Here is a 57,671-nt window from a genome sequence, read left to right as displayed (position 1 = left end):
GGCACCAGGCGGGTGATCGCCTGGATGCTGTCGACGATGACCAGTTCCTCGTTGTGCGCGGGCATCAGCACGGCCACGTCCTCGATGCCGACCGGCCGACCGCTGCGTTGCCGGTAGCGGTGCCGACCGACCACGACGCCGGAGCCGGACACCGAGCGGCCGGCCCGGCGCGGCCACCACTTCTGCGCCGAGGAGTCCAGCAGCCGCAGCAGACCGACCAGGCCCCACAACGTGAAATTGGTGCCGAACACCGCGATGGCCAGCACCCACCAAGGAATCATCCCGTCCTCCCGGGAGAACAGCGCGGCTCGGCGCGCGCCTGACGGAACCCCCGCGGGACCGCCGATGCGACCGACGTCGACTTCCGATCACCGGTTGTCACCCGGCCAGGCGGTGACCGCGCGCGGTCACCGCCTGGCCGGGAAGCTGTTGCCCAGTTCCTTCCAGGTGTCGGTGTCCTCGTAGCCGTACATCCACAGGTAGACGCCGCGGATGCCGGAGCCGCGCGCGACCTCGAACTTGGCCTTGGCGCTCGCGGCGTTTTCGAACCACACCTCGTGCTCGCGGCCGTCGGCGTCGGTGTAGCGGAACCACGGGGACTGGCTGGCCGTGTCGTAGTTCGGCCGCACCCGGTGCTCGGTGGCCAGGCGGAACGCCTGCAACCAGGTCACCGAGGTGCCGTGGCCGTCGACCCAGTCGTAGCCGTACAGCGGCACGCCCAGCACGATCCGCTCCGGCGGGATCTGGGTCCGGGTGTAGTCGACCACCTCCCGGATCCAGATGATCGGCGCGATCGACCCGGGCGGCGAGGTGCTCCAGTGGAAGTCGTAACCCATCAGCCGCACCTCGTCGGCGGCGCGGCCGATGGCCGCGTAGTCCTGGGCCACGTTGCGCTCGTCGTAGCCGCGGTCGGTGGTCTTGGCGAACACCGCCACCGACAGGGTCTTGCCCTCCGCGTCGAGCTCGCGGCCGAGTTCGGTGACGAAGTCGGTGAACACCTGCCGGTCGCCGGCGCGCAGGTTCTCGTAGTCGATGTCGATGCCCGCGTAGTTCTCGCGCTTGACCAGTTCCACGATCTCGGCGACGTGGGCCCGTCGCTTCACCGGGTCGTGCAGCACCGTGGCGACCGGTTCGTAGGCCCACAACCCGTTGGTGATGTTGGCCAGCGACGGCACGATCGGGATGTTGGCGCGACGCAACCGCTCGATGTGGTCGGCGACCTGCGCTGTCTGCTCGCGCGGGTACTGGGTGGTCAGGCTGCCGTCGGGCGCCAGCCCGTACATCCACGGCGAGACCTCGTTGACCAGGTGCTGGTGCTGCACGACCATGTCGGTGCCCTTGTCGGAGTTCCAGAACGGCAGCGAGGCGACCACGAGCGGGGCGGGCTGCGCCGGGCCGGGGGGCCGCGGTGTCATGACGACCACCACGAGCACCACCGACAGCGCGATGAGCGCCAGGAACCACAGCGATCCGCCGATCCGCCGCGCGGTCCGGAGGCGGTGCGCCGCACCGGGACCGCGCGCGGCGGACCGGCGCGACCGCGCCTGCTCTGTCGTCGGCATGTCCCATCCCGCCTCACGCCGTGACTGCCTGCCCCGCCCGCACCTGCTCGTCGACCACCGAGCGGATGATGTCGTCCAGCGAGTGCTGCGGCTGGAACCCGATCAGCTCGCGGGCCCGGGAGCAGTCCGGCACGCGTCGCTGCATGTCCTCGTAGCCGGGCCCGTACGCCTCCTCGTAGGGCACCCGGATGGTGGTGCTCGACGACCCGGTGGTGGCGATGATCCGCTCGGCGAGTTGCTCGATGGACACCTGCTCGGTGCTGCCGAGGTTGACCGCCATGCCCTGCGCCCGGTCCAGCTCCACCAGCCGCACCAGGGCCGGGACCACGTCGGCGACGTGGCAGAAGCAGCGGATCTGCTTGCCGGTGCCGAAGATGGTCAGCGGTCGGCCCTGCAGCGCCTGCCCCACCAGCCGCGGGATGACCATCCCGTAGCGGCCGCTCTGCCGGGGCCCGACGGTGTTGAACAGCCGCACGATCACCGCCCGCAGCCCCAGCTCATGCACGTAGCAGCAGGTCAGGCTCTCGTCGAGCGCCTTGGCCTCGGCATAGGTCCAGCGTGACTTCAGCGTCGAACCGAGGATCCGGTCGTCGCCCTCGCACAACCCCACCTTGGTGTTCTTGCCGTAGACCTCGCTGGTGGAGGCGACCAGCACCCGGGCGCCGTGCCGCAGCGCGGCGTCCAGCACGTTCTCGGTGCCGTGGACGTTGGTCAGCAGGCCCTGCAGGGTGCGTTCCTGGATGACGAACGCGCCCACCGCGGCGGCCAGGTGGAACACCACCTCGGCGCCGGAGACCACGTCATCCACCAGGGAGCCGTCCAGGACCGTGCCGGGCACCAGCCGCAGGTTCGGGTGGGTTGGCAGGTTGTCCATCCGGCCGGTGCTGAGGTCGTCGAGGCCGACGACCTCGTGGCCGTCGGCGAGCAGGTACTCCACAAGGTGGCTTCCGATGAAACCGGCTGCGCCGGTGACCAGAACCCGCATCACGGCCTCCCCACCAGCTGCTCGCCGCCGCGACGCTGCAGAATTCGGCCGTACAGGTCGTCGATGCGGCGGGTGACCGCCTCGATGCCGTAGGCGTGGCGGATCGCGGGCTCGTCGGCGCGCGGCCGGGCGGCCAGGATCTCCGCGGCGAGTTCGGCGCGCATGCCCTCGACGTCGCCGGGCACCTGGCGCGCCCGGTCGGTGTCGATGCCGACCAGCGCGGGGCAGGTGGTGTAGAGCACCGGCAGGCCGTTGGCCATGGCCTCCAGCACCGACAGGCCGAAGGTCTCCTGCTCGGAGGAGGCCACGAACAAATCCAGGGCGGAGAGCATGGCAGCCACGTCGTGGCGCTGCCCGGCGAAGATCACGTGCTCAGCGACGCCGTGCTCGCGGGCCACCCCCTCCAGCCGGGCCCGGTCCGGGCCGTCGCCGACGATGAGCAGCTTGTTCTGCTGGCCCAGCAGCGGCGCCATCGCCTCGATGACCAGGTGGAAGCGCTTGTTCGGGTCCAGGCGACCGAGCACCCCGACGACGTGGGCGTCCGCGCCGATGCCGTGCTCGCGGCGCACCCGGGCGCGGTCGTCCGGGTCGAACTCAACGCGGGTGAAGTCGACGCCGTTGGGAATGACAATGATCTTGCGGGCCGGCATGCCCCACATGCGTAGCCGCTGCGCCACCGTCTCCGACACCGCGATCGTGGCGTCCGAGCACAGGTCGGTGCCCAGGTAGAGGGCGCGCACCCCGAGCGTCATGCGGCGGCGCTCCAGGTGGGTCTCACCGATGGAGTGCTCGGTGGACACGACCACCTTGGTGCCCGCCATCCGCGCCGCCAGCCGCCCGTACACGCAGGCCCGGTACAGGTGGGTGTGCACCACGTCGTAGCGACCCCGGCGGATCAGGTCGCGCAGCCGCAGCACGGCACTGACCTGGGTGTTGCGGGTCATGCCGAGGTCGCGCACCCGCACCCCGTCGTCGGTGAGCATCCGGGCCACGTCGCCCGGGTTGTACATCGCGACCACGTCGGCGTCGTGGCGGGTGTGCTGCAGCACCGACCGCAGCTGCAGCTCGGCCCCGCCGACGCCGAGGCCGGTGATCACGTGCAGAACCTTCATCATCATCCCCCAACGGAGTTCTCGCGGACTGGCTCTGGAACGAGCCGGGAAGGTGCGGGCCGACGGTGCCGGTCGCCAGGTGCGCGGAGCACGGCGCGCGCCGCGGCACCGAGCACGATCGCGGCCGTGCGGGCCACGATCACCGCGTCCCACCACGGCGTCCAGTTCTCGATGTACTGGTTGTCGAAGCGGGCCCGGTCCGGGATCGAGGTGTCGCCGTGCAGCCCCTGCACCTGCGCCCACCCGGTCATGCCGCCCGGCATCCGGTGCCGGTCGGCGTAGCGCGGTATCTCGTGGCCGAAGCGCACCGCGTAGTACGGCCGCTCCGGGCGCGGCCCCACCAGCGACATCTCCCCGCGCAGCACGTTGACCAGCTGCGGGAGTTCGTCGAGGTGGGTGGTACGCAGCCAGCGGCCCAGCGCGCTGCACTGGTCGGGGGTGACGGCCCAGGGCTGGCCGTGCTCGCCGCGGACGGTACGCAGTTTGAGGACTTCGCTGTGGCGCCCGCGTCCGGTCACCCGAACCTGCCGGAACAGCGCACCGCCCCGGTTGGCGACGGCCACGGCCGCCGCCAGCACCACCAGCAGCGGGCCGAGCGCGAGCAGCAGCAGCGAGCCGAGGACGAGGTCGAAGGCGCGCTTGGCGGCCGCGCCGGCCCTGCTGTGCCCGAAGCGCCGCAACGGGATCAGCGGAACACCCCAGATCTCGTCGAGGCTGCCGCGCGGCAGCGCCATGCCGAGTTCGTGCAGCCGCGGCACCAGGCACACGTCCGCCTTCAGCGGTCGGCTGTGCCGCAGCGCGGTCACGAGTTCGGCGTCCCCGGCCTCGCCGGGGCAGACCAGCACCCGCGTGATGCCGTGCGCGGCAACGACGTCGGCGAGGTCGGCGGGTGCGCCGAGCAGCGGTGCCGCCGAACTCGGCCGGTCGTCGAGGAAACCCCGCGGTCGCAGGCCGAATTCCGGGTGTTCGGCCAGCATTGCGGCGATCTCCGCCGCGAGCGGGCCGGACCCGACCAGCAGCGTCGGTTCGACCAGCGCACCTCGCCGGTACGCCGCGCGCAGCGCCGCGTAGAGGGCGCCGCGGGCGAGCAGGAGACCACCGAACCCCGCGCTGACCAGCACCAGCAGCGCCGTGCCGGGCAGCCATGGCGTGAGCGCCGCGGCGGGCACCCCGGCCGCCACCGCCAGCTGCGGCAGCTGGTCGCCGACCCGCAGGCAGATTCGCAGCCGGTGCTGGCCCTGCGCGGCGAGCACCGCGAGGGCCGCCACCGCGTAACCCGCGCCGAGCAGCCAGGTGGTGCCCGTGACCGAAATCAGCACCACCAGCACCACCAGGTCGGCCACCGGCAGCAGCCAGGCCCCGGCCTGCCGCCGGACGCGCACCCCGGCTCGCCTGCTCGCCGCGAGCGGCCAGGGCGGCGCCACGGCGGGGTCGGACACGCTCATCCGCCGACACCTCCGACAGCGACGGGTCTCGCTGCGGTGGCGGCGAGGCGTCTGGTCATCTTGCGCACCGCGTAGTCGGCACCGTAGACGAACCGCATGACCGGCCCGTGGCTCGGCGCCACCAGCGGCCCGGCGAAGTACAGCCCGGGTACCGAGGACTCGAAGTGACGGCCGACCCGCGGCGTCCCGGCGATGGTGCGGATCTGCGACCGCAGCCCGTCGGAGAGCATCGGCAGCCGGCTGAGGTGCGGCGGGTAACCGGTGGCCGCGATGACGTGGTCGGCGGTGAACTCCCGGACCTCGCCGCCGCCGGTGCGCACCCCCAGGCGCACCTGCTGGTCGGTGGGTTTCACCCAGTCCAGGCGGTGCGCGACGTGCACCGGCAGGCGGCCCTCGACGCGGCTGCGCAGCCACCACGCCCCGGCCGGGCCCAGCGCGGTCCGCGCCCGGTGGATGCGGATCGGCCGCGGCAGGTGCCTGAACAGCCCGGGGTGTTCGGAGTAGAACCACGTCGACAGGCCCGAGCCGAGGCCCGCCTCCGGCTCCCGCATCCGCTTCCACAGTGGACGGTCAGGGAGCAGTGGGCGACCGTTCCACACCACCTCGGGCGTGCGGGCGACCAACCGGGCCCGGGCGCCGTGCTCGTGCAGCAGCGCGGCGGTTTCCAGCGCCGACTGCCCGGCGCCCACGACCACGACCTCCTGGCCGTCGAAATCGCTGAGGTCGTCGTGGTCCGCGGAGTGCGTGCACAGTTCGCGCGGCAGGTCGGCGAGCAGGCCGGGGATGCGGGCGAAGTGCTCGACGCCCACGGCGACCACGACCCGGTTGGTGTGCACCGGCTCCCCGTTGGACAGCGTCAGCACGAAGTGCCCGGACCGCCGCTCCACGTCGGTGACCAGCTGCTCCTCGACCTCCAGGCCGCGGCCCTGCTGGAACCACTCGCCGTACTCGACGAAGGTCTCCAGCGACACCGGCACCCCGTAGTCGGCGTACTCGCGCCCGGTCTCCAGGCAGAAGTTGCGCAACGTGTGCGTGCCGTCCGGGTCGGACAGGTTGGAGGCGAAGCCCTGCGACTTCAGGTACATGCCGCGCGGCATGTGCCGGCGCCACAGGTTCATCGGCATCCCGAACTGCCGGTAGGACACGCCCGCACGGCGCAGGTGCGCCGCCAGCGACAGCCCGTAGGGCCCGGCACCGATGATGGCCACGTCAACGACATCGGTCATCAGAACTCCTCAGTGTCTTCGCGGGACACGTGCCTTCGCGGGACACGGCCCCGGGTCGGTCGGCTGAGCACCCGCACGGACCGGCGCTGCGCCCGGCACCACCCCGCGACTCCCTGAAGTCGGTGCTTTTCCTGGGAACCGCGTGGTGTGACCGGTCCCGGGCGCAACGCGATCACCCCCGCGCCCCCTGACCGCGGGGGAGAACCACCGCTCATACACCCCCCTGGAAGAGCCGCTCCAGTCGGCCGGACGCCCCGTTCCACACCCCGGCGCGTCCCGGGAGGTACTCGGGTGCAGCCAGGTCGGGATGGCGGGTGCGGCGGCGCCACGGCCGGGTCACCGCACGGCACACCATCCACAGCCACATCAGCGCGAACGGCAGCAGGTCGTCGCGGGCGAACCACGCGGTCTCGTCCGCGCCCCGCACCGACCGCCACCACGAGCGCCACCCGAGGTCGCCGTCCCGCCAGTACCGCACCGCGGCGATCGGGTCGTAGTTCTCCACCAGGAACCGCCGCCCCACCGGCTGCTCGCCCGCCTCGACCCGCTGGCCGGTCAGGTCCAGATAGGACGCGAGGGCGACGTCCACGCCCGCGCTGTCCTGGAACAGCCGGAACTGGGCACCCAGCCTCGGATTGAAGTCCAGCAGCTTGTAACGCCCGTCCCGATCGTCCCAGCGGAAGTCCAGGTCCACGATGCCGCGGAAGGACAGCCGCGCCAGCAGCGCCGTCGCCTCCCGCCGCACCTCCTCGTTCTCCGCGCAGCGGCCGAAGCTGGTCAGCCCCACGTGCGCCGGGTAGGAGCGCTCCTTGACACCGGTGAACGCCGGGCGGCACACCGACTCACCGTCGCAGTAGCCGTGGAAGAACCAGTCGTACTCCTCACCCCCGGGGATGTACTCCTGGAGCATCAGCTCGCCCGCGCCGTCCTCCACGCACCGGCGGCCCAGCTCGGCCAGCTCGTCGACGTCGTCGACGATCGACGTGCTGCGCACGCCGCCGGGCCGGGCCCGCCACGGCGCGGCGAGCTTGGCCACCAGCGGGAAGCCCACCCGTCCGGCGAACTCCAGCGCCTCCCCCCAGGTGCGCACCAATGCCGCTTCCGGGCACGGCACGCCCAGTCGGCGGCACACCTGGTACATCGAGTACTTCCCGGCCAGCTGCCGCGGCAGTTCCGCCGGCGGCTGGGCGAACCGGAACCACGGTCGCAGCGGGTCACCGTGCTCGGCGAGGAAGATCGCCGCGGCGTCGTCGGTGGGGATCAGCACCGCCGGGCGGCGCAGCCGCTGGGCCACCTCGGCCAGCCCGTACTGGATGGCCTCGACGTCCTCCGGGTCCGGGCTCCACAGCCAGCGCCCGCGCACGTAGCGGGAGTGCGCCGCCGGGGCGAGCGTGTCCTCGTGCACCGCGAACACCGGCACGCCGCGGCGGCCGAGGCTGCGGATCACCCCGAGTCCCCCGTGGTGCAGGACGTTCGGGTCGAGCTTGAACACCACCGCGGGGGTGGACGTGTCAAACGGCTCCATTACCTGCCCCTTCACAGCACGCGCCGGTGCGGCACCGAGTCGAACAGGTAGGTCGCGTCCAGCACCCGTGGGCAGTCCCGCGCCCAGCTGTAGTCCATGCCCGGGTGCACGGTGTGGATCACCACGAGGTCCCAGTCGCGGCCGCGGGGCGCGGGTTCGCCGACCATTTGGGTGCCGTCGGGCAGCGAGATCTCCGGCAGCAGCGGGTCGTGGTGGTGCACGTCCACGCCCAGTCGCCGCAGGCCCGCCAGGATCGGCAGCGCCGGGGACTCCCGCAGGTCACGCACCCCGGCCTTGTAGCTGACCCCGGCGACCATGACGCGGGCCCCGGAGTGGTCGATGCCCGCCTCGGCGAGCATCTCGACCACCCGCTGCACGACCCGGCCCGGCCGCTGGTCGATCGAGCGCATCGCCTGCTCGATCAGCGGCACCGACAGCCCCTCGCGCCCGAGCTGCCACAGCAGGTAGTGCGGGTCGCACGGGATGCAGTGCCCGCCCACGCCGGGGCCGGGGAAGCTGCCGAGGAACCCGTAGGGCTTGGTCCCGGCGGCGATGGTCACCTCGATCGGGTCCAGGCCCAGCACCGCGCAGGAGTCGGCGATCTCGTTGGCCAGCGCCAGGTTCACGGCGCGGAAGATGTTCTCGTAGAGCTTGGTCAGCTCCGCCGCCTCCGGGGAGCTGACCAGATACACCGAGTTCGTCATCCGGGAGACGACCTCGGCGGCCCGCTGCGCGCACGCCTGCGTGGCGCCGCCGACCACGCGCGGGGTCTCGCGCTGCACGTGGTCGGTGTTGCCCGGGTCGATGCGCTCGGGGCTGAAGGCCACGTGCACGTCGGTGCCCACCCGCAGGCCCCGTTCCGCGAGCGGCTCCACCAGCAGCTGCCGGGTGGTGCCGACGAACGTCGTCGAGGTCAGCACGACGACCTGGCCGCGGCGGGCGAACGACACCACCGTCTCGCACGCCGACCGCAGCGCGGCCAGGTCGGGCCGGTGGTGCTCGTCGACGGGCGTGGGCACGCACACGATCACCACGTCGGCCGCGGCCAGCACCGACGGGTCGCAGGACAGCTGTAGGGAACCGGACGCCAGCGCCCTGGCGAGCACGCGGCGCTCGGCCTCGGGCAGGTCCACCTCGCCGGTCTTGATCGCCCGCAGCCGCTCCTCGCTGATGTCGAAGCCGGTGACCTGCGCGGTCGAGGACTGCAGGGCGCAGGCGGTGGGCAGGCCCACGTAGCCCAGCCCGACCACGACCACCGACTCGGTGCGCTTCGGGGCGCTCGCGCGGAACGCGGTGAGCCGGTCGGCCAGCAGCCGTTCCCGGCCGTTGACCGCCAACGACAGCGGATGATCGGTCACAATTCCTCCCCCGGTTCGCCGTGCTTGTGGTGAAACCGTGACATCCGAGCGCCGCTCGCATCTCCCACAGCGGGGGGAGCGCGGTTACCGAAACTTGAGGATCCTCAACGCTGTTGGGTGAACCGGTGGCGCATCCTCTTGGCCAGCAACCGCAGCGGGCCGTCGTGGTCGCCGACGTAGGTGCGGGGCAGCGCGTGCCGACCGGACACCTCGGAACGCCAGATGGCGCAGCCGTAGTCGTACCCGGCGGCCGCAACGAGGTTCACCACGCGCGGGTCGACGTCGCCGTACGGGTAGCAGAAGCCGTCGACGTCCTGGCCGGAGACCTCGCGCAGCAGCACGCGGCTCTCGGCCACCTCCGCCAGCAGCTCCGCATCGTCCACAAGGGACAGTTTGCGATGCAGCAGCCCGTGTGACCCGATCTCCATCCCGGCCTCGGCGCACCAGCGGACCTCGTCGGCGCTCATCAGCTGCTTGCGCGGACCGTCGGCGTCCCACTCGTTGTGCCCGCCGAGCCGCCCGGCGATCACGAACACCGTGGCGGTGCAGCCGTGCCGCCGCAGCGCGGGGAGCACGTTGTGCGCGAAATCGGCGTAGCCGTCGTCGAAGGTCAATCCGACCAGACCGCGGCCGTCCCCGTCGCGGCGGGCCAGCATGAGCTCGCGCATCGACACCCCGCGCAGCCCGTTGCGCCGCAGCCACCGCAACTGCTGCTCGAAGCGCCGCGGGTCGACGGTCACCAGGTACGGGTCGCGGGTGTGGACCGCGACCGAGTGGTACATCAGCACGTACGGGAACGGGCGCGCGGTGTCCTCCCACGCCCGCCTGCTCACGGTCTGCGTCATGACTTCGCCGCTTTCGTAGGCAGCAGATCACCCACACGGTAAGCACGGGTGCCCCGCCCGGGATCCGACCGCTGCGGTACGCCGCCTACCGCACCGGCACGATCAGCGGCCGACCCACCACCGGGGCACGCCCAACGGTCTCGGCGAGTTGTTCCCGCGTGCAACCCCTTGCAACTGTTGCGATGTCCGCGGTTCCGGCGTGTCATGAGGCGCCGGAAGGCAACGGGGCCTGCGGGAGGGACGATGCGCGCTGCTGTGTACCGGGGACGGGAAGAGCTGGCGATCGAGGACGTGCCGGAGCCGAGCTGTTCGGCCGGGCAGCTCAAGGTGCGGGTGGGACGCAACGGGATCTGCGGCACGGACCTGCACGAGTACTACGCCGGGCCGATCTTCGTCCCCACCGAGCCGCACCCGCTGACCGGGCATCAACTGCCGTTGACACTGGGGCACGAATTCTCCGGCACCGTCGTCGAGGTCGGTGAGGGCGTGCACGACGTCGCGGTCGGTGACCACGTCGCGATCGAGCCCGTCTACCGCTGTGGGAAGTGCCCGCCCTGTCGGCTCGGGCACTACAACATCTGCCAGCAGATCGGGTTCCACGGCCTGATGGCACCCGGCGGCATGGCCGAGTACACCGTGGTGCCCGCGTGGATGGCGCACCGGTTGCCGGAGTCGATCAGCCCCGAGCTCGGGGCGCTCGTCGAGCCGATGGCGGTGGCCTACCACGCAGCGCGTCTCGGTGAGGTGCCACCGGACGGCAGCGCGGTGATCTTCGGGTCCGGGCCGATCGGGATCGGTCTCTGGTTCGCGCTGCGCGGCCTCGGTGTCGAGGCCATCACGGTCGTGGAGCCGTCAGCGACCCGGCGGGAGGCGATCGCCGCCCTCGGGGCGACGGACGTGCTCGATCCGACGCGGACCGACGCGGCGCGCCACGTCATGCAGCGCACCGGCGGGCGCGGCGCGGACGCGGTGTTCGACGCGGCGGGCGTGGAGGCCAGCGTCGCAGCCGGACTGTCGTGCCTGGGAGCGCGCAAACGCCTGGTCGCCGTGGCGATCTACGAGCACCCACTGAAAACCGAACTGACCAAGCTCGTGATGAACGAGTCGATGATTCAGGGCTCGCTCTGCTACACGTCGGACGACTACCGCGCCGTCATCGATCTGATGGCCCGTGGCCACTACGACACCACCGGGTGGGTCACGCACGTGCCGATCGGTCAGGTCGTCGAGGAGGGCTTCGCCGCGCTACGCGCCGGCCGCAAGATGAAGGTCCTGGTAGACCCGTCAGCCTAACCCAGCGCCACCCCAAGTTCCAGCAAACCCGGAAACCCTTCTCGGGGGGGTGGGCCCCCAACTCCGGCGGACAGGCTGGCTCGTGGTGAGGGGCCCTCCACCGGCGTCCCCGGTGGAGGGCCCCTCACTGCACACCGAATGCGGTACGGGGCGCTTGGGTTCAGATGGTCCAGGTGTCGTTGCCGGTGAGGAGCTTCTGCAGATCCGCCGGTTCGGCCTGCCGGGCCTGCTCGACCTGGGCGCGGGCCAGGTCGTCGTAGGTCGGGCGGGCCGCCGCCCGGAAGATGCCCGTCACCGCCGGGTTCAGATCCTGGCCGCCGAGGCGGGACAGCGCGAACGCGTAGGAGGAGTCCTCGCGGGTCACGTCGTGCACCACCACATCCGCGGAGTCCACTTCGGACAGCTTGGCGACGCGCAGGCCGGGGCCGTCGGCGACCACGCCGTAGCGCTCGTCCTCCGGGCCGAACACGATCGGCTCGCCGTGCTTGAGCGGGATGATCCGGCGCTGCTTCTCGTCGTTGTCCTTGAGCACGTCGAACGCGCCGTCGTTGAAGATCGGGCAGTTCTGGTAAATCTCCACCAGCGCGCTACCGCGGTGCTCGGCCGCCGCCCGCAGCGTCTCGGTGACGTTCGCGCGGTCCGAGTCGATCACCCGCGCCACGAACGACGCCTCCGCGCCCAGTGCCAGCGACACCGGGTTGAACGGGTGGTCCAGCGACCCCACCGGGGTCGACTTGGTGATCTTGCCGACCTCGCTGGTCGGCGAGTACTGGCCCTTGGTCAGCCCGTAGATCCGGTTGTTGAACAGCAGGATCTTCAGGTTCACGTTGCGGCGCAGCGCGTGGATGAGGTGGTTGCCGCCGATGGACAGCGCGTCGCCGTCCCCGGTCACCACCCACACCGACAGGTCGGGCCGACTGGTGGCCAGCCCGGTGGCGATCGCCGGGGCGCGGCCGTGGATGGAGTGCATCCCGTAGGTGTTCATGTAGTACGGGAACCGGGACGAGCACCCGATGCCCGAGATGAACACGATGTTCTCCCGCTTCAGCCCCAGCGACGGCAGGAAGCTCTGCACCGCGTTGAGCACGACGTAGTCGCCGCACCCGGGGCACCAGCGGACCTCCTGGTCCGACTTGAAGTCCTTGGCCTTCTGCGGTTCGTCGGCCGTCGGCACGCCGGCCAGCCCGCCCAGGCCCGGGATTCCCAGATCGGTGGTGGTCACGCGGACACCCCCTGCACGACATCGATGAGCACGTTCTGCAGTTCCTCGGCCCGGAACGGGAGCCCGGCGACCTTGGTGTAGGACTGCACGTCGACCAGGTAGCGGGCACGCAGCAGCATCGCCAGCTGACCGAGGTTCATCTCCGGGACGATGACCTTGTCGTAGCGGCGCAGCACGTCGCCCAGGTTGGCCGGCATCGGGTTGAGGTGGCGCAGGTGGGCCTGCGCGATCGACATGCCCCGGCTGCGCACGCGGCGGCAGGCCGCGCCGATCGGCCCGTACGACGAGCCCCAGCCGAGCACCAGCACGCGCGCCCGCCCATCGGGGTCGTCCACCTGGATGTCGGGCACCCGCACGCCGTCGACCTTGGCCTGGCGCAGCCGGACCATCTTGTCGTGGTTGTCCGGGTCGTAGGAGATGTTGCCCTTGCCGTCGGCCTTCTCCAGACCGCCCACCCGGTGCTCCAGGCCGGGCGTGCCCGGGATCGCCCACTCGCGGGCCAGCGTCTCGGGGTCGCGCACGTAGGGCCAGAACTCGCCGGAGCCGTCCGGCGCGTTGGGTTCGGTGGCGAACCGCACGCTCAGGTCGGGCAGCTGGTCGACGTCCGGGATGAGCCACGGCTCGGAGCCGTTGGCGATCGCGCCGTCGGACAGCAGCACCACCGGGGTCCGGTAGGTCAGCGCGATCCGTGCGGCCTCCAGCACGGTGTCGAAGCAGTCCGCGGGCGAGCGGGGCGCGACCACCGGCACCGGTGACTCGCCGTTGCGGCCGTACAGCGCCTGCAGCAGGTCGGCCTGCTCGGTCTTGGTCGGCAGGCCGGTGGACGGGCCGCCGCGCTGGATGTCGCACACCAGCAGCGGCAGCTCCAGGGCCACGGCGAGCCCGATGGTCTCCGACTTCAGCGCCAGGCCCGGGCCGGACGTGGTGGTCACGCCCAGCGCGCCGCCGAAGGACGCGCCCAGGGCCGCGCCGACCCCGGCGATCTCGTCCTCGGCCTGGAAGGTGGTGACGCCGAAGTTCTTGTGCTTGGCCAGTTCGTGCAGCACGTCCGAGGCGGGCGTGATCGGGTAGGTGCCGAGGAACACCGGCAGGCCGCTGCGCTGCCCGGCGGCGACGATGCCGTAGGCGAGGGCGGTGTTGCCGGTGATCTGCCGGTAGGTCCCGGTGGGCAGCTTGGCCGGGGCGACCTCGTAGGTGACCGCGAACGACTCGGTGGTCTCGCCGTAGTTCCAGCCCGCGCGGAAGGCCAGCACGTTCGCCTCGGCGATCTCCGGCTTCCTGGCGAACTTCTCCCGCAGGAACCGCTCGGTGCCCTCGGTGGGCCGGTGGTACATCCACGACAGCAGACCGAGGGCGAACATGTTCTTGCAGCGCTCGGCATCCTTCTTGCCCAGGCCGGTGCCCTCCAGGGCGCCCTGGGTGAGGGTGGCCATCGCCACCTTGTGCACCGAGTAGCGCTCCAGCTCGCCGTTCTCCAGGGGGTTGCTGTCGTACCCGACCTTGGCGAGGTTGCGCTTGGTGAACTCGTCGGTGTTGACGATGAGGATGCCGCCGTGGGGCAGGTCGCCGATGTTGGCCTTCAGCGCCGCCGGGTTCATCGCCACCAGCACGTCGGGACGGTCCCCGGGGGTGAGGATGTCGTAGTCGGCGAAGTGCAGCTGGAAGCTGGACACCCCGGGCAGGGTCCCGGCGGGAGCGCGGATCTCGGCCGGGAAGTTCGGCAACGTGGCCAGGTCGTTACCGAAGGCCGCGGCTTCCGAGGTGAACCGGTCGCCGGTCAGCTGCATCCCGTCACCAGAGTCCCCGGCGAACCGGATCACGACCCGGTTCAGCTTCTGGGCGCCGTTGGCCCGGTGCCCGTTCGTCGTGCCCAATTGACCCGTTCCCTTTCACCTGCAGGCAACGTCCGTCCCCTGGCGAACGATACAGCCCCGGTTCATGTTCCGATCACGCGCGAGGTCCCCCACCCGTCACGTTCCGCACGCTCGCGCACGGCGCCGCCGTTCAGCCCAACGGCCACCGGAACCGACCGGTTCCGCAGCCGGGCGCAGGTGGCGGCCCCTGTATCGAAAATACCCACCGCGGCGGCCTGTCGGCGCCGCGGAGCCGGAACGAACCGCTGTGACCTGCTCCATAGCATTCCGGCCGCGGAATTGTGATCCGCAACACTGATCACGTTTTCCCAGGATGCGGGAGGATTCCCCGGAACGGCCGATCCCTGCGGCCCGCGCCGTCGGCTATATCACGGTGACGCCCACGCCGCCGCTGGACGCCACGCCGTCGCACCCGGACGCCGAACCGGTCCTCGCGTTGATGAGAGCCTCCCGGATCCCGGATCCGGAGCTGGCCTGCCAGGCGCTGATCTCCCCGGTGACCGACCACCGGTTCGACACGGAGTCCTCTGTGGACAGCGGCTGAGCCCCGCCGTCGAGGTGCGGGCGCCCGTGCCGGGTGGTGCGCTGGAAGGCGACCCGCGCAGCGAGGAGTGGAGGTGGCGTGGTGGCCGAGGAAGTCGACGTCGTGGTCATCGGGACCGGGCCGGGTGGCGAGGATGTGGCCACCCGGTTGGCCCGGGCGGGCCTGTCGGTGGTGGCCGTGGAGGCCCGACTGGTCGGCGGTGAGTGCCCGTACTTCGCGTGCATCCCGACCAAGATGATGGTGCGGGCCGCGGACGCGCTCGCCGAGGCGCGCCGGGTGCCGGAACTGGCCGGGGTCGCCACCGTGCGAGCGGACTGGGCCCCGGTGGCCGAGCGGCTGCGCGACGAGGCCACCACCGACTGGAACGACGAGGCCGCGGTACGGCGCCTGGAGCACACCGGCGGCCGGGTGGTGCGCGGCGTCGGTCGGATCAGCGCGCCCGGCGAGGTGACCGTCTCCAGCGACGGCGGCGAGCAGGTCTTCCGCGCCCGCCGCGGCATCGTGCTCAACCCCGGCACCGAACCGGCCGTGCCCCCGGTCGACGGCCTGGCCGGGACGCCGTACTGGACCAACCGCGACGCGGTGCGGGCCACCGCGGTTCCCAAGTCGCTGCTGGTGCTGGGCGCGGGTCCGGTTGGCCTGGAGTTCGCGCAGGTCTTCGCCCGGTTCGGCGCCTCGGTGACGGTGGTGGAGATGCAGTCCCAGCTGCTGCCGGCATCCGAGCCGGAGGCCGCCGAGGTCCTCACCCGGGTGCTGCGGGCCGAAGGCGTGCAGGTGCGCGTGGGCACCGGGCTCACCCGGGTGTCGCACGACCACGAGTTCCGCGCGGAGCTGGGCTCCGGCGAGGTGGTGACCGCCGAGCGCCTGCTCGTCGCCACCGGCCGCCGCACCGACCTGGCCGCGCTCGGCGTCGCCGCCGTGGGCCTCGACGACCGGGCGCGCACCATCCCGGTGGACGGCCAGATGCGGGCCGCCGACGGGGTCTGGGCGATCGGCGACGTCACCGGGCAGGGGGCGTTCACGCACGTCTCGGTGTACCAGGCGCGCATCGCCGCGGACGACATCCTGGGGCAGGGCACGGAGATCGCGGACTACCGGGCGGTTCCGGCGGTGACCTTCACCGATCCCGAGGTCGCCACCGTGGGGTTGACCGAGTCCGCGGCCGAGGAGCAGGGCCTTTCGGTGCGCGCGGCGACCACGGCGATCCCGTCGTCGCCGCGGGGCTGGATCCACAAGGTCGGCAACGACGGGCTCATCAAGGTGGTCGCGGACGCCGACCGCAGCGTGCTGGTCGGGGCCACCGTGGTGGCACCCGGCGGCGGGGAGATCATCGGGGCGCTGGCCGTGGCGGTGCACGCCGAGGTGCCGGTGTCCCGGCTGCGGCAGATGATCTACGCCTACCCCACGTTCCACCGCGCCATCGAAAGCGCCCTCGCTGAACTCGACGACGCGGGGTAGGGGCGGTCCGTCACCGGGTGCCGTCGCCGCGGACCGCGCGGCGGCGGCGCTTGCTGACGTACATGTCGCGGTCGGCGGCGTGCAGGAGCGCGTCCGGCGCGATCGACGGGTCGGAGGTGGTGGTGCAGCCGACGCTGGCGCACAGCCGGATTGTGACGCCGTGCACCACCACGTCGGTGTTGAGGTGGTCCTCGACGCGTCGCCGCAACGCCTCCGCGGCGGCCCGGTCGGGCAGCAGGCTGACCACCACGAACTCGTCGCCGCCGATGCGCGCCACGGTGTCCCCGGCGCGCACCGCCAGTTGCAGTTCCCGGGCGGTGGCGATGAGCAGCTCGTCGCCCGAGGCGTGCCCGTAGCGGTCGTTGACCGGTTTGAGCTGGTCGAGGTCGGCCAGCACCACCGCCAGCACGCCGTTGCCGCGGGCCAGCTGCTGCAGCCCGTGGTCGAGCCGGTCGGCCAGCAGCGCCCGGTTGGCCAGCCCGGTCAGCGGGTCGTGCAGCGCCAGGTGCGCGAGGTGCGCATCGACCAGCCGCTGCTCCCCGATGTCCTCGTACTGGCTGACCACGTACGCCGGCGCGCCGTCGGCGCCGGGCACGGTGGTGGCGCGGATCAGCATCCAGATCGGGTGGCCGTCCTTGTGCCGGTAGCGCTTCTCCACGCTCACGGTGTCGACCTTGCCCTCCACGAGGTCGGTGAGGGCGGCCATGCCCTGCTTCTCGTCCTCCTCGTAGGTGATGTCGGTGAACGACATCGACAGCATCTCGTCGCGCGTGTAGCCGAGCATGCCGCACAGCGTGTCGTTGACGGCCGTCCAGGTGCCCTTGAGGTCCAGCACCGCCATGCCGATCGGGGCGTTGGCGAAGCTGCGCTGCCACAGCAGCTCCGCCTCGCGGCGCTGGGTGATGTCCTGGATCTGCGACAGGGAGTAGATGGCACGGCCGTCGGCGTCCCGGATGTACGACCGCGCCACCAGCGCCCAGATGACGCTGCCGTCGGAGCGGATGTAACGCTTCTCCAGCGGTTCGGACGACACCGTCGGTCCTTCCGGGTCGATGTCGTCGGGGTGCGTCACGTCCCGGTAGTCCCGTCCCTCCAGCTCCTCCCGCCGGTACCCCAGTAGCCGGCACATGGCCTCGTTGACGTGCAGGTAGCGGCCCTGCAAGTCGAGGATGGCCATCGCCGCGGACGCCTGGTCGAAGACGCGCTGCCACGGCACACCGGCGGGGTCCTGCTCGGAGGGGGACATGAGAACCGAACCATAGCTAACCGCAGGGCTGCACGCAGCTGTGCGGGGGTGCGTCGGGACCTGTCCTCGAGGCGGCTCAGCCGCATGGCCCGCCCGCGCACGACGGCCACCTGCCAGGTGGCCACCGTCGGAAAACAGCTGCTCAGACGTCACCGCGGTTCATGGCCAGCAGCCGGTCCAGCACCGCCGGGGACGCCTTGAGCCCGTCGTGCTCGTACTCGTTGGTCACCCACACCCGGGCGCGACCGATCTGCTCCGCCGAGGCCAGCGCCTGGTCCCGGTCGACGAACATGTCGTCGTGGTACACCGCGGCGGCGACCGGCACCTCGTTGCGGCGCAGCCGGTCCAGGTCATACAGCGGCGGCCAGTCATCCTTGGCGGCCAGCAGCTCCGCGGCCTCCCGCAGCGGCACCAGCGCCGGGTCCTGCTCGAACATCCAGGGGTAGATCATCTCGCCGGTGAAGTTGACCCGGTCGGCGCTGGTCGCGTCGAACTCGGGGAACTCCGCACGCACCCGGTGCGCGGACCAGCGGGACGCGGTCCGCTGGCAGTAGATGGCCTCGTGCAGCACGGCGTAGAGCGGCCGCTCGGCGAAGGACACCACGGCGTCCACGCCCCGCAGGAAGGTGTCCGACAGCTCCGCGCCGACGAACGCCTCCTCCAGCAGGAAGTGCAGGGCGTCGAACCGGGAGCCCTGGCCGAACTGGATGCCCAGGGTCTGGAACCGCTCGGGCGTCAGCCGTTCCCCGGTGGGCATGCGCACGTCGTGCTCGGCGAGGTGCGCGAAGACCCGGCGGGCGATCGCCGCGTCGTGCGGGTAGCGCGCGTAGTACGCGTCGTTCTTGCGCAGGACCCGCGGGTAGGCCGCGCGGTAGACGTCGTCGGCGTGCCCGGTCAGCGTCGGGATGCCGCCGGTGATCATCACCTGCCGCAGTCCCTCCGGAGCCAGGGACAGGTAGGTCAGCGCGCAGAACCCGCCGAAGCTCTGCCCCAGCACAGACCACGGCTCGTCGCCGACCAGCTGCTTGCGCAGCACCTCAGCGTCGCGGACGATCGCGTCCGCCCGCAGCAGGCTGAGGTGCTCGGCCTGCTCGGCGGGCGACATCCCGGCCAGGGTCTGCCGGTTCGCCGGGGTGCTGCGGCCGGTGCCGCGCTGGTCCAGCAGCAGGACCCGGTACTCCTGCAGGGTGCGGCCCAGCCACGCGCTGGTGCTCAGCGGCCGCTCCGCCTTGCCGCCGGGGCCGCCCTGGAGGTAGACCAGCCACGGCAGCGCCTGGTCCTCCTTGCCGGGTGCGACGACCTCCCGGCCGAAGACCTCGATCTCCCCCGCGCCGGGGTCGTCGTGCCGCAGCGGCACCCGGAACACGTGGTCCCGGGCCACGAGGCCCGCTCGGCGGTATGTGACGGCTGACATCCGATCCCTCTCCTCCCGGTGGTCGGGGCCGCCCGGCCGGCGACCCCGCGCGCGGTCATCAGTAGCCGGGTGCGCCGATCTCGCGGCAGATCTCCACCAGCTCGGGGTGCACGTAGCGGCCGTCGATCTCGATCGGCTCCCCGTCGAGGTGGATCGACGGGCCGAGCACGCTGCCGTCGGTGTGCGCCGCGGCCACCCACGGCTCACCGCCGATCCAGGCACCCTTGGTGCCGATGCCGATCTCCACGCAGCCGAACACCCGCTCGTCCTCGACGATGCGGCCGGTGGGCCGCAGCACGCCCGGGTTGAAGCCCAGCGACCAGTGCGCCAGCCGGAACATGTTGGGGTCGTCGAAGGACTGCATCCAGGCTCGGAACACGTCGGCGTCGCGGCCCCCGGTGATCTCGGTGACCACGCCGTCGCGGACCTCGCAGCGCACCGGCGAGCGCAGCAGCCCGAGGTCGGCCGGAGGCCACAGCGCCCCGTCGAAGACAAGGGTGCCGTGCTGCGTCTGCTCCACCGGGTTCCAGGAGATCTGGCCAGACAGCATGACCGTCTCGCCGGGCTTCTCGGCGGGCTTGCCGCGCAGGTTGATCGGGCGGCCCTGGTTGCGGCCGAGAAGGTCGGTGCCGTTGGCGGCGGTGATGCGCACCTCGTCGGCCCTCTCCAGCAGGCCGACCAGGGCGCGGCCCAGCCGCATCACGCCCCGGAGGTCCGGCCGGCCCACGGTGTCGACCAGCATCGGCACGTCCATGCCGGTGAGGTTGGTGTAGCGGGCGCCGTTGGCGATGGCCGCGCGGAAGGCGTCGCTGTGCATGATGTAGGCGACGCTGAACTCGATCCACACGTCGGCCTGGGCCACCGCAGCGGCCACCGGCGCGGGCGGTTCCATGGCCGAGGTCGGCCGGGTCTCGTACCAGATCACCGTCGGGGTGGCCCCGGCCGCGGCGACGGCCTGCGCGGTGAGCTCGACGACCCGCCGGTCGGTGGCGGTGTCGCCGGTGAGCACCACCTGCTCGCCCGGCTTGACCAGCATGACCTCCTCGACGAGCTTGCGGGCCCCGATCGCGGCCTCCCACGACAGGTACTCCGGCCGGGACTCCACTCGGCTCACGACTTCCACGACAAACCCCCTGTTCCTCGGGTTCTTCGCTCGGTGCTCCGCGGTGGCGCATGAGGTCACCTCGACTCGACGACGCGGCTGGTGGAGTACAGGGCGTCGCCCGCGATGAGGCCCGCTCCGACGAGGTTCAGCTCCTCGTCGGCCTTGTCGCCGCGGCGCTGGCGGTAGAGCACGCGGACCAGCAGCGCGCCGAACACCAGCCAGCACGCCTGCGGGGTGGCGACCAGCAGGCCGGTCGCCAGCAGCACGCCCATCTGCCGGTCGGACCCGCCGAGCAGCTGGATCAGCGCACCCGGGACGGCCCACAGCAGCAGCGTGACGAGCACGTTCGGGTCGGTCAGCCCGGCGTGGATGGTGGCGGCGTAGACCTTGGCGACCGGCGGCAGCAGGCCGTCACCGAAGAACGCCTGCCAGGACACCGCGACCGCGACGGTGGCCACCGCGAAGCCGACCAGCGAGGCGAGGTACTGCTGGACGCGACCGGCGCGCTCGAAGGCGTCGTAGGGGCGGTGGTCGCGGCGCAGGATCCACCCGGCCTTGAAGTCGTAGCCCATGTCGGCGAACGCCGGGCCGGTGGCCGAGGTGTACCCGACGAACAGCGCCAGCGCGACCGGCGGCACACCGACCAGCAGGCCCAGCACGAGGAAGATCAGGGTGACCGCGAATGCCGGGAACCAGCCGGAGTGCATCGCGGCCAGACCGACGATGATCTCGTGGACGATCGCGGCCAGCGCGGTGGCGAGAATCCACAGAACCAGCGCGGGCGGGGACATCTCGGACAGCAGGCCGCCGGCGAAGGCCACGACGGCGGCGCCGAGCACGAACAGCCCGTAGCCGGCCAGCACGCCCCTGCGCAACTGGCGCTCGTCGACCTGCGGCAGCGCGCTCGGGTCCACCGACTCCGCGACCGCGCGGGGGTTGCGGTCCTTGCGGCGCAGCATCAGGTACGCGGCCTGCCCGAGGGCGACCAGACCGGCGCCGATCATTACGCCGTGCGGGATGTGCAGGTCGCCGATGTCGACGTGGAACCAGGTGGGGCTGTACTGGCCGAACAGCAGGCCGAGGCCGAACATGCCCAGCGCCCACACGTTGCCGATGAACGCCACGCCGGCGGCCGAAACCGGCAGCGTGAACAGCGCACCGACGAATCCGACGACGGCACCCCCGGCGAGGATCGCGGCCCGCCGGCCGCCCTTGTCACCGGCGATGATGGTGTCCGCGGCGGCGACGCCCGGCGGCCAGGCGGCCCGCGCGGGCAGCAGCTGCGAGTTGAACAGCCGGTACAGCACGTAGGAGTCGGCCAGCAGCCCGATGGCGACCCCGGCGAACACCGGCCACACCAGGTCGGGGCGGCCGAAGGCGAACGGCACGGCGATCGGCGCGAGCAGCGAGTTGGCCGCCGCGAAGGTCGACCCGGACACCGCGCTCTGCACCAGGTTCTGCCGGTGCACCGAGCGCATCGTGCGCAGCGCGGCGACGTTGATCCGTCCGATGATCATGGCGATGAGCGCGCCGATCACCGAGGTGTTGGCGGAGATGCCCAGGGTGGTGATCAGGTGCAGTCCGATGACGGCTCCGACGACCGAGAGCACGGTGGTGATCACCAACACGGTCGGTTCGAAGGCCCGGGGGTGCGCTCGCTCGGCGCCCGCCAGGGGATCGCTGATGGTCATGAGCAGCCTTTCGAGGACGGACGATCGGCGGGTGCCAGGCGGGCGGCGAGGTCGGCGCCCGCGGCGCGCAGCGGGGCGGTCAGCTCGTCGATCCGGCTGGTGACGCGGTCGGCCGGGCCGATCAGGGTCATCGACGCCACGGTGGCACCGGCGAGCTCCACCGGCACCGCCGCGGCGGCGACGTTGGCGTCGAACTCCCCGGTGGACACCGACAAACCGGTGTCGCGGACCGCCTGCCACCGCTGCCGCAACTCGGCGTAGGTGGTCGGGGTGTTCGGGGTGTAGCGGGTCAGCGGTTCGGGACCGAAGAGCTCGCGGACCTCCTGCACCGGTTGCCCGGCAAACAGGGCGTGCCCGGAGCACCCGGCGTGGCCGGGCATGACGTGGCCAACGATTGCCGAGTAGCTCAGCGGTCCTCGCGCGTCCACGGCGGCGACCGTGCGGTAGGAGGCGCCGTGCGCGACGTTGAGCACGGCGCTCTCCCCCGTTTCCCGCGCGAGCTTGGCCAGTACGGGTCGGGCCAGCAGGCTCAGCGCCCCGCTGCGCTCGGCCACGCGGGCCAGCTGCGACACCGTCGGGCCCAGCCGGTAGCGGCGGGTTTCGGGGACGGCGAGCACGAAACCACGACCGGCCAGCGTGGCCAGCAGCCGCTGGACGACGGACTTGTCCCACCCGAGTTCGCGCGCAAGCTCACTGACGCCCCACTCGGGGCGCTGGTCGGTGAACGACAGCAACACCAGCAGAGCGCGATCCGCGGTCTGCAGCAATCCCGGATTTGCCAACGCCGCACCTCCACGGTGTTGCTATATCCGCAACGGCGTCGCTGTTTGCGCACCGATGCGTGCTACGGTGCGCCTGGTCACCCGATTTGTCAACACATTCCGCAACCCGGCGTCCACAGTGCTCGTCGAGCACCTCGCCCCGCGCGCACTGCCACCGCCGGGATGACCGCCCCCGCGAGCCTGTTTGGTCCACAGAGGACAAACGTGGGCGGTCGCGATCGCCAGCCGGTGTTACCCGGACGCAGCTGTCGGTCCGGCTCGGGGGTTGGCGGGCGGCGAAACCGGCCTGCGGGGAGCGGCTCACCGCCTGCGGAGCCGCGCTGTCCGAGCAGCAGGAATTCCGGTCGGCGGGTGCCGCCGGACGCTCGCCGACCCGTATTCTGGTGAGGTGACGACGGCATCGGAATCCTCGTCCCACAACGGCACCGCGCACAACGGCACCGCCATCCCGCGGGGCCAGGGCGGTGACGCGCTGTCCGTCGCGGCCCGGGAGATCTTCGCCGAACGCGGCTACCACGGCACGTCCATCCGCGACATCGCCAAGCGCGCCGGGTTGAGCCTGTCCGCGCTGTACTACTGGCACTCCAGCAAGCAGGAGCTGTTCGCGGGACTGATGGAGGACAGCGTCACCGACTACGTGCGCGCCTGCGACTCGGCGTTGCGCGACTGCGGAGACGACCCGGTCGAGCGGTTGCGCGCGATCGTGCGCGCCACCGTGGACTACCGGGTGCGGCGGCGGGTGGAGAGCACCATCGCGGCGCGGGAGATCCGCAACCTCGAACCCGAGCACGCGCAGCGGCTCGCGGAGCTGCGCGCCTCGGCGACCCGGCTGTTCCAGGACATCATCGACGAGGGCGTGCGGCGCGGCGCGTTCCGCTGCGAGCACCCCGCCGAGGCCCGCCGCGCCATCCAGGCCGCGTGCAACGCGATCCCGCAGTGGTACGACCCGGAGGGCGATGCGGGCCCGGCCGAACTGGCCGAGCGCTACGTGGCCATCGCGCTGCGCATCGTGGGCCACGAATCCTGACGGCGGTGCCGGCCCGCGGGAACCGGCGGGTCGATTCCCACTGAAACCACCGGGATGTCACCGAGCCAGGAGCCACCGCCGTCCGGGAGTGGCGACGGCTCCGCCACCACCGCGTGCGGAAGATTCCCAGGTTTGCCTCAACGTGGAAGACCCCGGCCCCGCACACCATCCCCAGAAGCGTGGAACGAGGCCAATGGTGCTGCCTCGCAGGTCCACGTCACGCTTGTTACGGGTTCGCGCCAATCTGCTCGCGCAGCCGGCGTTTGAGGACCTTGCCCGTCGCGGTCCGCGGCAGCGGCTCGTCCCGGACCACCACGTGTGCCGGAACCTTGAACGCCGCCAACCGGGCCGCGACGTGCTCCTGCAGCTCGGCCGCGGACACCGGGGCGCGCACGTTGACCACCGCCGCGACCTCCTCGCCCAGCGTGCGGTGCGGCACGCCGAGGACCGCGACGTCGACCACCGCCGGGTGCTCGTGCAGCACGGCTTCCACCTCGGCGCAGTACACGTTCTCCCCGCCGCGGATCACCACGTCCTTGAGCCGGTCCACCACGTGCACCCAGCCGTCCCGCACGTAGCCGAGGTCGCCGGTGTGGAACCAGCCATCGGTGAAGGACTCCGCGGTGGCTTTGGGGTTGTTCCAGTAGCCGCGCACGATGTTCGGGCCGCGGAACCACAGCTCGCCGATCTCGCCCTCGGGCACGTCCTGCTGCGTCGCCGGATCGACCACGCGCAGGTCGGCGCCGGGCATGCAGCGGCCCACGCTGTCGGCGCGCGCCAGGTAGTCCTCGCCCGCGTTGCTCACCACCGCCGAGGTCGTCTCGGTGAGCCCGTAGCCGTTGAACGGCGAGACGCCGGTGCCCAGCGAACCGATGCGCCGCACCAAATCCGGTGGGATCGGCGCACCGCCCATGTTCACGCCCTCCAGCTGCGCGGCCACGTCGGGGCTGTGCTCGACGAGGTCGCGCATCACTGTCGGCACGCCGGCCGCGCTGGTCAGCCGTTCGGTCTCGATCAGCCGAGCCGCGGCCGCCCGGTCCCACCGGTACAGGGTGGCCAGCTTCGCCCCGGTCAACGTCGCGAAGCACAGCGCGGTGAGCCCGGCGATATGGAACAGCGGGAACGTCAGCAGCACCCCGGGTTGCGGCGCGGCCGGGTCGCCCAGCGGCGGGAACTCGCCGCCGTTGGCCAACGCCGCCGCGACGCGCCGGTTCACCACCGTGTTGAGCAGGTTCGTGCAGTGGTTGCGGTGCGTGCCCACCGCGCCCTTCGGGCGGCCGGTGGTGCCGGACGTGTAGAGGATGGTGGCGTCGTCGTCCGGGGCGATGTCCACCTCGGGCAGTTCGGCGTCGAGCGGCAGCGACGCCACCAGGTCCGCCCACGGGCGCACGCCCGGCGCGGGGTCACCGCCGCGCACCTCGACGACCGGGACGTCGCGGTCCAGCAACGCGGTCCGCTCGGCGTCGGCGAAGACCAGCTCCGCACCGGAGTCCGCCATGCCGTAGCGCAGCTCCGCGTCGGTCCACCAGGCGTTGAGCGGCACCGCGATCAGCCCGGCGGCCTGGATCGCCCAGAACACCGGCGCCCACTCCGGGTAGTTGCGCATCGCAATGGCCACCCGGGCGCCGGAGGCCAGCCCGTACTCCTCGCGCAGGGCGCGCGCCAGGCCCGCCACCAGCCGATGGTGCTGGGCGTAGCTGCACCGGTAGCCGTCGTAGACCAGGTAGTCCCGTTCCCCGTGGTTTCGGCTGAACAGCACCACGTCGCGTAGCGTCGCCGGTCCCCCGGCGTACACCCGCATCGCAACCCCGCCGATCTCGCGTTCCACGATCTCGAACTCGCCGCCGGGGCCGGTGAGTTCGCCGATCAACCGTTGCCGCAGATCCACCATCCGCTCCTCGTCGTTCGTGGAATGTGGGTGCCGTTTCGTGGAGTCACGCCGTGTGCGAGCCGCAGTCCTGGGCAGTGCCGGTCGGTGGCGTGGCGGACGTCCCAGCCCGACGAGCGCGAATCCGGACCGGTGGCGGTGGTCGACGAACCGCACCTGCCGGGGCGGCGCGGGGAGTCATCGAGCTCACCGCCGGCTGAGGGCGCGCACCGCCGCGGCCGGATCACCCTGGGTCAGCAGCGCGATCACCGGTGTGGTGACGCCGTTGTCGACGTACTCCTGGACCCGCTCCCGGCAGCGCTCGGCGGGGCCGTGCACCACGAGCTCGTCGACGACGCTGTCCGGGATCGCCGCCAGCGCGCCCTTGCGGTCGCCGGATTCCCACGCCTGCCACATGGGTGTGAGCTCCTCGCGGCCCAGCCACTCGTGGAAGGCCCGGTACACCGGCACGTTCAGGTACGCGGCGATCTGCCGCCGCGCCACCCCGCGGGCGGTGTCCGCGTCGACGTCGGGCAGGACGAAGATGCGCGCCACGATCTCCTTGCCCTGGCCGCCCCCGTGCACGTGCGGCACCACGGTGCGCACGTCCTGCGGGGACAGCCAGTTGATGATCGCGCCGTCGCCCTCGCGCCCGGCCAGCCGCAGCATGCCCGGCCGCAGCGCGGCCAGAAGCAGCGGCGGTGCCGGGTCGGCGACGACCGCGGCGGTGAAACCCTTGATCTCGAACGTGTCGTACTTCTCGGTGACCTTCTCGCCGCGCAATGCCCGGCGCAGGAAGCACAGCGTGTCCCGGACCCGCTTGTAGGGCTCGTCGAACGGGATGCCGTTCCACCACTCCACGATCACGTTCGAGGAGGTGCCGATGCCCAGCACGAACCGGCCCGGCGCGGCTGCCGCCAGGGTGGCCGCGCTCATCGCCAGCGTCGCCGGGCCCCTGGTGTAGACGGGCACGATCGCGGTGCCGAGCCGCAGCCGCGGGGCCCAGGCGCTGGCCAGCGCCAGCGGGGTGAACGCGTCGGTACCGTTGGCCTCGGCCGACCACACGTCGGTGTAGCCCAGGTCCGGCAGTTCGGCGATCAGCTCCCGCTGGTCGGCCAGCGGGAGTCCCGGCAGCGGGACCGTGATGCCCCAACGTCGTTCCACGGATCATTCCCCTCCGTCACGGGTGTGCGTCGCGCTTCTTCAGCTTTCCCTTGACCGGATTACCGGTGCGCGTGCGCGGCAGCTGGTCGGCTGCTGCGCGGCGCCTTGTGGTGGGCGATCCGGTCCCGCACGGAGGACGGGACACCCGGGGGTCACCGCACCAGGAGCTCCGGTTCCCCGAACAACCGCCGGGACTGCTCGGCGTTGGGCACCACGAAGGTGCCCTCGGCCTCCACCAACACCGTGTCCGGGTTGTCCTCCGTGCAGATCGTGGCCACCGAGTTGGTCCACCGCCCGTTCGTCCGCTCCACCCGGCCGACGATCCGCAGCGGGGTCCGCAACGGCACCGGACGTCGGTAGCGCAGCGCGAGCTTGGCGGTCATGCCCGGTTTGCCGTTGGCGGCGTGCGCGTGCCCGAGCACCTGGTCCAGCAGCATCGCGCTGATGCCGCCGTGCGCGTAGCTGGGCGGCCCCTCGTAGGCCAGCCCCAGCGCGCACCGGCCGATGGCGACGCCGTCGACGATCTCCACCCGCATCGGCGGGGCGATCGGGTTGCCCGGCCCCACCGCCGGGTTGAACATCCGCCGCGGCCGGTCACCGGCGTCCACAGTGGCCGCCTGTCCTCGGTCTCGGCGTTCGGCGCCCAACGCCGGGACCAGGGCGCGCACCTGCGCGGCGACCTCGGCGATCGTCTCGGTGTCCACTTCGGACGAAACGGCTGCGTCGGTGAGCTCGCGCAGCGCGGCGCCGAGTTCGCGCACCGCGCGACGCCGCTCCTGCTGCGGATCGGTGTTTTCCGACAAGGCGCTCACGCTGTCTCCTCCGCTGGCTGGCCACAAGCGGCGTCCAGTATCCCCCGGCCACCACCCCACGTCCAGACCGACCGGCCGGTATGACGCAGACGGAGCACCACCCATGGACTCCCAGATTTGCCTCAACTTGGGAATTCTCCCCGCCCCGAGGGCTTCCGAAATGGGCGCCCGGACCGGGGTCGGCATAGTCTTGCGCGTGTGAAGGAGATCGTGACCTTCGTCGAGATGACAGCCCGCGACCAGCTCGTCCCGGCCGATCCGGTGCCCGGCCTGGCCCTGGCGCAGGTGGACCGGGACGCACCGCTGGTCACCGAACTGCTGGCCAGGGTCGGCGCCCCCTACGGCTGGCCGAGCGCGAGCCGCACCCCGGAGCAGTGGGACCGCTGGTTCGCCCAGTGCCCGAACCGGACGTTCTGGCTGCTGTCCTTCCAGGACGAGCCCGCGGGCACCGTCGTCTACGACCTCCACCCCGGCAACGAGGTGGAAATCGAGATCTTCGGCCTGCTCCCGGAGTTCGTCGGCAAGGGCCTGGGCGGCAGCGCGTTGACGCTCGCGGTCGAACGGGCGTGGGAACTCATCCCCGAGGTGAGCAGGGTCTGGCTGCACACGTCGTCGCAGGACCACCCGCGCGCCCTGCCCAACTACCACCGCCGCGGTTTCCGGACGTACACGACGCAGGAAGGCGAACGCGGCTGACCGACCGCCGCCACGACCACGGCGCCCCGGCCCCCACGGTGCCCAGGGGGTGAGGGGCACCCTGCACCGAGTTCGGCAGGGTGCCCCTCCTCTCGATCACACCGGTCAGCTCAGGGGACGGTCGGTGGGGGCGATGGGGGCCGGGAGGATGTCCCGGCCCGTCAGGTAGCGGTCCACCCCGGCCGCTGCCGCTCGGCCCTCCGAGATCGCCCAGACGATCAGGGACTGGCCGCGGCCCATGTCGCCCGCCGCGAACACACCCTCCACACTGGACATGAAGTTCTCGTCGCGGGCCACGTTGCCGCGTTCGTCGAACTCCACGCCCAAATCCTCCAGCAGCCCCTTCCGCTCCGGGCCGACGAAGCCCATCGCGAGCAACACCAGCTGCGCCGGCAGCTCCCGCTCCGTGCCCGGCACCGGCTCGAATCCGGAGTCGCCGCGGCGGACCTCCACCAGGCGCAGCGCCCGCACCCGGCCCTCGTCGTCGCCCAGGAACTCCTGGGTGCTGACCGAGTACAGCCGCTCGCCGCCCTCCTCGTGCGCCGAGGACACCCGGTAGATCACCGGGTACGTCGGCCACGGGTGCTGTTCGGAGCGCGACTTCGGCGGCATCGGCATGATCTCCAGCTGCGTCACCGACACCGCGCCCTGCCGGTGCGCGGTGCCCACGCAGTCGGCGCCGGTGTCGCCGCCGCCGATGACCACCACGTGCTTGCCCTCGGCGTGGATCGGGGACTGCTCGAAGTCGCCCTCCTGCACCTTGTTCGCCAGCGGCAGGTACTCCATCGCCTGGTGCACGCCGTCCAGCTCCCGCCCCGGGATCGGCAGGTCCCGGGGCTGCGTCGCGCCGCCGGCCAGCACCACCGCGTCGTAGTCGGCCCGCAGCTGCTCCGTGGTGACGTCCACGCCCACGTTCACCCCGGTGCGGAACTCGGTGCCCTCGGCCCGCATCTGGCCCAGACGCCGGTCCAGCCGCCGCTTCTCCATCTTGAACTCCGGGATGCCGTAGCGCAGCAGCCCGCCCACACGGTCGGCCCGCTCGTAGACCACGACGCTGTGGCCCACGCGGGTCAGCTGCTGCGCCGCGGCCAGCCCAGCCGGGCCGGACCCGACCACCGCGACCTTCTTACCCGTGCGGGTGCGCGGCAGCTGCGGACGCACCAGCCCGGCGTCCCAGGCCTTGTCGATGATGGTGATCTCGACCTGCTTGATGCTGACCGGGTCGCCGTTGATCCCGACCACGCAGGCCGCCTCGCACGGCGCAGGGCACAACGTCCCGGTGAACTCCGGGAAGTTGTTCGTGGCGTGCAGCCGCTCGACCGCCTCCTGCCAGTCGTCCCGCCACACCAGGTCGTTCCACTCCGGGATCAGGTTGCCCAGCGGACAGCCCTGGTGACAGAACGGGATGCCGCAGTCCATACAGCGGCCGGCCTGCTTCTGCAGCCGCGACTGCTCGAACTCCAGGTAGACCTCGCGCCAGTCCTTGATACGCACGTCCACCGGACGACGCTGCGGCGTCTCCCGCGGCGTCGTCATGAACCCCTTGGGATCAGCCATGTGCGGCCTCCATGATCGCCTCGTTGACGTCGCGCCCGTCGCGTTCGGCGGCGCTGCGGGCCGCGAGGACCCGCTTGAAGTCCTTCGGCATGACCTTGCCGAAGCGCTCGACCGAGGTGTCCCAGTCGGCGAGCAGTTCCCGCGCCACCTGCGACTCGGTCTGCTCGTAGTGCCGCCGCACCCGGTCCTGCAGGAACTCCCGGTCGGCGTCGTCGAGCGGGTCCAGGTCCACCATCTCCGGGTTGACCCGGCGGGTGTCCAGGTCGAGCACGTAGGCGATGCCGCCGGACATGCCGGCCGCGAAGTTGCGCCCGGTGGCGCCGAGAACCACCACTCGACCGCCGGTCATGTACTCGCAGCCGTGGTCGCCGACACCCTCCACCACCGCGATCGCGCCCGAGTTACGCACGCAGAACCGCTCGCCGACCACGCCGCGGACGAACAGCTCGCCGCTGGTCGCGCCGTAGAGCAGCACGTTGCCGGCGATGATGTTGTGCTCCGCGGCGAAGCGCGCCGCCGGGTCCGGACGCAGCACGATCCGCCCGCCGGACAGGCCCTTGCCGACGTAGTCGTTGGCGTCGCCGAGCAGCCGCAGGGTGATGCCGCGCGGCAGGAACGCCCCGAAGGACTGACCGGCGGAGCCGGTGAACGTGACGTCGATGGTGTCGTCGGGCAGCCCCTCGCCTCCCCACCGCCGGGTCAGCTCCGAGCCGAGCATGGTGCCGACCGTGCGGTTGACGTTGCGCACCGGCATGTCCAGCCGCACCGGGGTGCCTTCCCGCAGCGCCCCCTCGCACAGCTGGATCAGCGTGTTGTCCAGGGCCTTCTCCAGTCCGTGGTCCTGCTCGGTGGTCTGGCGGCGCGCCGCCCCAGGGGGCAGTTCCGGGACGTGGGTGATGGGCGTGAGGTCCAGGCCGCGGGTCTTCCAGTGCCGCACCGCCTCGGTGGTGTCGAGCAGTTCGGCGTGCCCGATCGCCTCGTCCAGGGTGCGGAAGCCCAGCTGCGCCAGGTACTCGCGCACCTCCTGCGCGACGAACTCGAAGAAGTTCACCACGTACTCGGCCTTGCCGGTGAACTTGGCGCGCAGCTGCGGGTTCTGCGTGGCCACGCCCACCGGGCAGGTGTCGAGGTGGCAGACCCGCATCATGATGCAGCCGGACACCACCAGGGGCGCGGTGGCGAAGCCGTACTCCTCGGCACCGAGAAGGGCGGCGATCACCACGTCACGGCCGGTCTTGAGCTGGCCGTCGGTCTGCACCACGATCCGGTCGCGCAGGCCGTTGGCCAGCAGCGTCTGCTGCGTCTCGGCCAGGCCCAGCTCCCAGGGGCCGCCGGCGTGCTTGATCGACGACAGCGGGGAGGCCCCGGTGCCGCCGTCGTGACCGGAGATCAGCACCACGTCCGCGTGCGCCTTGGCCACCCCGGCCGCGACCGTGCCGACGCCGACCTCGGACACCAGCTTGACGTGGATCCGCGCCCGTGGGTTGGCGTTCTTCAGGTCGTGGATCAGCTGCGCCAGGTCCTCGATCGAGTAGATGTCGTGGTGCGGCGGCGGCGAAATCAGGCCCACGCCGGGCGTGGAGTGCCGGGTTTTGGCCACCCACGGGTACACCTTGTGGCCGGGCAGCTGGCCGCCCTCGCCGGGCTTGGCGCCCTGCGCCATCTTGATCTGGATGTCGTCGGCGTTGACCAGGTACTCGCTGGTGACCCCGAAGCGCCCGGAGGCCACCTGCTTGATCGCCGAGCGGCGCGAGTCGCCGTTGGCGTCGGGGGTGAACCGCTCGGCGTCCTCGCCGCCCTCACCGGTGTTGGACTTGCCACCCAGCCGGTTCATCGCGATGGCCAGCACCTCGTGCATCTCCTGCGAGATGGAGCCGTAGGAGATGGCGCCGGTGGCGAACCGCTTGACGATGGACGAAACCGGCTCGACCTCCTCGATCGGCACCGGTTTGCGCACGCCCTCGCGGAACCTGAACAACCCGCGCAGTGTCATCAGTTCGCGGGACTGGTCGTCGACGGACCTGGTGTACTCCTTGAACACGTCGTAGCGCCCGCTGCGCGTGGAGTGCTGGAGCTTGAACACCGTCTTCGGGTTGAACAGGTGCGGTTCGCCCTCACGCCGCCACTGGTACTCGCCGCCGACCTCCAGGCTGCGGTGCGGCGCCCGCACCCCGTCGGCCGGGTAGGCGCGGCGGTGCCGTTCGGCGACCTCCTCCGCCAGCACGTCGAATCCGACGCCACCAAGCCGAGAGGTGGTGCCGGTGAAGCACCGCTGCACGACCTCCTCGCCGAGACCGATCGCCTCGAAGATCTGCGCGCCGGTGTAGGAGGCCACTGTGGACACGCCCATCTTGGACATGGTCTTGCGCACGCCCTTGCCCAGCGCCTTGATCAGGTTGCTGGTGGCCTGCTCGGCGTCCACGCCGCGGATTTCGCCGCGGCGAACCAGGTCCTCGACGGTGGCCATGGCCACGTACGGGTTGACGGCGGCGGCGCCGTACCCGATGAGCAGGGCGACGTGGTGCACTTCGCGGACGTCGCCGGCTTCCACGATCAAGCCCACCTGGGTGCGCTTCTTCTCCCGCACCAGGTGGTGGTGCACCGCGCCGGTGGCCAGCAGCGACGGGATCGGCGCGTGCTCGGCGTCGGCGGCGCGGTCGGACAGCACCAGCACGTGCGCGCCGTCGTCGACGGCGGCCGAGACCTCCTCGCAGATCTCGTCGAGCCGGTGGCGCAGCGCCTCGCCGCCGCCGGCGACGTGGTAGGTCATGGACACCACGGCGGGTTTGAGGTGCGGGTGCTCGCCGTCGTCGTTGATGTGCACGATGCGGGCGAGCTGTTCGTTGTCCAGCACCGGGAACGGCAGCACCAGCTGGCGGCAGGCGTCCGGGTGGTGGTCGAGCAGGTTGCGCTCGGGCCCAACGTGGGTGCTCAGCGAGGTGACCAGTTCTTCCCGGATCGCGTCCAGCGGCGGGTTGGTGACCTGCGCGAAGAGCTGGGTGAAGTAGTCGAACAGCTGGCGCGGGCGCGCGGAGAGCGCCGCGAACGGCACGTCGTTACCCATCGAGCCGACCGGTTCGGCGCCGGTGGTGGCCATGGGCTTGAGCAGCACGCGCAGTTCTTCCTGCGTGTAACCGAAGACCTGCTGTCGGTGCACGAGCGAGTCGTGCGAGGGCAGTTCCCGTTCCCGGTCGGGCAGGTCGGACAGGCGCACGACCCCGGCGTCGAGCCACTCCTGGTACGGGTGCTCGGCGGCGAGCTGGCCCTTGATCTCGTCGTCGTCGATGATCCGCCCCTCGGCGGTGTCGACGAGGAACATCCGGCCGGGCTGCAACCGGCCCTTGCGGACCACCTTGTGGGGCTCGACGTCGAGCACGCCGACCTCGCTGGCCAGCACCACGAGCCCGTCCTCGGTGACCCAGTAGCGGCCGGGGCGCAGACCGTTGCGGTCCAGCACGGCACCGATCTGGGTGCCGTCGGTGAACGCCACCAGCGCGGGGCCGTCCCACGGTTCCATCAGGTAGCTGTGGAACTCGTAGAAGGCACGGCGGGCCGGGTCCATCTCGGCGTGGTTCTCCCACGCCTCCGGAATCATCATCAGCACCGCGTGCGGCAGCGACCGGCCGCCCAGGTGCAGCAGTTCCAGCACCTCGTCGAAGGTCGCCGAGTCGCTGGCGTCCGGGGTGGCGATCGGGAACAGTCGCTGCAGGTCACCGGGGATCAGGTCGGTGGCCAGCATGCTCTCCCGGGTCCGCATCCAGTTGCGGTTGCCCTTGAGCGTGTTGATCTCGCCGTTGTGCGCGATGAAGCGGTACGGGTGCGCCAGCGGCCACGACGGGAACGTGTTCGTGGAGAACCGCGAGTGCACCAGCCCGATGGCGCTGGTGAAACGCTCGTCGTGCAGGTCGGGGTAGAACGCGGGCAGCTGCGCCTCGGTCAGCATCCCCTTGTAGACGATGGTGCGGGCCGACAGGCTCGGGAAATACACGTTGGCCTCGTGCTCCGCACGCTTGCGGACGCAGAACACGCGGCGCTCGAACTGCAGCGCCGTCTCGTTGTGCGCGCCGTCCGAGCCGTGGCCGAGGAACAGCTGACGGAAACCCGGCATCGTCTCGCGCGCCGAGCTGCCGGCACAGCTGGGCTCCACCGGCAGTTCGCGCCAGCCGAGCACGCGCAGTCCTTCTTCGGACGCGATTCGCTCGATGGTGGCCACCGCCTGCGCTGCTTCGTCATCGGCGGTGGGCAGGAACGCGGTGCCGACCGCGTAGGCACCGGGTTCGGGCAGTGCGAAGGGCACCACCTCACGGAAGAACGCGTCGGGGATCTGGGTCAGCAGCCCGACCCCGTCACCGGTGTCCGGGTCGGCGCCCTTGGCGCCGCGGTGCTCCAGGTTCCGCAGCGCCGTCAGCGCCTTGCGGACCAGGTCGTGGCTGCGCCGACCACGCAGGTCGGCGACGAATGCGACACCGCACGCGTCGTGTTCGTGGGCAGGGTCGTACAGACCTCGGTCGGTGGCGCTACGCTGCGCCGTCCTTCTTACATGGTGGGAAAGGGGCATCGTACCTCCCGTCGTCAGGCCGCGGCCCGCACCAGGGCATGACTCACCCACTGCGGACCCGCAAGAACCTTTGGGGGCACTGACAAAAGGATGCGCCGTTGCACTCTTGGTCAGTTTGAGGCACTCTACATAGCGAGCGCCGGGAAAGCTACCATTGAGTAACGCCAAGTTACGCGGAGATGACGAACTTCTCAGTCGTTGGGACGGCGCGGTCACAATCCCTGTGAGCTCGCGATATTCCACTGGACAACACTGTCCATACGCGACTGTCGAGCGATGCGAGTGGCATTGTTCACGATCTCCTTGCCGCGTCGGCAGATTGCTGCTTACCGCTTTCGGATTCGGTTCAGAACCGCATGTTTTGCGGTGAGCGGGCGGGCACGTTCCGCATTCGCCGGCGAACGCGAGTGAAATTCACCCGAATGCCAAGGGGTTCCCGGTCCGGGTATGACCGCCGGGCGCGCGTTATTCCCGCGCCTGCCCGGCCATCGCCAGCACCCCGGTCCGATTCCGGGCAAAACGCCCCAGGAGCGCGATCAGGACCAGGCCGATCAGCAGGTACGGGTTGCCGACCAGATGCTGCAGCGGCGTCCACGGCGGGCCGTCGGGCAGCATCCGGAAGGAGGCGGTCAGCACCGCCACCAGCACCACCCCGAAGGTCACCAGCCAGCCGGGGCTGCGCAGCCGAACGGCGCACCCCAGCAGCACCAGCAGACCGGGAGCACACCACACCCAGTGGTCCGACCACGAGGTCGGAGAGACGAGCAGCGCCAACAGCCCGTTGGCCACCACCGCAAGCGCCGGTTCCACGCGCCGGATGGCGAACACCACGACGGCGGTGCAGGCCAGCACCAGCACCAGCCACACCGCGTTCCGCACGACCGGCGTGAGTTCCAGGCGGGCCAGCCCGCCCATGATCGACTGGTTGGTGTGGAAGGCCGAACCGCTGACGCCGTGCGCCGGGCCCCTGCCGAACCAGTAGTCCACCGCGGCCTGGTAGTTCAGGCCGAAACCGGCGAGGGTGCTCAGCACGGCCGTCCCCGCGGCGACCACCGCCGCCCGGTGGTCCCGGCGGAACACGAAGAAGAGCAGGAAGGCGGCGGGCGTGAGTTTGATCGCAGCGGCGACGCCGACCAGCAGGCCCCGCGGCCAGCGCGGGTAAAACGCCAGGCAGTCGACGATCACCAGGCCCATCAGCGCGATGTTGATCTGGCCCAGCCCGAACGAGGCGTAGACCGGCTCGAGGAACAACGTGAACGGCAGCAGCCCCATCGCCACCGCGGCCGCCCCGCGCGCCCCCACCGACGGCCACATGTGCCGCGTGACCAGGTACAGCGCCGCCCCGATGGCCAGCAGGTCGACGATGTAGAGCGCGACCAGCCCGACGATGAACGGCAACAGCGCGAACGGCAGCAGCGGCACCAGCGCGAACGGCGGGTACACCCACGGCAGCACGCGCCCGATGCTCACCGTCGGAGCGCTGTTCATGATGTCCCCGCCGACCAGCCAGGTGTGCACCGCCCAGCGGTACACCTGGTAGTCGATGCCCGCCCGGCTGTCCAGGCCCGCCCGCCCGAGCAGGACCAGCAGGACGAAGGACGCGACGAGGGCCGGGACGGCGATCCCGATGATCGCGCGGGAGTGGTTGACGACGAATCCGCGGAGCCGGTCCGCCAGCCCGTCGAACTTCGGGGCAGCGTGGCCGGACTCGAACTGCACCGTGGCCAACTGGGTCCTCTCGGTCGTGCGACCGGCGCTGATCGTCGGAGCGTGATCGGCCGATCACGCCGAGCTCGCCAGGTCGCGGGGATACCCGTGAAGAACCGGAAGACTCTAACCCACCGCGGCCCCGGCCCCGCGCGCGCCTCGCCGATCAGGCCGGATCATGCCTGGATGGGGCACGATGTCGCCCGGATCGGCGGGGACCCCGGCCGGGAGGGTGACGGCCGGAGGACCTGCGGTCAGAAGATGACCCGAGCTGACTGGAGCGTGGGCGCGAGGCCGGGTTCTCCTCGGTGGACCGTGACGTTCGCTTCCGGGGCCCGCCGCCCGGAGAGGCTTCTCATCACGCCCAGGGCGTCTCCCTGAAGCGCCGCCACCGGGGCGTCGTCGCCGATCTGCCAGTCCCCCGGCACCGCTCCCGTCAGGTGCAGGACGAACGCCGGGCCCGCCCATTCGTCGTCGAGGTCCCGCAGGACCTGCTCCACCACTCCCCTGTCGTGGGCGTGAGTGGCGAACGTGCGGCCCGTGGCGCGGCAGATGTCGATGCGGTGCATCCACATGTCCCGGGTCAGGACCACGTCCACGACGTAGCCCAGGGACACCGGCGGCACGTCCGGGTAGCCGCTGTCGAACATGCGGTCACGCACCGCGTCCGGCATCGACGGCAGTGCGTCGAGCAGCTGCCACCACAGGCGGGTGAACTCGGTGGCGAGCTCGTTGGTCTGCCGGTCCCGCCAGCCGTCGACCGCCGCCTCGTTCATCGCGTTCAGCAGGGGCAGCCGCGGGTAACGCTCGGTGCCCTCCCGGACCCGCCGCGCCATCAGCTCGTTGTCCAGGGTGACCTCGGCGTTGCCGATCAGGTGGGAGACGACGTCGCGCACCGTCCAGCCGGGGCAGTCGGTCTCCACCAGCCACTCCGAGGCGGGCAGCTCGCCGAGCAGCGCCTGCATCGCCTCCACTTCCGGGCGCATCAGGTCGGTCGCGTGCGCGTGGTCGGTTCGGGCCACGTCGTGGGCCCGCACGATGGTCGTCATGATCTCTCCCCCCGCGACGTCTGAGCGTGCGCCCACCGGGTACCCGGGCCCGGGTGGTCGCCGTCGCGAAGCGGCGCAGGAAGTCCGGGGCCGCCGGTGCTCCCCCGGCGGCGTGGATCTCCGACGTGTTGCCGCGCCCCGATCATCCCGATGAACTCGGCGATCATTCCTGCTCGCGCGTTCCGACGCCCAGCCAGGACAGCAGGTCCGCGCGCAGGGCGACGAAGGTTGGGTCGGCGACGTCGCGGGGGCGCTCCAGGTCGAGGACCTGGTCGTAGCGGATGCGCCCGTCGCGCATCACCAGCACGCGGTCGGCCAGCAGCAGGGCCTCCTCCACGTCGTGGGTGACGAGCAGGATGGCGCAGCCGTGCCGCTGCCACAGCTGGCCGACCAGTTGCTGCGCCCTGATCCGGGTCAGCGCGTCCAGCGCCGAGAACGGTTCGTCGAGCAGCAGCAGGTCCGGTTCGCGCACCAGGGCCCGGGCCAGCGACGCGCGCTGCGCCTCGCCGCCGGAGAGCACCTTGGGCCAGACGTCGACCCGGTGGCCGAGCCCGACCTCCTCCAGCGCGGCGACCGCCCGTTGCTTGTCCGGCCGCCCGGGCAGGCCGAGGACCACGTTGCGCCACACGCGCTTCCACGGCATCAGCCGCGGTGCCTGGAACGCCACCGCACGGCGCGCCGCCACCTCCACCTCGCCGGTGATCTCGCGGTCGAGGTCGGCGAGGATGCGCAGCAGGGTGCTCTTGCCGCAGCCGCTCGGACCGAGCAGCGCCACGAACTGGCCGGGTTCGATCTCCAGGTCGAGCTCGTCGAGCACGGTACGGTCGCCGAAGCGGCGGGTCAGCCCGTGCACCACGGCCGGCTTCACTACGCGCCGCTGAACGCCGGTCGCCATGCCAGCACCACCCTCTCCAGCAGTCGGACGACGAAGTCGGCGACGAGGCCGAGCAACGCGTAGAGCACCAGGCAGACCACGATGACGTCGGTCTGCAGGAACTCGCGTGCCATGTTCATCTCGTAGCCGATGCCCGCGGTGGCGTTGATGGTCTCGCCGAACACCAGCGCCAGCCACGCCGAACCCAGCGAGTACCGCAGCCCGACCAGGGCGTTGGGCATGGCGGCGGGCAGGATGACGTGCCGCACCTGCGCGAACCAGCCCAGGCCGAGGGTCTTGGCGGCCTCCACCAGCCCGGCGTCGACGTTGCGGATGCCGCCGTAGATGTTCATGTACAGCGGGAAGGTCACCGCCAGCGAGATGAGCACGATCTTGGGCTGCTCGCCGATGCCGAACCAGATGATCAGCAGCGGGATCAGGCCGATCACCGGCACTGTGCGCAGCATCTGCATGGGGGCGTCGATGATGTCCTCGCCGCGGCGGAACAGCCCCGACAGCGTGGCCAGCACCACGGCCGCCACGACGCCGATGGCCAGGCCCGCGCCGACGCGCTGCACGGAGGTCAGGATCGCCTCCTGGAGGCGGCCTTCCTCCCACAGTCCCACCCCGGTGCCCAGCACCGTGGCGGGCGAGGCCAGGATGTCGTCGCTGAGCACCCCGGTGCTGCTGAGCAGCTGCCAGAGCGCCACCAGCGCGACGGGGCTGACGAGTTTGAAAACCCAGCGGGGAACGCGGTTCTCGCGCCGGGCGGTGCGGGTCCGCACGGTGGTCACGGGGATCGGATCTCGGTCGGCGCGCGCTTCGGTGGGCGCGCGCCCGGTACTGCTCAGGGACGCTGTCATGGGGGATCTCCGCAGGGCAGGGCGCAACGCGGCCACGGGCGGGGCCGCGCTGCTGCGAGCACGGAAGAAGAGTTCGGGAAGCAGGAGCACGCGCCGGACCGGCGCGCGTGAAGGCGGATCAGGGCGTCAGCAACAGAGTGCGGAGGACACGCGGAGGAAGTCCACGTACCCCCGTGTGGTCAGGGCCGCTGTCCGGATCATGGGGCTGACGGTATCGACGCGGTCCGCCGCTGTAAACCCAACCCCACGAAGTGGGATTGGTGCTCGATCACACCTCGGCGCGCCGCGCTACGGTGGCTGCGTGCAGATGTCCACGCCCCGGGTGGAGGGCCGACGGTGATTGAGGAACTGCTGCCCACCCAGGTCAGTTCCGCCGAGGCGTTCGCCGATCCGCCGGACGCCGTGCTGTTCGCCGAGGAGGAGGCCGTGATCGCGCGCGCGGTCGACAAGCGCCGGCGGGAGTTCACCACCGGCCGCTGGTGCGCGCGGCGGGCGCTGGAGCGGTTGGGCGTCGAGCCCGCGCCGCTGCTGCCCGGGGAGCGCGGGGCACCGCAGTGGCCCGCGGGGGTGATCGGCAGCATCACGCACTGCGCGGGCTACCGGGCGGCGGTGGCCGCGCGGAAGGACCAGGTGCACGCCGTCGGCATCGACGCCGAGCCGCACGACCGGTTGCCCGACGGTGTGCTGGACGTCGTCTCGCTGCCGACGGAGCGGGAGCGGCTGGTGCGGCTGTCGGCGGCGCGACCTTCGGTGCACTGGGATCGCATCCTGTTCAGCTGCAAGGAATCCGTCTACAAGGCGTGGTATCCGCTGGCCCGGGAGTGGCTGGGGTTCGAGGACGCGGAGCTGGAGTTCGGCGAGGGCACCTTCACCGCGCGGCTGCGCAAGCAGGGCCCGCCGGTGGACGGACGACCGCTGACCGGGTTCACCGGCCGGTGGCTGGCCCGCGACGGCCTGGTGGTCACGGCGATCGCCGTGCCCCGGTTGTGAGCGCGGAGGAGCCCACGCGCACCGGCCGGGTGCTCCCCCACCCGGCACCCACGGACGACCACAGTCCACACGCGGCGAACCCGCGTCCCCACCCCCGAAAGCCCCCAAGTGTTGCCTATCCTTGGAAGGATACCCCGCACGAGGTTCCCGAATTCGCCTGAGGTCGGGAAACTTGGGGGCTCACGGGGTGATCACCTGCGTGGGATCAGGACGCCTGGCCGTTCTTCAGGGCGCGGGCGATGGCGACCACGCGGCGGGCCTGCACGGCCGCCGCGGCGCGGGTGACGTCGTCGACCTTGTTCGCGCCCTGGGCGTCGACGTGGCTGGTCCCGTACGGGTTGCCGTCGGCGAACTTGGCGCCGTCGGTGAAGCCCGGGGCCACCACGATGCCACCGAAGTGGTGGAAGGTGTTGTACAGCGCCAGCAGCGTGGACTCCTGCCCGCCGTGCGCGGTGGAGCTGGAGGTGAAGCCGCTGTAGATTTTGTCGGCGAGCTGGCCCTGCGCCCACTGGCCGCCGAGGGTGTCGATGAACTGCTTGAGCTGCGAGGCGATGTTGCCGAACCGAGTCGGCGAGCCGAAGATCACCGCGTCGGCCCACACCACGTCGTCCGGGGTGGCCTCGGGCACCGACCGGGTGGCCTCGACGTTGGCGCGCCACGCGGGGTTGCTGTCGATCGCCGCGTCAGGGGCGAGTTCGGGGACACGACGCAGCCGCACCTCGGCGCCGGCGGCTTCCGCCTCGGCAACCAGCGTGTTGGCGATCTCGGTGCCGACGCCGGTCGACGAGTAGTAGATGACGCTGAGCTTCACGGGGTTGCTCACGGTCGAACGCTCCTGTTCACGGGCGGCGGAGACAGCCGCAAATTTCTCTTTCGAGAAAGACAGTACTCAGGATAAATCTTCTGCGCAAGAGATTTCCACGTGAGCCATCTCGGGTAGACTGGGATCGAACAGCACAGCCAGGAGGAGCAATCCGTGAGCAGCACCGCCCCCGACCCGTGCACCGACGATGACGAGATCATCACCTGGTGGGGCCTGGTCATCGAGGGCTACCACGTCACCCAGGACCGGCTCATGGCCGAGATCGGCGAGCAGTTCGACCTCGCCCCGGCGGCGTTCGACATCCTGCTGCGCCTGGTCCGCTCGCCCGACCACCGGATGCCGATGACCAAGCTCGCCCGCGAGGCCGCACTCAGCAGCGGCGGCTTCACCAAGGTCGCCGACCGCCTCGCCCGGGCCGACCTGATCCGCCGCCAACCGTGCGAGACCGACCGCCGCGTCACCTACGCGGTGCTCACCGACCACGGACTCGACGTCGCCCGGCGCGCGCGCAAGGCGACCGCCGAGGTCCTGCGCCGCCGCGTCCTGGCGCCGCTGGGAAAGGAGGAGTCGGCCGCTCTGGCCCAGGCGATGCGCACCCTCCGCGAAGCCAACAGCACACAGCAGGGATGAACGGGCCACGCGACCCGCGGTGCGCGACGAGACCAACGCAACGCTCCACTGTGGAGTTACATCTACGTCGATTTCCCAACTATGGTGAAGGACGCCTCGGCCACCTGGTGAGGGCGTGACGGTCAGCGGGCGAGCACGTCCTGAGGGGTGGTTCCGGTTTCGGTGAGCGCCAGCCCCAGTTCGGCGCGCTCGACCAGCCAGCGGCTCGGGCGGTAGCGCGGGTCGCCGGTGGCCGAGTGCAGTGCGCGCAGCACGGTGAGGATGCAGCGCGGGCCCACGTGCTGGCCCCACTCCAGTGGTCCGCGCGGGTATCCCAACGCCATGCGCACCGCGGTGTCGATGTCCGCGGGCGCGGCCAGCCGCTGTTCGGCGATGAAGCAGCCGGTGTTGACGATGGATGCGAGCAGGCGTTGCGCGATCATGCCCGTGCCGTCGCGGACCACCGTCACGGCTCGTCCGGTGGCGGCCAGCGCCGCCCAGGCCGCGCGGGCGAGCTGCGGGTCCACCGCCGGATGCACGGTGAGCGTGTAGCGCTTGTCGCCGCCGAGGGGGTCGACCCCGCAGACCCGGGCCGCGGGCAGCCCGGCCGACAGGGCCGCGGTCGCCGCGCTGTGGCCGTACGGGGCGAGCAGCACCACCGCCTCACCGGAGGGTTCCTCGCCGCGCTCCACCGGGACGCCCGCCGCCACGAGTGCGTCGAGCAGTTCCGCGTTGTCCGACCAGACCGGCAGCCCCGTCACCTCCGGAGCCTCCGGCTCGGGCTGCTCCTGCTTCACCCCGCCGTCGTAGCGGTACCAGCCCTCCCCGGTCTTGCGGCCGAGCAGGCCCGCCTCCCTCCGGGACCGGGTGATCGGCGAGGGCCGCAGCCGCGGGTCGCCGTAGTAGCCGGACCAGATGCTCTCCATCGCCGGGTGCGTGACATCCAGGCCGGTGAGGTCCATCAGCTCGAACGGGCCCATCCGCAGTCCGAGCGTGTCGCGGGAGATCCGGTCCACGTCGACCGGCGTGGCCAGGCCCTCGGCCAGGATCTGCAGCGCCTCGGTGACCAGGCCGCGACCGGCGTGGTTGACCAGGAAGCCGGGGGTGTCGGTGGCGCGCACCGGCTGGTGGCCGAGCCGCCGCACCAGGTCGGTGAGCGCGTCGGGGATCCACCCGGCGGTCCGGGCGCCGGGGATCACCTCGACCAGCCGCATCAGCGGGACCGGGTTGAAGAAGTGCAGCCCGGCCAGGCGGGTGGGGTCGGCGAGCGCGGTGGCGATCGAGGTCACCGACAGCGAGCTGGTGTTGGTGGCGAACACGGTGTGCGCCGGGCACACCTTCTCCAGCTCGGCGAACAGCTCGCGCTTGGTGTCCAGGTCCTCGCGGACGGCTTCGATCACCAGGTCGCACGTGGTGGCGGCCAGCGGGGAGTCCACCGGCCGGAGCCGGGCGCGGGCGGTCGCGGCGTCGTCGGCGCCCAGTCGGCCCTTGGCGACGAGCTTGTCGAGCATCTGCCCCACGTGGTCGACGGCGGCCGACACGGCCTCCGGGCGGGCGTCGGCGAGCTCGACGTCGAGCCCGGCGGCCGCGGCCAGTTGCGCGATGCCGCGCCCCATCACGCCGGTGCCGATCACCCGCACCGCGCTGACCCGCTGCGCCCACTGCATGGTCGACCTCCCTCGTCCCTCGACGCACCTTCGCACGAAGCGCCAAGACCGTCCAATACCGAATTGCCTATCCAGTAAGACGCAGCTCAACATAATCCTCGCGTGTTCCGGCCACCAGCGGCGCTGTGCTACGAACGGAAAAAGGCCGGTGGAGCGGCCGTCACCGGAACTCGAAGGAGCGAGCGATGCGCGAAGCGGTGATCTGCGAACCGCTGCGGACCCCGATCGGCCGGTTCGGCGGGGTGTTCAGGACCGTGCCCGCGGTTGACCTGGCAGCGACGGTGATCAGGGCGCTGCTGGACCGCACCGGGCTGCCCGGCGAGGCGGTCGACGAGGTGATCCTCGGCCAGTGCTACCCGAACTCCGACGCCCCCGCGATCGGCCGCGTCGCCGCCCTGGACGCCGGCCTGCCCGTCGAGGTCGGCGGCTCCCAGGTGGACCGTCGCTGCGGCTCCGGTCTGCAGGCCATTGTGGACGCCGCGATGCAGGTGCAGACCGGGGTCAGCGACGTGGTGCTGGCCGGCGGCGCGGAGAGCATGAGCAACGCCCCGCTGTACACCACCGAGGCCCGCTGGGGCATCCGGGGCAGCCTGGAGCTGCACGACTCGCTGGCGCGCGGCCGGGTCACCGCCGGCGGCAGGAACTTCCCGGTGCCGGGCGGGATGCTGGAGACCGCGGAGAATCTGCGCCGGGAGTACGGGATCTCCCGCGCCGAGCAGGACGAGCTGGCCGCGCGCTCCCAGCAGCGGGCCGGTGCCGCGCAGCAGGCCGGGATCTTCGCCGAGGAGATCGTGCCGGTGACGGTGCCCTCCCGCAAGGGCGACACCGTGGTGGAGGTCGACGAGCACCCGCGGCCAGAGACCACTGTGGACACCTTGGCCGCCTTGCAGCCGGTGCTGGGCAAGTCCGACCCGGAGGCCACCGTCACCGCGGGCAACGCCAGCGGGCAGAACGACGCCGCGGCGGTGTGCGTGGTGACCACGCCGGAACGCGCCGCCGAGCTGGGCCTGCGGCCGCTGGTGCGGCTGGTGTCGTGGGCGCGGGCCGGGGTGCCGCCGCGCACCATGGGCATCGGTCCGGTCCCGGCCACCGCCAAGGCCCTGCAGCGCGCTGGTCTCACCCTCGCCGACATGGACCTGATCGAGCTGAACGAGGCGTTCGCGGCCCAGGTGCTGGCGTGCACCCGTGAGTGGGAGTTCAAGCCCGCCGACTTCGACCGGCTCAACGTCAACGGTTCCGGTATCTCGCTGGGGCACCCGCTGGGCGCCACCGGCTGCCGCATCCTCGCGACGCTGTCGCGCGAGATGCAGCGCCGGGAGGCCCGCTACGGTCTGGAGACGATGTGCATCGGCGGCGGCCAGGGCCTGGCCGCGGTCTTCGAACGGGTCTGAGGGGCACCCCGCGGCTGAAGTGGTCCCCGATGATCGGAACTGAATTCCTCAGCCCAACCACGGGGGATCACCTTCAGTCCGGGGCGCCCCTGGCTCCTCACTGAACTCACCGTGTGTCAACGGTTCACCGCGCGCTTGAGGCGCTCGGCTCTCCAACGTCGTCCAACTCGCGCCCCCGCGTCTCCGGTGCGGCCACCGCCATCCACAACGACGCCAGCACCAGCAGCCCTCCGATGACCACGAACGTCAGCGGCAGCCCGAGGTACGGCCACAGCAGCGAACCGAAGATGACCGGCACGAACCCCGCCCCCACCCGGCTGACCGTCGACGCCCAGCCGAAACCGCTGGCGCGCAACCGGGTCGGGTACAGCTCGGACACGTAGGCGTAGAGCGCCGGGATGGTCAGCTCGATCAGGAACCCGAACGCGGTGATCCACCACTTGGCCGCCGATTCGATGTCCAGCTGCACCGCGAACAACACCAGCGCCAGCACGGACAGCGGCCCGCTGAGCCCGATCACCCACTTGCGGCCGATCGCGTCCACCAGCCACGCCGACACCACCACGCCCACGATGCCGATCGCGGTCATCAGGGTGGTGACCATGAAGGCGGCGTAGTGGCCGTAGCCCTGCTTGACCAGGATGCTCGGCAGCCACGTCAGAGCACCGTAGTACACCAGGAACACGGTCAGAAACAGCGCCCACGACACCGAGGTGATCCCGGGGCTGAAGCGCCACAAATCCCGTGCCTGCCTGGCGAACGCGGCGGCGGACATCCGGGGCTGCGGCGCGGGTTCCGGCAGCACCCACGGACCGACCTGCGCCCCGGTGCGCCGCACCAGCCCGTCGATCACCTGCCGGGCCTCCTCGGCCCGTCCCTGGCGCACCAGGTACATCGGCGACTCCGGCACCGAGCGGCGGATCCAGAACAGCAGCAGTGCGGGCAGCACCATCACCACCAGCAGCAGCCGCCAGTTGTCAAACACCAGCAGCGCGGCCGACACCGCCCCGCACAGGGTGGCGCCGACCGGCCACCAGACGTCCATCGCGGTCAGCACCCGGCCCCGCACCCGGGCCGGGGTGAACTCGCCGACCAGCGCGTAGTCCACCGGGATGCAGCCGCCCAGCCCGATCCCGGCCAGGAAGCGGAACACACAGAACGTTACGAAGTCCGGCGACGCCGCGCCGGCCAGCGAGAACACCGAGAACATCAGCAGCGTCAGGCTGAACGCCCGTTTGCGGCCGATGGTGTCGGCGATGGCGCCCCAGAACACGGCGCCGACGGCCATCCCGATGAGGTTCGCGGTGCCGACCCAGCCGCGGGCCGCGGGTGAGAGGCCCCACTCCTCGCCCACCAGCGGGATGAGGAATCCGTTGAGGGCCACGTCCCAGGCGTCGAACATGAACCCGAGGCCGCCGATGAGGAAGATGGTGCCCTGGGTGTTCCACTTCCACGGCAGTTCCTGGACTACTCGGTCTCCGGTCTTCATGGGGCTCCCCTTGCTGTGCTGACCGGTCTTGCTGGTTGTCGTTCCCCCAGGGCCTCCCGGGAATCCCGAATGTGCCTCAACTTGGCCCCCCGCCCCACGCTTGCGGTGCGGGAGCGGGCTCCAAATTTGCCCAAACCTGGGAATTCGGGTACCCGGGGTTGGCGGTGGTCGCGGGCCCGGCCGGGTGGGTTCGTGGTGAGGACCGGGCCCGGCCACCCTGGGCGGTCACACGTCCATGAGCGCCTTGCGCTGACCGCCGTCGACCGGGATGTGCGCGCCGTTGAGGTAGCTGGCGCGCGGCGAGGCCAGGAAGGTGACCACGTTGGCGACCTCCTCCGGCTCGCAGATCCGGCCCAGCGGCAGCGAGGACAGCGCCAGTTCGTGCGCGCGTTCCGGCGAGACTCCCTTGTCCCGGGCGAACGCCGCCTCCAGACCCGCCCACCGATCGGTGTTCACCGGACCCGGGTTGACGGTGTTGCACCGGATGCCCAGCGGACCGTACTGCTCGGCGACCGAGGCGGCGAAGTTGATGTCGGCGGCGTTGGCGGCCCCGGCGGTCATCTCCCAGTACGACGGCTTGAGGCCGTCGTTGCCGACCACGAGCACGATCGACCCCTCGCCACGCTCCCGCATGTGCCCGATGACCGCGCGGACCGTGCGCACGTAGCCGAGAAACTTCAGCTGCATGCTGCCCAGCCACTGCTCCTCGGTCAGCTCCTCCAGCAGCCCGCCGGGCGAGGAACCGGCGCAGGTGACCACGACGTCGATGCGGCCGAATTGCTCGATGGCGGTGTCGACGCAGCGCTGCACGTCTGCGGTGACGCTCATGTCCCCGGCCAGGCCGAGGACCTTGCGGCCGCTGGCCGCGGCGATCTCCTCGGCGGCGCGGGTGATGTCGGCCTCGGTGCGGGCGGTGATGACCACGTCGCAGCCCTCGGCGGCCAGCTGTTCGGCGCAGGCCCGGCCGATTCCCTTGCTGGCCCCGGTGACGAAGGCGATCTTGCCGTCCAGTTGCATGTCCATGGTGGACTCCTCCTTGGTGGTTACTTGGCGCCCGTGGTCGACGTGCTCAGCGAACGCGGGTCCCGGGCCGGCCAGCGGTCGTGCTCGACCTGGGCCAGGAAGCGTTCGACGTGGTGGTTGAACAGCTCGGGTTCTTCGAGGTTGGTGACGTGGCCGGTCTTGGGCAGCACGACCAGCCCGCTTCGCGGGATGGTGCGCTTGAGCATCAGATCGGTTTCGAGCACGCCCTCGTCCTCGTCACCGGCGACGATCAGTGTCGGCACGTCCATCGCGGCCAGGTCGGCGCGCAGGTCGTACAGCGACGGGCGGGCCTTCTGCACGCCGCGCATGGTCAGCGCCGCGCCCACCGGGTCGTGCTCGGCGAGCACCGCGACGTGCTCGGCGTGGCCGCGCGGATCCTTGTTCTGGAACTGCACGCGCGCCGGGCCGAATCCGTACCACGTCGCCATGTCCGCCGAACCTTCGGTCTCGAAGGCCACCGCGACCTTCTCTGACTCGGCGCGGAACTTCTCCCGCGCGTCGGGGTGCGCGCCGTAGCCACACCCGGCGACCACCAGGGAACGGGCCCGTTCCGGATGCCTCAGTCCGAAGTGGAGGGTGCAGAAACCGCCCATCGAGTTGCCGACGACGTGGGCGCGGTCGGCGCCGATCGCGTCCAGCACCGTCACCAGGTCCGCCACCGCGCGGTACTGGTCGTAGCTGTCCGGGTCGGTGGGCACGTCCGAGGGCGGATAGCCGCGCGCGGCGTAGACGACGCAGCGGTAGCGGCGGGCGAAGTGCCGCACCTGCGGTTCCCAGGAGCGGTGGTCACCGGCGAACTCGTGGACGAAGACCAGGGGGACGCCGGAACCGGCTTCCTCGTAGTACAGGCGCACCCCGTCGTCGCTGGTGGCGTAGGGCACTCGAACCTCCCACGTGCGATGTGACATACCAACTCGGGCGGTCAGCGCCGGACCGCGCCGTCGAACACGGCGGTGTTGGCCGCGCGCTCCGCGGCGAGGCGTTCCACCAGCCTCTCCCCCGCGACGACGTGCTCCTTGGCGCGGCGCACGGCGTCGCGGTCCAGCTGCGCCACCGACGCCGCGAGGTCGACGGCGGCGGCGTGCGGATCGTCGACGACCCGGTCGAGCAAACCGATGGCCGCCGCCTCGTCAGCGGGCACGAACCGCTGGCTGAGCACGAGTTCCAGCGCGCGGCGGCCCACGGTCGAGGGCAGGCCCCACGGCCCGACCGACAACCCGTGCCCGGGGCCGGCGAACCGGAAGCGGGCCTGCGGCGAACCGAGCCGCACGTCAGCCGCCAGCGCCAGCTGCGCTCCCCCGCCCACGGCCGCACCGTCCACGGCGACCACCACCGGGATCGGCAACCGCAGCATCCGCTCGTACAGCGCGTAGAGGCCGTCACTGACACCCCGGCGTTCCTCGTCGGACACCGACAGATCCGCTCCGGCGCAGAACCGGCCGCGGCTGGTGGAACCGATGACGACCGCCCGCAGCACCTCGTCGGCGGCGGCCTCAACGAGCTGCTCGAGCAGAGCCGCGACGAGGGCCGCGTCGAAGGCGTTGTGCCGTTCGGGCCGGTCCAGGTCGAGGACCAGCACGGCCGGCACGGGACGGGTGCAGCGCAACATTGTTCCTCCGATCAGCGCAGGAGCCGAGGACCGGCCGGGCGGCTTGGGGCCGCGGCGGGAAGCATCATCGTCGGGTTCTCCTTCGCAGCAGGGTGAGCGTGCGGCGGACCGGCACCTGGTAGCGCTGGTGTCCGATGTGGAGGATCGCGGTGACCTCCTCGTCGGCGAGCACGGTGGGCCGCCGCGAGCCGCGGCCGAGCACCCGGCCCGCGAGGGCGCCGACGACCAGGGCAGCCGCGATCGGCGCGACGCGCTTCAGCAGCGGCAGCGCGACCAGCGCAAGACCGTCCAGTTCGGACTCCGGGGCGACCTGAGCCGCGACCGGAGCGGATTCGGTGCGGGACGGTGCGGTGACGACGGGTGCGGCGGGCGGCGCTTCGGTGCGCGACGGTCCGGCGTGCGCCGCGCGGGGCGGCGCTGGTTGCGTCAGGAGGGTGCCGAGGTTGTCGGCGAACTGCTCCATGAGCTTCTGCGAGACACCCGCCAGGGCGCCGCGGCCGAACTGGGCGACCTTGCCGCGGACCACCAGGTCGGTGTTCAGGGCGAGCACGCTGCCGTCGTCGTGCGGGCGCACCCGTACCTCCACCTTGGCCTCCGCACCGCCGCTGCCGTGCTGGTCGGTGCCGCGGGCGTCGAGCACCAGCCGGTGGCCGGGCTCGTCGACCTCCAGGAACCGCACCACGCCCTGGTAGGCCGCGGAGATCGGGCCGACCTTGACCCGCACCCGCCCCCGGTAGGCGTCGTCCACCCGCTCCTCCAGGGTCGCGCCCGGCATGCAGGGCGCCACCCGCTCCACGTCGTTGATCAGCGCGAACACCTGCTCCGGCGGGGCCGGGAGCACGACTTCGTTGGTGAGCCGCAATGCTGTCCTCCTGTCAGCGCGAGTCCGCGAGCGTGCACAGCCACGGGGGCGACAGCGGCAGGTGGCCGACGTCGCCGGGCAGGCCGAGCGCGTCGCGCACCGCGTTCGCCAGCGCCGCGCCCGCGGCGGTGATCCCGCCTTCCCCAGCGCCCTTGATGCCCAGCGGGTTGTCCGGGCTGGGCGCGTTCTCGGTGATGAGCGTGTCAACCAGGCCGGGCACCTCGGCGGCCGTGGGCATCAGGTAGTCCACAAACGTCACCGCCTGCGGCTGGCCCTGCGCGTCGTAGTGGAAGTTCTCGTGCAGGGCGCCGCCGAGTCCCTGCGCCACGCCGCCGACGAGCTGGCCTTCCACCAGCGTCGGGTTGATCGCCCGCCCGACCTCGTAGGCGACCAGGTAGTGCGGTACCGAGACGTGCCCGGTGCCCGGGTCGACGTCGACCACCGCCACGTGCACGCCGTAGGGGTAGGTCATGTGGTCGACCTCGAAGACCCGCCGTGCCGCCAACCCGGGCTCCGCGCCCGGTTCCAGGTGAGGGCTACCCGGCGCGCACGCCGCGGCGATCTCGCCGAGCGCGACGCGGCGACCGGCCACCTCGAATCCGCCGTCGACGTGGTCGAGCAGGTCCGCCGCCACGCCGAGCATCCGGGCGGCCACCTCGCGGGCCCGCCGCAGCACCGCGGTCGCCGCGAGGTCCACGGCGTTGCCCGCCAGGACGGTCGAGCGGCTCGCCCAGGAGCCCAGGCCGAACGGTTGCAGGTCGGTGTCGCCGTTGACCACCTGCACCTGACGGTGGTCCACGCCCAGCCGGTCGGCAGCGATCTGGGCGAGCGCGGTCTCGATGCCCTGCCCCAGCGAGGTGCCGCCGGAGTGCACCCGGACCCGCCCGCTGGGCTCGACGATCACGTCCGCGGTCTCGTGCGGCCCCAGCCCGCTCTTCTCCAGGAACACGGCGAAGCCGTACCCGGCGCGGCGGCCCCGCGCCCGCAGCCGCGCAACCTCCTCGCGCCAGCCGCGGGTGCGTTCCAGCGCGGCTTCGAGCAGGGCCGGGTAGTCTCCCGCGTCCAGCACCACGTCGGTGCCCAGCGCCCGCAGCGGCCGCACGTGCGGGATCTCGTCGGGCCGCAGCAGGTTGCGCCGCCGGATCTCGGCGCGGTCGATGCCGATGCGGTCCGCGGCGACGTCCAGCAGGTGTTCCCGCGCGAACGTGCCCTCGTAGCGGCCGGGTGCGCGGTAGGTGCCGCACGGCGTCTTGTTGGTCAGCACCACGTCCACCGCCGCCCGGTACGCCGGGACGCGGTAGGGGCCGGGCAGCATGCCGACCGTCAGCTCCGGGACCAGCAGGCCGTGGGTGCGCAGGTAGGCGCCGTTGTCGTGGGTGATCTCGTCGCGCAGCGCCAGCAGCCGGGCGTCGGCGTCGAAGGCGGCGGCGATGCGGTGCCGCTGCTGGCGGGAGTGGTTGAGCGCGACCAGGTTCTCCGCGCGGTCCTCGGTCCACTTGACGGGTCGCCGCAGCCGCCGCGCCAGCCACGGGATCAGCAGGTCCTCCGGGTAGAACTCGCCGCGCGCGCCGAACCCGCCGCCGGCGTCCATCGCGTGCAGTCGCACCTGCTCGGCGGGCATGCCCAGCATCCGGGCGAGCACACCGCGGTTGAATACCGGCACCTTGGTCGCGCCCCACACCTGCAGCCGCCCGGTGGCCGGGTCGTACTCGGCGACCAGGCCGCGCGGCTCCATCGGCACCGCCGCGTGCCGCCCGACCTCGACGTCGACCTCCACGACGTGGGCGGCGGTGGTGAACGCGTCGTCCACGTCGCCGTAGCCGGTCTCCAGCCGCGCCACCGGGGGTGCGCCGTCGGCGTCGACGACCACCGGGAGTTCCCGGTAGTCCACGGTGACCAGTTCGGCGGCGTCCTCGGCGGTGTAGGGGTCCTCGGCGACGACCACCGCGACGGGCTCGCCCACGTAGCGCACCTCGTCCGGCAGGATCCGCTGCAGGCAGTCCGGCGGCTCGTCGCCGCGCGGCAACCGGATCGGGATCGGCGGGATGTCCCCGAGGTCGGCGCCGGTGATCACGGCCACCACGCCGGGCAGCGCCCGCGCCGCCGCGGTGTCGATGCCAACGACCGCACCGTGCGCCACGGTGGAGCGCACCATCCGCGCGTACACCTGCCCGAGGCGGTCCACGTCGTCGGCGAACCGGCCCAGGCCCCGGAGCAACCGGTCGTCCTCGTGGCGCCGCACCCGCGCGCCCACCACGCCGGTGCGCTGCGGTGTCGCGGTGCTCATCGCGCCTCCCCGGTCGAACGTGCCGCTGTCATCGGATTCGACGGAATCGGCGCGCTCATACCGCCTCCTGGCGGCGGCGCTCGGCGACGTCGGCGATCGCCTCCACGATCCCCTGGTAGCCGGTGCAGCGGCACAGGTTCGACGACACCACCTCGCGGATCTCGGCGCGGTCCGCCCCGGGGTTCTCGGCCAGGTACGCCTCGGCGAGCATCAGGAAACCAGGGGTGCAGAACCCGCACTGCAGGCCGTGGTGCCGGGAGAACGCCTCCTGCAGGTCCGACAGCCGGTCGCCGTCGGCGAGCCCCTCCACGGTGCGCACCTCGGTTCCGTCGGCCTGCACGCCGAACATCAGGCACGACCGCGCCGGTACCCCGTCCACCAGCACCGTGCAGGCGCCGCAGATGCCGTGTTCGCAGCCCAGGTGCGTGCCGGTGTGGCCGAGGTCGTGGCGCAGCACGTCGGCGAGGGTGCGGCGGGACTCCACCAGCACCTCGTGCTCGGTGCCGTTGACCGTGATGGTGATCAGTTGCTGGTCCTTCATCGACTGCCCTCCAGGGCTCGCAGAACCTGCTCGGGGGTGATGGGCACGGCGTCCAGCTCCACGCCGGTGCCGCGCAGTGCGTCGTTGACCGCGTTGAGCACCGCCGCCGGCGCTCCGATGGTGCCGCCCTCGCCCATGCCCTTGGCGCCGGTTTCGGTGAAGGCGCACGGGGTTTCCAGGTGCTCGACGTCGACGTCGGGGATCTCGGCCGCGGTCGGTACCAGGTAGTCCACGAGGCTGCCCGCCGTGGGCTGGCCGTCGTCGTCGTAGTCGATCCGCTCGTACAGCGCCCCGGCGATGCCCTGGGCGACGCCGCCGCGCACCTGGCCGTCGACGATCGTTGGATTGATCACCACGCCGCAGTCCTCGACCACGAGGTAGCGCAGCGCGCGGGTCTGCCCGGTGCGCGGGTCCAGCTCGACCACGACGCCGTGGGTGGCGTTGGAGAACGTGCCGGAGGTCAGCACGTCGAACACGGCCTGCGCGGACAGCCCAGGTTCGAGGTCCTTGGGCAGCCGGTGCGCGCGCAGGTAGGCCACCTCCGCGACCTCGGCGACCGGGACCGCGCGGCCGGGGTCGTCGCGGTGGCGGCACCAGCCGTCGTCGAGTTCGATGTCGTCCTCGTCGGCGCCGAGCAGGTGCGCGGCGATGCGGCGCAGGCGCGCGGCCAGCCGGTCCGCCGCCAGGCGCACCGCGCCACCGCCGATGGCCGCCGAGCGACTGGCGAAGGTGCCCCACCCGTAGCTGACCAGGTCGGTGTCGCCCTGCCGGATCTTGACCGCCTCCGGGTGCAGGCCGAGCTGGTCGGCGGCGATCTGGGCGAGTGTGGTCTCGTGGCCCTGGCCGTGCGCGGAGGTGCCGGTCGTCACCGTCACCGCCCCGCCGGGGTCCATGCGGACCTCGGCGATGTCGTAGCCCGGCACCACCGACATGCGGCGCTGCGCGAACGCCTCGGTGCCGTAGCCGGTGCGCTCGTTGAAGCAGGCGAAGCCGATGCCGATGCGCCGGTCCGCGGCGGTGTCGCGCAGGTCGAACCAGCCCTCCTCGCGCAGCCGCTGCTCGCACCGGTCCAGCGACTCCCGGTAGGAGCCGGGGTCGTAGGTGATGCCGTTGACGCCCGCGTGCGGGAAGGTGTCGATGAGGTTGCGCCGCCGCACGGCCAGTGCGTCCAGGCCGAGTTCCCGCGCGGCGCGTTCCATCAGCCGCTCCATGACCAGCACGATCTGGGGTCGGCTGACGCCCCGGTACGGCGCGGTGGGCGCCTTGTTGGTGGCCACCGCGCGCGCCCGGGCGCGGTAGCGCGGCACCCGGTAGACGCCGGGCAGTTCGGCGGCGGCCATCAGCGGTTCGACGCCGCTGGTGAACGGAAACACCGAGTAGGCGCCGACGTCGCAGCGAATCTCCGCGTCCAGCGCCAGGATCCGGCCGCCGCCGTCGAAGGCCGCGCGCACCTGGTACTGCTGCTCGCGGCCGAGGAAGCTGGCGGTCAGCCCCTCGCGCCGGTCCTCGATCCACTTCACCGGGCGGCGCAGGCGCAGCGCCGCCGCGGCGACGGCGATCTCCTCGCGCCCCACGACGCACTTGAGCCCGAAGCCGCCGCCGACGTCGGGCACCACGACCCGCACCTGCCGTTCCCGCAGCCCGAGGCAGCGGGCCAGCGCGGTGCGCACCACGTGGGGGACCTGGGTGGAGATGTGCACCACCAGCTGGTCGTCGCGGTCGACCCACTCGGCGAGGCAGCCGCGCGGCTCCAGCGGCAGGGCGTTCTGCCGCCCGCTGCGCAGCGAGGTGCGCACCACGCACTCGGCGGTGGCGAAGACCTCGTCGACGTCGTCGTCGAAGGCCGTCACGTCGAGGAAGGTGTTCGCGGTCAGTTCGTCGTGCACTCGTGGTGCGTCCGCAGCCAGTGCGTCGTCGGCGGAGGTCACCGCGCGCTGCGGCGTGTAGTCCACAATGGCCAGTTCGGTGCCGTCCTCGGCGGCGTAGGGGTCGTCGGCGAGCACGATCGCCACCGGTTCCCCGGCGTAGCGGACCCGTCCGGTGGCCAGCACCGGTGTCGTGGTCGGGGTGAACTCCGGCCGCTCCAGCACCGCGGTCAGCCCGGTGACGTCCAGGTCGGCCGCGGTGAACGCGGCGCGCACACCCTCGGCCGCGGTCACTCCGGACAGGTCCACCGAGTTGATCCGCGCCGCCGCCAGCGGACTGCGCACGAACGCCGCGGACAGCGCACCGGCGCGGTCCAGGTCGTCGACGTACCGGCCGCGACCGGTCAGCAGGCGCGGGTCCTCGCGGCGCGGCACCGCCGCACCCACCCACTTGCGTCGCGTGCTCACCCGGCCATCGCCTCCTGGCACGCGCGCACCACGAGGGTGCGGGCGAGTCGGCGCCGGTACTCCGCGCTGCCGTGTGCGTCGCTGCCCGGCTCGATGGCCGCGGCCGCGGCGTTCGCGCACGCGGTGAACAGCTCCGCACCCAGCTCGCCGCCGGCCAGCACCGCCTCGGCTTCGGCCACGCGGACCGGGACGGAGTCCACCCCGCCCAGCGCGACGCGGCCGCCCCGGCACACCCCGTCGGCGACGTCCAGGCTCACCGCGGCGGCGACGATCGCGAAATCGCCCTTCCGCTGGGCGAACTCGGTGAGCGCGGCGTGCGGCGCCGGGTTGGGGAAGACGACCTCGACGATCATCTCGTCGGGTTCCAGTGCGGTGGTGAGGAATCCGTGGAAGAAGTCCGCGGCGGCAACGGTGCGCCTGCCCCGGGTGCTCGCCACGACGATCCGGGCATCCAGCAGGACCGCCAGCAGGCACCACTCGGCGGTGGAGTCGGCGTGCGCGAGGCTGCCGCCGATGGTGCCTCGCGTGCGGATGGGGTAGTGGCCGATCCAGCCTGCCGCGCGACTGAGTACCCCGAACGGGCCGATGATCTCGGGCGCGTCAGCCGTTTCGATCGCGCGGTGCGTGGTCAGCGCGCCGATGCGCAGGGCCGCGCCGTCGCGCCGTTGGTAGGACAATCCGCTGATGCGGCCGATGTCGACCAGCGCGGCGGGGCGCGCCAGCCGGAAGTTCATCATCGCCACCAGGCTCTGCCCACCGGCCAGCAGCTTGGCCTCGTCGCCGAGTTCGGCGAGCAGTTCGGTGGCGCCGCGGACGTCGTGTGCCCGGTGGTAGTCGAACGATGCCGGTTTCACGGCTCTCCTCTCCCCGGATGCCGCTGAGTCGACATGCAGACATCGTCTGCAACTTGATATATCATGATTCAAACAGCGCGACCCGCCCCGCGCAAGACCGATCTGCCGCGCGTTTTCGTTGCCGCAGCGCGGAAATCAACACGTCATCGCGGAAACCCGACCGTTACTGGGAGTAGGTCTTGACACAGAACCGGATGTGGCAGGAGACTTCCGCGCACAACCGCGCGGCGTGGCAACGACACGGCGCCGATCCCTCGCGCATCGGCGAACTCGCGACGGGCACGCTACCCTCGGCGTGCGCCGCGGCCCCGCACCGGCGGGCGCTGTTGTTCCCGGCCGAGTCGGACCGGTGGCTCACCCACGGCGACATCGCCGAGCACAGCACGCGCACCGCAAGTTGGTTGCGCGCCAACGGTGTTCGCCCCGGTGATCGGGTGCTGCTGTGCGGCCACAACACCTCGGCGCTGGTGCTCGCCTACGTCGCGGTGTTGCGCGCCGGGGCCGTGGCCGTGCTGGCCAATCCCGCCTACACCGCAGACGAACTCGCGCACCTGGTGACCGACAGCGGTGCCGGGTGGGCCTTCGCCGCTCATCCGGCGACCGAGCGTCTGTCCGGTCTGGACCTCCGCGTGGTCTCCCTCGACAAGCCACTGCCCGCAGCACCGCGCACCGGCCGGCAGAACCCCGCCCCGGAGCACGATTTCCGGGAAGATCGGGACAGTGCGCACGATCTCGCACTACTGGCCTACACCTCCGGCACCACCGGGACACCCAAGGGCGTTCCGCTCACGCACGCCAACCTGCTGTCCTCGATCCGCGCGGCGATGCTGGCGTGGCGGTGGAGCGAGGACGACGTGCTCGTGCACTCCCTGCCGCTGAGCCACCAGCACGGCCTGGGCGGGGTGCACGCGACGCTGCTGTCCGGCTCGGCCGCGGTGATCCTGCCGCACTTCGACGCCGAGGAACTGACCCGGGCGATGCGCGCGCACTCGGCCACCGTCCTGTTCGCCGTACCCGCGATCTACGAACGGCTCGTCGACGCACCGGACGCGCTGACCACGCCGACGCTGCGGTTGGCGGTGAGCGGTTCGGCTCCACTGAGCCCGGAGCTCGCCGACCGCCTCACCCGGTTGCTGGGCCAGCCGCCGCTGGAGCGATACGGCAGCACCGAAAGCGGCCTGAACGTGTCCAACCCGATCGACGGCCCGCGCCTCCCTGGCACCGTCGGGTTGCCACTACCCGGCGTGGAACTGCGCATCGCGGATGAATCGGGCGTCGAAGTGCCCGTCGGCCGGGACGGCGAGATCCTGCTGCGCGGCCCGCAGGTGTTCGGCGGCTACTGGAACCGCCCCGAGGCCACCCGGGAGTCGTTCCACCCCGGCGGCTGGTTTCGCACCGGCGACCTCGGCCGCATCGATCCGGCCACCGGCTACCTCAGCATCACCGGCCGGACAAAGGAACTGATCATCACCGGTGGTTTCAACGTCTACCCGCGCGAGGTGGAGCTGGCGCTGGAGAAACACCCGGCGGTCGCGGAGGCGGCGGTGGCCGGGATGCCGTCGCAGCGGTGGGGCGAGCAGGTCACCGCCTGGATCGTGCCGACCGGACCCGCGGACGTCGACGACGTGCTCGCCCACTGCCGACGGCTGCTGGCCCCGTACAAGTGCCCGAAGCAGGTGTACGTCGTGGACTCGCTGCCGCGCACCAGCATGGGCAAGCTCCGCCGCTCGGCGCTGAAGCCGCTGGACACCCGCTCGCTGGACCGGGCGATCGCCACACTGCGGCGGGCGGAACTGTGAGCGGCCTGGCGGGTCTGGGCGCCCGGCTGCGGTCCGGCGCCGAGACCTCGCGGTCGCTCGTCGAACGCGCGCTCGCCGCGGCCGAGCGAAGCACGACGGGCGCATTCGTCGCCGTACAGCCGGAGAGCGCGCTGGCCGCGGCGGCCGCGGCGGACCGGGAGCTGGCCGGTGGCCGCGATCGCGGTCCGCTGCACGGCATCCCGGTGGCGGTGAAGGACAACATCGACGTCGCCGGGTACTGGACGCGCTGCGGCACCCCGGGGCTGGGCCACCACCTCGCCGAGCGTGACGCGGAGGTGGTGGGTCGCCTGCGGGCCGCCGGTGCGGTGGTCGTCGGCAAGACTCGCACCCACGAGCTGGCCTGGGGCATGATCACACCCGGCTGCCGCAACCCGCGCGATCCCAACCGCATCACGGGTGGTTCCAGCGGTGGTTCGGCGGCTGCGGTCGCCGAGGGAATCGTGCCGCTGGCGCTGGGCACCGACACCGGCGGGTCGGTGCGCAACCCGGCC

46 protein-coding genes (2 of these 46 running past the window's edge) are annotated in these 57,671 nt (G+C 71.8%); 10 read left to right on the top strand and 36 right to left on the bottom strand.

Translation table 11 applies throughout. From position 1 onward, the window contains the following. The 9 genes from IEY17_RS13715 to IEY17_RS13675 all read right to left on the bottom strand — a co-directional run. Nucleotides 1-281, bottom strand: the 5' end (the start) of a protein-coding gene (locus IEY17_RS13715; protein ID WP_188987749.1) for a glycosyltransferase family 2 protein. Its footprint begins 1,060 nt before the window's first position; 281 of the gene's 1,341 nt are visible here — the first part of the coding sequence; the start codon lies at nucleotides 279-281; its stop codon lies beyond the left edge, outside the window. 126 nt (nucleotides 282-407) lie between these two features. Further along, on the bottom strand, nucleotides 408-1,562 hold the full coding sequence (locus tag IEY17_RS13710) for a glycosyl hydrolase family 18 protein (RefSeq protein ID WP_188987748.1): 1,155 nt from the start codon (nucleotides 1,560-1,562) through the stop codon (nucleotides 408-410). A 13-nt stretch (nucleotides 1,563-1,575) separates the two neighbouring features. After that, nucleotides 1,576-2,547, bottom strand: coding sequence for an NAD-dependent epimerase/dehydratase family protein (locus IEY17_RS13705; RefSeq protein WP_188987747.1), 972 nt, complete (start codon nucleotides 2,545-2,547; stop codon nucleotides 1,576-1,578). Then, nucleotides 2,547-3,659: a glycosyltransferase gene (locus tag IEY17_RS13700; protein WP_188987746.1), complete on the bottom strand. Its 1,113-nt coding sequence runs from the start codon at nucleotides 3,657-3,659 to the stop codon at nucleotides 2,547-2,549. Before IEY17_RS13700 ends, IEY17_RS13705 begins: the two co-directional genes overlap by 1 nt. Before the next feature lie 2 nt (nucleotides 3,660-3,661). After that, on the bottom strand, nucleotides 3,662-5,104 hold the full coding sequence (locus IEY17_RS13695; RefSeq protein ID WP_188987745.1) for a sugar transferase: 1,443 nt from the start codon (nucleotides 5,102-5,104) through the stop codon (nucleotides 3,662-3,664). Beyond that, nucleotides 5,101-6,330 (bottom strand): NAD(P)-binding domain-containing protein, encoded by a 1,230-nt coding sequence (locus tag IEY17_RS13690; protein WP_188987744.1) that lies wholly within the window; start codon nucleotides 6,328-6,330, stop codon nucleotides 5,101-5,103. Before IEY17_RS13690 ends, IEY17_RS13695 begins: the two co-directional genes overlap by 4 nt. Nucleotides 6,331-6,541: 211 nt before the next feature. Further along, complete coding sequence (locus IEY17_RS13685) at nucleotides 6,542-7,855, bottom strand: carboxylate--amine ligase (protein WP_188987743.1); 1,314 nt, start codon at nucleotides 7,853-7,855, stop codon at nucleotides 6,542-6,544. 11 nt (nucleotides 7,856-7,866) lie between these two features. Beyond that, on the bottom strand, nucleotides 7,867-9,213 hold the full coding sequence (locus tag IEY17_RS13680) for a nucleotide sugar dehydrogenase (protein ID WP_188987742.1): 1,347 nt from the start codon (nucleotides 9,211-9,213) through the stop codon (nucleotides 7,867-7,869). 104 nt (nucleotides 9,214-9,317) lie between these two features. Further along, a complete protein-coding gene (locus IEY17_RS13675) occupies nucleotides 9,318-10,058 on the bottom strand; it encodes a polysaccharide deacetylase family protein (protein ID WP_229680133.1) in 741 nt (246 codons plus the stop codon). A gap of 243 nt (nucleotides 10,059-10,301) precedes the next feature. On the opposite strand from IEY17_RS13675, the gene IEY17_RS13670 reads away from it, so the two are divergent. Beyond that, nucleotides 10,302-11,351: a 2,3-butanediol dehydrogenase gene (locus IEY17_RS13670; RefSeq protein ID WP_188987741.1), complete on the top strand. Its 1,050-nt coding sequence runs from the start codon at nucleotides 10,302-10,304 to the stop codon at nucleotides 11,349-11,351. Between the two features lie 160 nt (nucleotides 11,352-11,511). Here the strand turns inward: IEY17_RS13670 and IEY17_RS13665 are convergent, their stop codons facing one another. Together IEY17_RS13665 and IEY17_RS13660 are read right to left on the bottom strand one after the other, a co-directional pair. After that, nucleotides 11,512-12,573: a 2-oxoacid:ferredoxin oxidoreductase subunit beta gene (locus tag IEY17_RS13665; RefSeq protein WP_188987740.1), complete on the bottom strand. Its 1,062-nt coding sequence runs from the start codon at nucleotides 12,571-12,573 to the stop codon at nucleotides 11,512-11,514. After that, nucleotides 12,570-14,447: a 2-oxoacid:acceptor oxidoreductase subunit alpha gene (locus IEY17_RS13660; protein ID WP_188987739.1), complete on the bottom strand. Its 1,878-nt coding sequence runs from the start codon at nucleotides 14,445-14,447 to the stop codon at nucleotides 12,570-12,572. Before IEY17_RS13660 ends, IEY17_RS13665 begins: the two co-directional genes overlap by 4 nt. A 313-nt stretch (nucleotides 14,448-14,760) precedes the next feature. On the opposite strand from IEY17_RS13660, the gene IEY17_RS13655 reads away from it, so the two are divergent. Then, a complete protein-coding gene (locus IEY17_RS13655) occupies nucleotides 14,761-14,991 on the top strand; it encodes a hypothetical protein (RefSeq protein WP_188987738.1) in 231 nt (76 codons plus the stop codon). 81 nt (nucleotides 14,992-15,072) lie between these two features. Next, the gene (locus tag IEY17_RS13650) at nucleotides 15,073-16,449 is read left to right on the top strand and encodes a dihydrolipoyl dehydrogenase family protein (RefSeq protein WP_229680132.1); all 1,377 of its coding nucleotides are present in this window, start codon (nucleotides 15,073-15,075) and stop codon (nucleotides 16,447-16,449) included. Between the two features lie 10 nt (nucleotides 16,450-16,459). Here IEY17_RS13650 and IEY17_RS13645 read toward each other — a convergent pair whose 3' ends face one another. From IEY17_RS13645 to IEY17_RS13625, 5 genes are all read right to left on the bottom strand, one after another. Continuing rightward, nucleotides 16,460-17,695 (bottom strand): PAS domain S-box protein, encoded by a 1,236-nt coding sequence (locus IEY17_RS13645; protein WP_188987736.1) that lies wholly within the window; start codon nucleotides 17,693-17,695, stop codon nucleotides 16,460-16,462. A 142-nt stretch (nucleotides 17,696-17,837) separates the two neighbouring features. Next, a complete protein-coding gene (locus tag IEY17_RS13640; protein ID WP_188987735.1) occupies nucleotides 17,838-19,109 on the bottom strand; it encodes an alpha/beta fold hydrolase in 1,272 nt (423 codons plus the stop codon). 58 nt (nucleotides 19,110-19,167) lie between these two features. Next, nucleotides 19,168-20,223, bottom strand: a complete 1,056-nt coding sequence (locus IEY17_RS13635) for a 2,5-dihydroxypyridine 5,6-dioxygenase NicX family protein (RefSeq protein WP_229680131.1) — start codon at nucleotides 20,221-20,223, stop codon at nucleotides 19,168-19,170. Nucleotides 20,224-20,288: 65 nt separating this feature from the next. Continuing rightward, complete coding sequence (locus tag IEY17_RS13630) at nucleotides 20,289-21,905, bottom strand: OPT/YSL family transporter (RefSeq protein WP_188987733.1); 1,617 nt, start codon at nucleotides 21,903-21,905, stop codon at nucleotides 20,289-20,291. Then, complete coding sequence (locus tag IEY17_RS13625) at nucleotides 21,902-22,687, bottom strand: IclR family transcriptional regulator (RefSeq protein WP_188987732.1); 786 nt, start codon at nucleotides 22,685-22,687, stop codon at nucleotides 21,902-21,904. The genes IEY17_RS13630 and IEY17_RS13625 overlap by 4 nt, the downstream gene beginning before the upstream one ends. Before the next feature lie 388 nt (nucleotides 22,688-23,075). Between IEY17_RS13625 and IEY17_RS13620 the strand changes: the two genes are divergently transcribed. Continuing rightward, nucleotides 23,076-23,714 (top strand): TetR/AcrR family transcriptional regulator, encoded by a 639-nt coding sequence (locus IEY17_RS13620; protein ID WP_188987731.1) that lies wholly within the window; start codon nucleotides 23,076-23,078, stop codon nucleotides 23,712-23,714. Nucleotides 23,715-23,940: 226 nt separating this feature from the next. Here IEY17_RS13620 and IEY17_RS13615 read toward each other — a convergent pair whose 3' ends face one another. From IEY17_RS13615 to IEY17_RS13605, 3 genes are all read right to left on the bottom strand, one after another. Continuing rightward, entirely contained in the window at nucleotides 23,941-25,605 is a 1,665-nt protein-coding gene (locus IEY17_RS13615; RefSeq protein WP_188987730.1) for a class I adenylate-forming enzyme family protein, read from the bottom strand. A gap of 183 nt (nucleotides 25,606-25,788) precedes the next feature. Further along, on the bottom strand, nucleotides 25,789-26,745 hold the full coding sequence (locus tag IEY17_RS13610) for an LLM class F420-dependent oxidoreductase (RefSeq protein WP_188987729.1): 957 nt from the start codon (nucleotides 26,743-26,745) through the stop codon (nucleotides 25,789-25,791). A 152-nt stretch (nucleotides 26,746-26,897) separates the two neighbouring features. Further along, a complete protein-coding gene (locus IEY17_RS13605; RefSeq protein WP_229680129.1) occupies nucleotides 26,898-27,557 on the bottom strand; it encodes a PaaI family thioesterase in 660 nt (219 codons plus the stop codon). A 198-nt stretch (nucleotides 27,558-27,755) separates the two neighbouring features. On the opposite strand from IEY17_RS13605, the gene IEY17_RS13600 reads away from it, so the two are divergent. Then, nucleotides 27,756-28,253, top strand: coding sequence for a GNAT family N-acetyltransferase (locus IEY17_RS13600; RefSeq protein WP_188987728.1), 498 nt, complete (start codon nucleotides 27,756-27,758; stop codon nucleotides 28,251-28,253). Nucleotides 28,254-28,358: 105 nt separating this feature from the next. Here the strand turns inward: IEY17_RS13600 and IEY17_RS13595 are convergent, their stop codons facing one another. The 6 genes from IEY17_RS13595 to IEY17_RS13570 all read right to left on the bottom strand — a co-directional run bounded on the left by IEY17_RS13595 (nucleotide 28,359) and on the right by IEY17_RS13570 (nucleotide 38,861). Continuing rightward, a complete protein-coding gene (locus IEY17_RS13595; RefSeq protein ID WP_188987727.1) occupies nucleotides 28,359-29,810 on the bottom strand; it encodes a glutamate synthase subunit beta in 1,452 nt (483 codons plus the stop codon). Then, the gene (gene gltB, locus IEY17_RS13590; protein ID WP_188987726.1) at nucleotides 29,803-34,368 is read right to left on the bottom strand and encodes a glutamate synthase large subunit; all 4,566 of its coding nucleotides are present in this window, start codon (nucleotides 34,366-34,368) and stop codon (nucleotides 29,803-29,805) included. The genes IEY17_RS13595 and gltB overlap by 8 nt, the downstream gene beginning before the upstream one ends. Before the next feature lie 465 nt (nucleotides 34,369-34,833). After that, nucleotides 34,834-36,087 (bottom strand): glycosyltransferase family 87 protein, encoded by a 1,254-nt coding sequence (locus IEY17_RS13585; RefSeq protein WP_229680140.1) that lies wholly within the window; start codon nucleotides 36,085-36,087, stop codon nucleotides 34,834-34,836. Between the two features lie 242 nt (nucleotides 36,088-36,329). Further along, nucleotides 36,330-37,124, bottom strand: coding sequence for a maleylpyruvate isomerase family mycothiol-dependent enzyme (locus IEY17_RS13580; protein ID WP_188987725.1), 795 nt, complete (start codon nucleotides 37,122-37,124; stop codon nucleotides 36,330-36,332). 163 nt (nucleotides 37,125-37,287) lie between these two features. Beyond that, the gene (locus IEY17_RS13575; RefSeq protein ID WP_188987724.1) at nucleotides 37,288-38,019 is read right to left on the bottom strand and encodes an ABC transporter ATP-binding protein; all 732 of its coding nucleotides are present in this window, start codon (nucleotides 38,017-38,019) and stop codon (nucleotides 37,288-37,290) included. Continuing rightward, nucleotides 37,992-38,861 carry an ABC transporter permease gene (locus IEY17_RS13570; RefSeq protein WP_188987723.1) on the bottom strand — a complete coding sequence of 290 codons (870 nt, stop codon included), beginning with the start codon at nucleotides 38,859-38,861 and terminating at the stop codon, nucleotides 37,992-37,994. Before IEY17_RS13570 ends, IEY17_RS13575 begins: the two co-directional genes overlap by 28 nt. A 336-nt stretch (nucleotides 38,862-39,197) precedes the next feature. Here IEY17_RS13570 and IEY17_RS13565 point away from each other — a divergent pair, with 336 nt between their 5' ends. Next, on the top strand, nucleotides 39,198-39,851 hold the full coding sequence (locus IEY17_RS13565) for a 4'-phosphopantetheinyl transferase family protein (protein WP_188987722.1): 654 nt from the start codon (nucleotides 39,198-39,200) through the stop codon (nucleotides 39,849-39,851). A gap of 205 nt (nucleotides 39,852-40,056) precedes the next feature. Here the strand turns inward: IEY17_RS13565 and wrbA are convergent, their stop codons facing one another. Then, complete coding sequence (gene wrbA, locus IEY17_RS13560; protein ID WP_188987721.1) at nucleotides 40,057-40,674, bottom strand: NAD(P)H:quinone oxidoreductase; 618 nt, start codon at nucleotides 40,672-40,674, stop codon at nucleotides 40,057-40,059. 153 nt (nucleotides 40,675-40,827) lie between these two features. Between wrbA and IEY17_RS13555 the strand changes: the two genes are divergently transcribed. Beyond that, on the top strand, nucleotides 40,828-41,304 hold the full coding sequence (locus IEY17_RS13555) for a MarR family winged helix-turn-helix transcriptional regulator (RefSeq protein ID WP_188987720.1): 477 nt from the start codon (nucleotides 40,828-40,830) through the stop codon (nucleotides 41,302-41,304). A 122-nt stretch (nucleotides 41,305-41,426) separates the two neighbouring features. Here the strand turns inward: IEY17_RS13555 and IEY17_RS13550 are convergent, their stop codons facing one another. Beyond that, complete coding sequence (locus IEY17_RS13550; protein WP_188987719.1) at nucleotides 41,427-42,950, bottom strand: 3-hydroxyacyl-CoA dehydrogenase; 1,524 nt, start codon at nucleotides 42,948-42,950, stop codon at nucleotides 41,427-41,429. Between the two features lie 185 nt (nucleotides 42,951-43,135). Here IEY17_RS13550 and IEY17_RS13545 point away from each other — a divergent pair, with 185 nt between their 5' ends. Next, on the top strand, nucleotides 43,136-44,341 hold the full coding sequence (locus IEY17_RS13545) for an acetyl-CoA C-acetyltransferase (RefSeq protein WP_188987718.1): 1,206 nt from the start codon (nucleotides 43,136-43,138) through the stop codon (nucleotides 44,339-44,341). 124 nt (nucleotides 44,342-44,465) lie between these two features. On the opposite strand, the gene IEY17_RS13540 is transcribed toward IEY17_RS13545, so the two are convergent. From IEY17_RS13540 to IEY17_RS13500, 9 genes are all read right to left on the bottom strand, one after another. Beyond that, a complete protein-coding gene (locus IEY17_RS13540; RefSeq protein ID WP_188987717.1) occupies nucleotides 44,466-45,830 on the bottom strand; it encodes an MFS transporter in 1,365 nt (454 codons plus the stop codon). A gap of 225 nt (nucleotides 45,831-46,055) precedes the next feature. Further along, on the bottom strand, nucleotides 46,056-46,853 hold the full coding sequence (locus IEY17_RS13535) for an SDR family oxidoreductase (RefSeq protein ID WP_188987716.1): 798 nt from the start codon (nucleotides 46,851-46,853) through the stop codon (nucleotides 46,056-46,058). A 20-nt stretch (nucleotides 46,854-46,873) separates the two neighbouring features. Beyond that, the gene (locus IEY17_RS13530) at nucleotides 46,874-47,755 is read right to left on the bottom strand and encodes an alpha/beta fold hydrolase (protein ID WP_188987715.1); all 882 of its coding nucleotides are present in this window, start codon (nucleotides 47,753-47,755) and stop codon (nucleotides 46,874-46,876) included. Between the two features lie 41 nt (nucleotides 47,756-47,796). After that, complete coding sequence (locus IEY17_RS13525) at nucleotides 47,797-48,453, bottom strand: enoyl-CoA hydratase/isomerase family protein (protein ID WP_229680128.1); 657 nt, start codon at nucleotides 48,451-48,453, stop codon at nucleotides 47,797-47,799. 94 nt (nucleotides 48,454-48,547) lie between these two features. After that, entirely contained in the window at nucleotides 48,548-49,345 is a 798-nt protein-coding gene (locus tag IEY17_RS13520) for an SRPBCC family protein (protein ID WP_188987713.1), read from the bottom strand. 13 nt (nucleotides 49,346-49,358) lie between these two features. Continuing rightward, nucleotides 49,359-51,632 (bottom strand): xanthine dehydrogenase family protein molybdopterin-binding subunit, encoded by a 2,274-nt coding sequence (locus IEY17_RS13515; protein ID WP_188987712.1) that lies wholly within the window; start codon nucleotides 51,630-51,632, stop codon nucleotides 49,359-49,361. A gap of 55 nt (nucleotides 51,633-51,687) precedes the next feature. Then, on the bottom strand, nucleotides 51,688-52,173 hold the full coding sequence (locus IEY17_RS13510; RefSeq protein WP_188987711.1) for a (2Fe-2S)-binding protein: 486 nt from the start codon (nucleotides 52,171-52,173) through the stop codon (nucleotides 51,688-51,690). Then, entirely contained in the window at nucleotides 52,170-54,506 is a 2,337-nt protein-coding gene (locus tag IEY17_RS13505) for a xanthine dehydrogenase family protein molybdopterin-binding subunit (RefSeq protein ID WP_188987710.1), read from the bottom strand. Before IEY17_RS13505 ends, IEY17_RS13510 begins: the two co-directional genes overlap by 4 nt. Next, nucleotides 54,503-55,360 carry an FAD binding domain-containing protein gene (locus IEY17_RS13500; protein WP_188987709.1) on the bottom strand — a complete coding sequence of 286 codons (858 nt, stop codon included), beginning with the start codon at nucleotides 55,358-55,360 and terminating at the stop codon, nucleotides 54,503-54,505. Before IEY17_RS13500 ends, IEY17_RS13505 begins: the two co-directional genes overlap by 4 nt. Nucleotides 55,361-55,554: 194 nt before the next feature. Here IEY17_RS13500 and IEY17_RS13495 point away from each other — a divergent pair, with 194 nt between their 5' ends. Both IEY17_RS13495 and IEY17_RS13490 read left to right on the top strand, forming a co-directional pair. After that, nucleotides 55,555-57,159 (top strand): class I adenylate-forming enzyme family protein, encoded by a 1,605-nt coding sequence (locus IEY17_RS13495; RefSeq protein WP_188987708.1) that lies wholly within the window; start codon nucleotides 55,555-55,557, stop codon nucleotides 57,157-57,159. After that, a protein-coding gene (locus IEY17_RS13490) for an amidase (RefSeq protein ID WP_229680127.1) crosses the window boundary here: on the top strand, nucleotides 57,156-57,671 show its beginning. It continues 759 nt past the right edge of the window; the window shows 516 of its 1,275 coding nt (coding positions 1-516); it begins with the start codon at nucleotides 57,156-57,158; its stop codon lies off the right edge, out of view. Before IEY17_RS13495 ends, IEY17_RS13490 begins: the two co-directional genes overlap by 4 nt.

Origin of the sequence: Saccharopolyspora thermophila (assembly GCF_014646075.1) — a bacterium.
Lineage (GTDB): Bacteria > Actinomycetota > Actinomycetes > Mycobacteriales > Pseudonocardiaceae > Saccharopolyspora > Saccharopolyspora thermophila.
Note: the sequence above shows the minus strand (reverse complement) of the source record. Positions and strands in the feature narration are given on the sequence as shown.

Coding starts and splice junctions, on each gene's coding strand:
- IEY17_RS13640 (WP_188987735.1), bottom strand. CDS start 19,109: ATGTCAGCCGTCACATACCGCCGAGCGGGCCTCGTGGCCCGGGACCAC.
- IEY17_RS13545 (WP_188987718.1), top strand. CDS start 43,136: ATGCGCGAAGCGGTGATCTGCGAACCGCTGCGGACCCCGATCGGCCGG.
- IEY17_RS13705 (WP_188987747.1), bottom strand. CDS start 2,547: ATGCGGGTTCTGGTCACCGGCGCAGCCGGTTTCATCGGAAGCCACCTT.
- IEY17_RS13550 (WP_188987719.1), bottom strand. CDS start 42,950: ATGCAGTGGGCGCAGCGGGTCAGCGCGGTGCGGGTGATCGGCACCGGC.
- IEY17_RS13695 (WP_188987745.1), bottom strand. CDS start 5,104: ATGAGCGTGTCCGACCCCGCCGTGGCGCCGCCCTGGCCGCTCGCGGCG.
- IEY17_RS13535 (WP_188987716.1), bottom strand. CDS start 46,853: ATGGACATGCAACTGGACGGCAAGATCGCCTTCGTCACCGGGGCCAGC.
- IEY17_RS13645 (WP_188987736.1), bottom strand. CDS start 17,695: ATGTCCCCCTCCGAGCAGGACCCCGCCGGTGTGCCGTGGCAGCGCGTC.
- IEY17_RS13615 (WP_188987730.1), bottom strand. CDS start 25,605: ATGGTGGATCTGCGGCAACGGTTGATCGGCGAACTCACCGGCCCCGGC.
- IEY17_RS13495 (WP_188987708.1), top strand. CDS start 55,555: ATGTGGCAGGAGACTTCCGCGCACAACCGCGCGGCGTGGCAACGACAC.
- IEY17_RS13675 (WP_229680133.1), bottom strand. CDS start 10,058: ATGACGCAGACCGTGAGCAGGCGGGCGTGGGAGGACACCGCGCGCCCG.
- IEY17_RS13685 (WP_188987743.1), bottom strand. CDS start 7,855: ATGGAGCCGTTTGACACGTCCACCCCCGCGGTGGTGTTCAAGCTCGAC.
- IEY17_RS13630 (WP_188987733.1), bottom strand. CDS start 21,905: ATGACCATCAGCGATCCCCTGGCGGGCGCCGAGCGAGCGCACCCCCGG.
- IEY17_RS13710 (WP_188987748.1), bottom strand. CDS start 1,562: ATGCCGACGACAGAGCAGGCGCGGTCGCGCCGGTCCGCCGCGCGCGGT.
- IEY17_RS13540 (WP_188987717.1), bottom strand. CDS start 45,830: ATGAAGACCGGAGACCGAGTAGTCCAGGAACTGCCGTGGAAGTGGAAC.
- IEY17_RS13655 (WP_188987738.1), top strand. CDS start 14,761: ATGCGGGAGGATTCCCCGGAACGGCCGATCCCTGCGGCCCGCGCCGTC.
- IEY17_RS13595 (WP_188987727.1), bottom strand. CDS start 29,810: ATGGCTGATCCCAAGGGGTTCATGACGACGCCGCGGGAGACGCCGCAG.
- IEY17_RS13690 (WP_188987744.1), bottom strand. CDS start 6,330: ATGACCGATGTCGTTGACGTGGCCATCATCGGTGCCGGGCCCTACGGG.
- gltB (WP_188987726.1), bottom strand. CDS start 34,368: ATGCCCCTTTCCCACCATGTAAGAAGGACGGCGCAGCGTAGCGCCACC.
- IEY17_RS13670 (WP_188987741.1), top strand. CDS start 10,302: ATGCGCGCTGCTGTGTACCGGGGACGGGAAGAGCTGGCGATCGAGGAC.
- IEY17_RS13700 (WP_188987746.1), bottom strand. CDS start 3,659: ATGAAGGTTCTGCACGTGATCACCGGCCTCGGCGTCGGCGGGGCCGAG.
- IEY17_RS13510 (WP_188987711.1), bottom strand. CDS start 52,173: ATGAAGGACCAGCAACTGATCACCATCACGGTCAACGGCACCGAGCAC.
- IEY17_RS13515 (WP_188987712.1), bottom strand. CDS start 51,632: ATGAGCACCGCGACACCGCAGCGCACCGGCGTGGTGGGCGCGCGGGTG.
- IEY17_RS13580 (WP_188987725.1), bottom strand. CDS start 37,124: ATGACGACCATCGTGCGGGCCCACGACGTGGCCCGAACCGACCACGCG.
- IEY17_RS13570 (WP_188987723.1), bottom strand. CDS start 38,861: ATGACAGCGTCCCTGAGCAGTACCGGGCGCGCGCCCACCGAAGCGCGC.
- IEY17_RS13575 (WP_188987724.1), bottom strand. CDS start 38,019: ATGGCGACCGGCGTTCAGCGGCGCGTAGTGAAGCCGGCCGTGGTGCAC.